This window comes from Pedobacter rhizosphaerae, from assembly GCF_900111155.1.
GTDB classification, from domain to species: Bacteria; Bacteroidota; Bacteroidia; order Sphingobacteriales; family Sphingobacteriaceae; genus Pedobacter; species Pedobacter rhizosphaerae.
The window spans coordinates 115343-173013 of the sequence record NZ_FOGG01000010.1; the positions used below are offsets into that span (position 1 = coordinate 115343).

Here is a 57671-nt window from a genome sequence, read left to right on the forward strand (position 1 = left end):
CTTGTATTTCTGATGAATGGTTCCTTCCAATTTTTGGCCGTTAACAATTAAGTTGTTCTTATTTAGTTTATAAGATAGATTTTGAAGAGAAGTAATGATATGGTCTCTTAGAAGATCCTGATTAATCTCATCAGAATAATCTTTTCCATCACCATTGGTAACACTTTTGGTCGTTACTTTTCGTGCAGAATTTGTTTTGACACTTACATTTACGCCACTTTTAAGATCTACATTACGACCTGCTTCAACCTCTACATTTCCGATATTCTTCGGTGGTAGTGGTGGCGCAGGAGGAGCCTTGTAAATAGCGGGAGACGGTGGTGTTGCCGGAACCTTGGGTGTGGGGATGGCCTGTGGAACATATTGGTTAAGAGGTGCTGCTGCAGGCAGTGGTGGTGCAGGAGGTACCTTAGGGGTGTTCATATTGCCGCTCTCTTTAGATACCCGGCTAGCTTCCAGATGATAACGCTTTTGCTCTGCAGCATATTTGCGCTGTTCGTCTGCATACCTTTTTTGCTCATCAATGTACTTTTTCTGTTCACGGAGGTATCTCTGCTGATCGCTCAGATGCTGCCTTTGATCCGATGCCTGCTCTCTTTTCTGTTTTTCTGTTTTTCTGCTCTTTTCCAGATGCTCCTTTTCGGCTTTCAATACTTTTTCGTTAATCTCTTTTTCAAGATTCTCGGAGCTAACCTGTTTTTCCCTGGCTTTCTGAGTCTTCTTTTTCGCAGTATCTTGTACCGCAACGTGATAACTCGTCATTTGAGTATTTGAAGGCATTTTTGCCCTGCTTTCATTTCTAATAGCTGCTGTGCATATCACAACGGATACTAATGCACAGCTTAATATTGTCTTTTCCATTTTGTTTAATGTTGAATTGGTATTGAATAACATTCTGCTCGCCCTATTGAGCAGTTTACCTTTTTTACCATTTATCGCCATGGCATAAGCAGGTGCACTCCGCTTAAACTCCTGACAAAAAATTAGGGCCTTAACGTAATTTTTACGATCTTGAACACAGGCAATGGCCAAATCATCACAACAATGCTCTCGCTCAGTTTTGATTAAATAGGATACCCACATCACTGCAGGATTGAAGAAGAAGATAATCTCTATAAAGCTTTGTAGAAAGTTCACTAAATAATCTCTGCGTTTAACATGAGCAAGCTCATGCGCCAGCACCGCCTCTACCGCTGTGGCAGAAAGTCCATTCAACAATCCCAATGGTACTAACACCAGGGGCTTGAAGTGTCCAATAACCATAGGTACCTGCGCCAGGCGAGATTGTAAAATCTTTACCGTTTGAGATACTTCCAGGCGTTTGCAAAGCACCTGCAGTTTGTCTTCCCAAAGCTTACCAGCTCCGTAGGTTTCTTTATGCCGCAGTTGATAAATCCCCCTTAGCCCGGTCAACATTTGTAAACTTTTAAAACAGATAACCAGGAACCAGATCAATACAATCTGCGCTGCATATTGCTGCCAAAAATAAAGAAGTTGATCAATTACGTTATTCAAAGTGGCTCTTCGCTCAGCAAAGAAATAGGCACCAGAATGCGTAGTATTTTTTAGATTTTGTTTAGTGGTTAATGATTGATAAACTTCGAGGGTTTTGGATTGCTGGATTTCCCTGGCAAAAACAAAGGTGGTAGCCCCCACAAAAAGTACTAAACAAACCACCAGCAAATTATACCGCAGTGTAGCCCGTTGTTTGCTGGTTAAAAAAACCACCATGCCACCCAGCAATGCCATTAACACACCTAACCATAAAGAATGAAAAAGGGTATTCCCTAACGCATTCAGCCAGTTTTCAGGCAAAAAACTCATTAACTTCAATTCCATTTTTGAGCCATTTTAACATTCAAAAATCATTCAATCATTCACTAATTCAATCACTCACTCATTCACTCATTCAATCCTTCAATCATTCAATATTATCCAACAACCGCTTAATCTCTTCTATTTCTGCTTTCGAGGTTTTCTCATTACCCAACAATTGCATCATCAACTTAGCGGCAGAACCTTTATAAAGTGTTTTCACAAAACGGTCTAACAATTGATCTTTTGTTTTTTCTTCTGCTTCTACTGGAATGTAAATGTGCTTCATTTGGCTTTCGTCACGCTTTAAGATTCCTTTTTCTGTTAATATCTGCATCTGCTTAAGTGTAGAAGTATAATTAACTTCCCTATTCTCGTTAAGCTTATCATTTACAAAACGAACCGTAGAGGGGCCAAACTCCCAAAGCACCTGTAGTATTTCAAGCTCTGCTTTAGTAGGTTCTGGTAAACTGTTTACAGTATCATTCTTCTTCATAAATTAAAGGTACGATGTTTTTCGTACGAAACAAATATTATTTAATAAATTTTATTACACCCTGATATTGAAAAACTTATAATTATATAAATCATTAGTAAAATGATGTAACAGTTAAGAAACGCTGCCAGATTATTTTTGTACCACACAAATGATATTCACACCATGAAACTAAAACCTGTAATGCTTCCGCTCTTATTAATTGGTTTGGGCTACTCAGCAAATGCACAACACGAAACACATCCGACTGTAAAAACCGACAGTCTTAAAAAAACTAGTGATACTGCCAAGACAGCCATGGATCACAGCATGCACGGCAGGAGTAAAATGCAAAGCGATGTACCTATGAGCCATGCCTATTCCTTAAACCTCCCTATGCAACGTAATGGCTCAGGCACGTCCTGGCTACCGGATGCTTCCCCCATGTACGGACTAATGTTTCATGCTAAAAAATGGATGTATATGCTCCATGGAAACATTGCTCTACGCTATACCAAACAGGATATTGGAGATAAAGGAAGCAGAGGTGGTGACCAATTTGACGCACCTAACTGGTTTATGTTTATGGGCCAACGAAAAGTTGGCCAAAAAGGGCTTTTTCATTTCAGCTCGATGCTTTCTTTAGATCGGCTTACAGAGGGTGGAGCGGGTTATCCCCTATTGTTTCAAACAGGCGAGAGCTGGAAGGGTCAACCGCTGGTAGACAGGCAACATCCTCACGACTTGTTCTCGGAACTCTCTGTGGGCTATACCTACTCCTTCTCCAAAAAATCTGATTTGTCTCTATATCTGGGATACCCCGGAGAGCCTGCATTGGGATCCGCAGCTTTTATGCATCGCCCTTCCTCGTTGTCTAATCCGGATGCGCCAATTTCACACCACTGGAACGATGGCACACACATTACCTTTGGCGTAGCCACAGTTGGTTACCGTTACGATAAATTTAAAATAGAAGCTTCCTCTTTTACCGGAAGAGAACCCGATGAAAACCGCTTTGACTTCGACAAGCCTCGCTTTGATTCTTACAGCGCCAGACTTTCCTTTAATCCAAATAAAAACTGGGCACTCCAGGTTTCGCAGGGCTGGATTAAAAGTCCCGAATCCATGCACGCCGGAGAAAATGTAAACAGAACTATAGCTTCGGTGATTTACGCCCTCCCACTGGGTGAAGAAAAAAGTATTAATGCCACCGCACTTTGGGGCCTCAACAAAACAAAAGGGCATGAAGGCGAAAATGCAATATTGATAGAAGGAGCTTATAGAAACCAAAAATGGTCATTATACTCCCGATACGAGTGGGTGCAAAAGTCTGTTGAAGAACTTAATTTAGCTGAACCTGCTTACAATGAGCATTTGTTTGGCGTAAATGCATTTACCCTGGGCGTAAACTATGATCTTTTTCAACTCAAGAAATTCAGAACTGCTGTTGGCGGACAGGTTTCATTCTATAATACCAACGCAGCGTTAAATAATTTGTATGGAAAGAATCCCATGGCCGGCCAGGTTTTCTTTAGAATATATCCCGGATTGATGTTTTAGGGAGGAGAAGAACTTGCTATTAGAAGCTGAAGGCACAAAGCTGAAAGCCTTAAAGGAGCAGAATGCTTTTGCCTTTGAGCTTCAATCTATAGCTTATCTTTTATTTCCAGTAAAAAAGGAATTTGTCTCTCGTTAATTTTCTTTTCAGCATCTTCATAACTGAACCAGGCTGCCCGATCAATCTCTGGAAATGCCTTCATTTTGCCTGAACGTGGAGGCCATTCCATTTCAAAAAGATTGCTCTTCATGTTTTCAAGATCAACATCAGCTTGCAAAGCCCAACAAAACACCTTTTTCCCCCCTTTTTGAGTAATAGCGCCAAGTTCAATAAATGAACCAGAGGGCTTAAAACCTGTTTCTTCTTCAAATTCTCGTATTGCCGCATTTAAAGGCGCTTCATTCTCCTCCAGTTCTCCTTTAGGGATGGTCCAGAAACCTGCATCTTTTTTGGCAAAGTAAGGCCCTCCAGGGTGAACGAGAAAAAACTCCAGTTGCTGATTAATTTTCCTGTAAAGTAGTAAACCAGCACTTTGTTTCATAAACCTTGTTTTATTTGTTGTGTTTGAAAGTTTTAAACCCCAAATCTAATCCACTTATCTCCCTCATGCCCAAAAATAAATGAGCCGGGATGAAGCATTTCAGCAATATCTTCAATTAAGGCTACGGCATTTTCTGCATTGCGCTCACGCTCAACATCATCATTTAATAAAATAATCCTATTATTCTGTACAGCCTGCCAATCTGCACTCAGAGCCGCTGGTACTTCACGCATCAGGTCGGTAAGTGTTTTTCCCGGTTGATAGTATATAATAAATACAGCACTTAAAGGATCTGCCTCGATCATCCCACCTGCAAGTGTTATTTCTTCAGATAATAGATAGCCCACGCTATTGTCTACACCGAGGCAAGCCACCGGAACTTTATCCATAAACTTAATCTTATGTTCTACCAGATCTAAACGTTCCTGTAATTCTTCTTGTTTAGTGGCATCAAGGCCGATAAATAAATCGTTTAAAAAAGACATCTGCATTAAATTTATTATTTTGTGCAAAAATAACATTCCTTCATTCATGCGAGGCTCATTTAAGTATATATTTTGGTTTTTATGCTGTATAACTTGTTTTTCCTGCAAGGAAAATGCAACTGATAAGACCAAAAAGGTATTTAACATCAACCTCGACCAGGGATTAACTTCTATGGATCCGGCCTTCGCACGCAATCAGAATGCCATCTGGATGACCAATCAGATTTTTAACGGACTCGTTCAGGTAGACCAAAACCTTCAGGCGGTACCTTGTATTGCCAAAAGCTGGGAAATATCTAAAGATGCCCTTCAATATACCTTTCATCTCCGTAAGGATGTCTATTTTCATGACGACCCTATTTTTAAAAATGGTAAGGGCAGAAGAGTACTGGCGAGTGATTTTGCCTACAGTTTTTATCGCCTGATTGATCCAAAAGTAGCCTCTTCCGGTGGATGGATTTTTAGCGACAAAGTTCAGGGGCAATCTAGTTTTATTGCATTAAACGACTCTACTTTCAGGATTCAGTTGCTGCGTCCGTTTCCGCCATTTATGAGCCTGCTCACCACTCAATATTGTTCGGTAGTTCCGAAAGAAGTAGTGGAGCATTATGGAAAAGATTTCAGAAGTCATCCAATTGGGACGGGCCCCTTTAAGTTTAAGTACTGGAAGGAAGGTGAAATTTTGGTGCTGTTAAAGAACGAGCATTATTTCGAAAAAGATGGGAAAGGAGCACCATTACCTTACCTAGATGCAGTAAAGGCTACTTTCATTACCGACAAGCAAAGCGGTTTTATGAGTTTCCTTAAAAAGGATCTTGATTTCTATTACAATGTAGATGGCAGTTACCGCGATGATATCCTGACCAAAAGTGGTAAAATGACTGCTAAGTACAAAGGTAAATTTCAGTTAATTAAAAGTCCTTATCTCTGTACAGAATACGTTGGTATTCTTATCGATACGAATCTGGCTATAGTTAAAAATTCACCTTTAAAGTTAAAAAAGATCAGACAGGCCATTAACTACGCCATTGATAAGGAAAAGCTCATCAAATATCTTCGCAATGGAATTGGGATACCGGCAAACTCTGGTTATGTTCCAAAGGGGATGCCCGGTTTCGACAGTACTTTGGTAAAAGGCTACCATTATAATCCGAAACTGGCCGCCAAATTGTTAGCAGAATCTGGTTATCCAGATGGACAGGGTCTTCCGGAAATTACCCTTAACACGACCACTACATATAAAGATTTGATTGAATTTATTCAAGGGGAATTATCAGGGGTTGGCATAAAGGTTAAAGTTGATGTTAGCCCAAGTTCCAGTCTGCGCGATCTGATTTCGAAAAATCATGTCAATTTTTTCCGTGCTTCCTGGTTGGCAGATTATGCCGATGGAGAAAATTTCCTGTCCATGTTTTACGCTAAAAACAAGGTTCCATTCGGGCCAAACTATACTGCTTTCTACAATAAAGATTTTGATCGGCTTTTTGAACAAAGTTATTACGAAACCGATAACGAAAAACGTTTCGCGCTGTATCGCAAAATGGATCAGATGATAATGGATCAGGCATCGGTTGTACCTTTATTCTACGATCAGTCGGTGGTGATGCTGCAAAACAACATCTCTGGCTACAACACCAATCCACTGAGCCTGATGATTTTGAAAAAGGTAGATAAACACTAAGTACAGTATTTTTTTTGTACTAATCGGATTTGGCATTTCTACATCAGGTATGCTTCAGAATTTCTATCAAAAACCTACCGCAAACACCCAAAAACCTATAAATCAATAGCTTCACAGAGCAATACCTCAAAAAGACATCGCTGTAGTATTTTTTCTACTAAAAGGATTTTCTAGTTTTTATATTTGAATATTATATTTATACTTGATTGTTGAAATCAAAAATGGCTTAGAAAAAAGCTTTCAATTTTTTTAGGTAAGATGCTACAGTAACTGGCTAATAAATACCATAAATTGATGCCTGCTATTTTGAAATTTTAACAAATTATCAGACAAGACTTTAACCAAATGTGAACTACAAAATCTTCTTCTATAAAGATTTTGTTTATTAATGAATTATGAGAGAAAGATTATCGCCTATGCATAACCGTTTTTACCGCTAAGTACAGCTGTAATCACTACCACAAAATTACTTGTGGTATCCAACAACAATAATTACTAATTACACTAACCAAATTTCACGACATACAGACAATACGTTCATGAATGTATTGTATTAAGATTTTAGGAATACCTAATTAAATCAATTAAAGCTCCCCCGACCCATCCCAACAAACCAGCCGATCCATTTAGCTTCAAATTGATTTTATTGCTACACAGATTTTTCAATCGCCATTAATCATTCAGATCCATAAGCAATAATGAGTAACAATAACCGACCAAATATGAAACAAAAAATTCTACTAACTTTAAATGGCTTACTGCTATTGACCTTGCTTTTCTGCGCCCCCTCCTATGCGCAGATAAAGAAAATAACCGGTAAAATCACTGATAAGGCAGATAATGGAGCATTGCCAGGCGTAAACGTAAGTATTAAGGGTAAACCCAGTAATGTAAGCACAAACGCAGATGGTTTTTATACCATACAGGCAGATCCTGCTACCGACATACTTGTATTTTCTTATGTGGGCTATGTTAGACAATCGATTGCACTAAATGGAAAATCTACACTAAACGTTTCTTTAATTTCTGATAACGCCGTTTTGGACGATGTCATTGTTGTGGGTTACGGGGTGAAGAAAAAATCGGATGTTTTAGGTTCTGTAGCAACCATTACCGGTGAGGAATTGCAGGACATTCCCTCCCCTAACATTGCTGGGGCATTAAGAAACCGTATTGCTGGTGTAGGTGTAAGTGCGGTATCAGGAAAACCAGGATCATCTATTAATCTTAACATCAGGAATGCCAGCACTAGTAACCAGGGAAACACCATTGGAGCAACCTCTGAGCCACTATACATCATTGACGGGATTTCGATGCCGAATAGCGATGCATTCGATAATCTAGACCCCTCTATGATTGAAAACATCACTATCCTCAAAGATGCCTCAGCAGCAATATATGGAGCATCAGGCGCTAAAGGGGTAGTTTTGATTACCACCAAACGTGGAAAAGTAGGCAAGCCCAGCTTAAGTTATAATGGCTATATGGGGGTTTCCGATGCGGCGAAAGTGCCTGAAATGCTGAGTCCTTACGAGCATGCGTTATTATTAAATGAAGGATTCAGAATCGGCAACGAACCAGCATCTGTATTTTTCTCGGACGCTGACTTAAATTATATACAAAATCTTAATTATAAATCTTGGTATAATGAACTTTGGCAAGCTTCACTTACTCAAAGACATAACCTGAGCATTTCGGGTGGAAGTGATAAAATTACATTCTTTGCAGGTGGAAGCTATCAGAATGAAAATGGAAACTACGAGGGACTGAAAGTAGACAAGTATACCTTTAGAAGTGGCATGAATGCCACCATCTTGCCAGGTTTAAAGGCAGACATTGCTTTTAACGTAGATCAAAATGTAAACATGGCGAAAAACAATGGTACAGAAAACGATGCAGACTTTTTCAGATCAATTATTACAGTACCAGGTTGGGTACCTATTACCATTGACGATAAGCCCGTTAATTTTGGTTCTGTAACCAACCCTTTAAACTTATTAAACTCTGGATATTACGATAACAGAAAAGGCTTTGGCTATCGCATCAATGCAAGTTTAAGTTATCAGCCTTCATTTATTAAAGGTCTTACTGCAAAGCTCCAGTTTTCCCAAGGGGGAAATTCTTCCAGAACAAGGCTTTATAAAGCCCCTTATGATGTATATAACTTTGCTAAGTTTGGTAATAACAGAGCACTTTACAGCAATCAGCCTGATCCTGTTAATCCCGTTCAATCGGTGGTTACAATGGCCAATGCTGAAACCAGGGCCGGACAGTCTACTGGAAACAGCTACCAAGGCTTCTTTACCTTACAGTATGCAAAAACCTTCGGCAAGCATGCTTTCGATCTGATCGCCGGTGGAGAACAGACGGTATCTTATGCAGAAACTCAGCAAAACATCTGGATCGGTCAATTAGTTCCGCAGGTAGATGAGCCTTGGGCATTTGATGTTAACAAGACTCAACAACCTACCCGTTCGGTTAACGAATCTACTAAACGCTCATTCTTTGGACGTTTCTCGTATGATTTTGATAAGAAATATCTCTTGGAAGGGGTTGCACGTATAGATGCATCATCCAACTTTGCCGCAGGCAACCGCTGGGGACTTTCTCCTAGTATTGGTTTAGGTTGGATTGTCAGCAATGAGAATTTTTTCAAGGATAATATTAAATTCATCAACTTCCTGAAGTTTAAAGTTAACTATGGCATTACGGGTGATGACCGTGTAACATCCAGATTATGGCAGGAACGCTATGCAGTTAGTACTTCTGATGGTTACCTGTTTGGCTCAAACAATGGCATCGGCTTAAATCCATCTGTTTTGCCCAATGCGAATATAACCTGGGAAAAGAAACAAACATTCAATGCCGGTATTGAGGCCACAATGCTCGATAATAAGCTGAATGTTGGCATAGAGGTATTTAGAAACTATACTTACGATGGTTTCGATGGTGGTGTAGACAAACTTTATCCTATGTATGCCGGATTCAAATCGGCAACCGTAAATTATCGTGAAGTTTACAACTGGGGAACAGAGTTTACATTGGGATACCGAGCTAATATAGCCAAGGATCTCTCACTCAGTACCAGCATGAATTTTAGTTTTGGTAATTCTGTAGTATACCGTGAGTTCTACAACCCACAAGAATTGATATTCAACGTAGGCGAAGACATCATCACTACAGGTCTGGATCCAAGAATTTATAGTTCTAGTAATTCAGGATTAGTGGCTATTGGAATGTTACGCACCCAGGCAGAGGTTGATGCTTTTCTAAAGGCCAATCCAAACTATAACTTTAAGGGTAATATCCCAGAAGTGGGTTGGTTGATTTATGAGGACACTAACAAAGATGGCATCATCAATGAATCAGACATGGCTCCATTATATAAACACCCCAATCCTTTCTTAAGTACAGGTATTAATATCAATTTAGGTTATAAAGGATTGAGTTTAAGCACCAATATCGCAGCCAGATTCGGAGGAAAAGTTTTCTATGACAGTCGTGCGGTAACATCTGCCTCGCTTACTACTAACGTGCTAACGATCTGGAAAGATCGATGGACACCAGAAAATCCTTCACAGGGATTAATGCCAAGATTTGATGATCCTTCAGTGGGCGTAAATTCAACTTTTTGGGCAGTTAACGGAACGATGATCCGAATTAATAACATGACGCTGAGCTATAAAGTACCTGAAAAATTTGCCCAGAAAATTGGTATGGGTAGTTTAAGGATACTGGCAACGGGTAATAACCTCTGGACAATCGTTAATCCCTTAAAATATAAAGACCCTTATACTTCAAGCGCATACGATTATCCCACTATCAGAACCATTTCTTTAGGATTGAGTGCTAATCTATAATTATTGAAATCATGACTATCAAATATCAAAATATAATCAAAAAAGCAATATTGCTTTTAAGCGTAGCCAGCTTGAGTATAGCCTGCGTAAATAAAAATGAATTTTTCGAACTTAAAGACAGGGCTGGTATTGATGCCGCCATCTGGAGTACAGAGGGTGCGGTAGAAATGCACTTGCGAGAGTCATATGATATGAGTATCCCCCGCTTTCCTCATCAGGATACTTATGACCGGTACCCAATTCACCTGGCTAGTGACGAGAATTTTTTCTCAGGAAACGATCAATGGGCTAAAGCAGCTCTGGGTGTACAAGGAACATTAGCTAATAATGATGTGCGCTTTGTAGGCAACAAATACCAGGGAAATAATTTTGGCGACAACCGGTATTTCGACATAGCCCGTCTGAATAATGCTATTGCATTTATCCCCACAGGAACTATGCCCGATATTTTGAAAAAAAGATTTTTGGGCCAATATTATGCTTTAAGGGCTATAAATTACTTCGAACTGGTAAAAGTATATGGAGGAGTTCCATTGGTTTTAACACCACAAACACCCAGTGATTTGAATGTAGGTGGCCGGGCTAGTGCAAAAAAATGTTTTGATCAGATCATTAGCGACCTGGATTTAGCGATGGAGAATCTTACCGGAACAACATGGGATGATGGTACTGGAAGAGGAAGAATCTCCCGTGAAATTGCAGCATGCTTAAAAGCCAGGGTATTGTTATATTGGGCAAGTCCACAGTTTAACCCTCAAAATGAAGCTGCCAGATGGCAGACTGCTCTCCAAGCAAACAAAGCTGCATATGATTTGTGTGTGGCAGCCGGAAAAAAATTATTACCAAACTATTCAGACATCTTCTTATTTGAAGGAACAGCGAATACAGAAGCCATATTGGTAAGAACGTATTCGGCAACCCTTGAAAGAAGAGGACATAATACCGAAAATAGAGTTAGGCCAACATCTGAAGGTGGCTCAGCCAATAGTGCATTTATCCCAACCACTATTTTACTAAATGCCTATCCAATGAAAGATGGCAATCCTATAAGTACAGTTGGTGGAACAGCAAAATATTTCTACGACCCTATTATGTTCTGGCAAAATAGAGATCCGCGTTTCACTGCTACTTTCGCTTACAATGGCAGCGTATGGCCATTGAGTGGCAAAGCAGGAAGAAAACAGTGGAATTATGCTAACGCAACGGGTGAAACAGGGGGATATGGAGTTTACTCTAAAAAGTTCGCTACTCCTAGCCTTGCACAAGGATCTGTAGCATATTCAAGTAATTTAGGTGGCAGTGGCATGGATTGGATTGAGCTTCGTTTTGCAGAGGTAATGATGAACTATGCAGAATGCGCCAATGAAACCGGAGACATGACCCTGGCTAAAAACCTACTTAGAGAAATTAGAAAGAGAGCAGGTATTGAGGAAGGAAATGCAGGTAACGATTATGGATTAGGCGCTGCTACCAATGCCAGCTTAATGCGTGAGCTAATTACCAATGAGCGCTTTATTGAATTTTCTTTTGAAAACAAACGAAACGCTGATTTGAGAAGATTAAGGAAATGGCATTTGCTATCCGGAACGATACAAACCATAAGAATTGAGGTTCAAAAAACCGAATATATTAAAGAATTGGAATCTCTAATACCTAATACAACTACCCTGAAGAGAGATACAGTAGATATTAACAAAAAAAGTACCTATAATTATTTCTTTAAAACTGGAATAGTTACCCCTTCAGGAATAGGTTCATTTAGTATTCCAGAATATCATTACTTCTATACTTTCCATAACGATTTTATGTACTCTAGCCCATTGTTACTTCCAACCATTGGCTGGGCTGGCGGATCCTTTGATCCTTTAGCAAATTAATTTATCAAATAAGACAAGAGAAATGAAAAGTAGAAAACTTACCATATTGACCGCAATTATAGGATTCGCACTTTCACTAGCAGCCTGTAAAAAAACTGCACCAAATATTTATAATATGTTTGATGATGTAGCTGTAACTTTTAAGTCAGATTATCCCTTTAGTATTGTAGATTACAAGGATATAAACGATGGTGACAGTGTTTACCTCAGTTTCACCATTACCTCAGCCAAAGAAGATATGGCTGCTGTTTGCGTGAGAAGGGAAGGTGTTGAAACGCCTGTTTTACAAATTAATTTACCAGATAATGTGGATAAGCGATCCTATACGGGTGTTTATAAATTCAAAGTAAACCGTGTGGGAGAAAGCAAGTATCGTGTGTATGCATTAAACAAACAGGCCACCTACATCGGAGATGGCTACAAGTCGGTCTCATTCAACGTAAGATCAAACTTTACTTTGGTAAATGAAAGGAAACTTTATCTCCCGGACAGTGTGTCTCAGGATCTTCCAAGCTATTATTCCATTAAGCGGGGGGAGAGCTTTAGTTATGCACAGGGAAAAGATGTATCTGCAGATCTTGATTTTGGAATTTATAGAACTCCAGCTCCTCAGGGAGATGCTAATGCAATTGTAGGGTATTGGTATCACATCTATTCACTTAGTGCAAGTCCACTGTTCTTTAACAAATTTGACATCAGCAGCTGGACAAAAAGGGCAACTTTATTTAGTGCGCAGGCAGCAAGTGATGCTAATTCCTTTACTAACAACCTGGTCTCGGGATCTACAATTCAGACTATTGTAGGTGCCAAAACTATCAATTTGAAAGAAACACCAAGAACCTCAGCAGGTTCAATTAAAGTAGGTTCTGTAGTTTACTTCAAAACACCTGAAGGAAAACTCGGAGCAATCCACTTCAAAAGCATTAGCGCTGATTACAACGGAAAGGTTTACTTCGCCATCAACGTTAAAGTACAAGATTAAATCAGTTCTTAATATGGCGGCTCCTCATCAGGGCCGCCATTTTTATTCAATCACCTGAAAAACTTCAAAAAATGAAAAGACAGTTTACATGGCTTGTTGCCCTATCGTTAAGCATAGGGACAAGTATTTCTGCTCAAGAATCAAAACCCTATGCAGAAGTAGCTGCTGAAAGAGCAGCCAAGATATCTGCTGCGCTGAACTTAAGCGACACCAAAAAACTGGCTAAAATAAAGGCCGTTATTGCACAGCAATATATTGCTCTTGATAAAATACAAACCCGAACTGAGCAGCAGCTTAAAGGAAATAAGGAAAGTAGAGAAACCATTAATCAGAATGCCGACAAAGAGATTGCACAGCTTCATAAGACCTATCTGGATGCCTTAACCAAGGACCTCAGTTTATCTCAGATTGAAGAGGTGAAAAATGGCATGACCTACCATACCGTTCCCCTCACCTATACCAATTACCTGCTCATGCTCCCCTACCTGAGCGAAGAAGACAAAACCCAAATATTACAGTACTTAACAGAAGCCAGGGAAAAAGCCATGGATGCGGGGTCTTCCAAAGCTAAACATGCCTGGTTTAACAATTATAAAGGTAAAATTGCCAACTACCTCTCAGCAAAAGGGTATCAACTGAAAACAGAGGGAGAAGAATGGGCGAAACGAAGAGATACCAGTTCAACAGCCATAGAGATCAGTTCGGCAAAAAAAGTGATGACAGCCCTGGCTTTGAAGGATAAAAAAGCAGCTGAACAAATTCGGAACCTGGTAGCCTACCAGTACCAGCAAATCACCAAAATACAAGCTGCAAAGCAAGCACGTATTGATGAGGCAAAACGGCTTCAAAAAAATGACGCAGAGATAGAAAGTGAAAGCCAGGCCGCCTGGGAAGAAAGTAAGGCCAAACTGGATAAGCAGCGCGATATTTTTATTGCCGAGCTTACCAAAAGGTTAGACCATGACCAGATAGAAACCGTAAAAAATGAAATGACTGGACAAGGCCTTGATAAGGAACTTGCCCGGTTTGTAGAACTCCTGCCTAATTTGACCGATGAGCATAAAGTTAAAGTACGGGAGTACCTGGTAGAAGCACGAGAAAATGCGCTGAATGTTTTAACCAGCAGAGAACGCAACCAGTGGTTTGCCAAATACAGAGGACGGGCCAATAATTACCTCTCTAAACAAGGTTACGACCTTAGAAAGGCGACAGAGATACTGGAGCAGAAAAAACTATCGAATAGCAACTGAGGAGAACTGACAATACGGCCATCTTTCATTGGCTTAACAGTAAAAATACCCACTCAAAAATGGAACAACTTTAACAGGATAAAATACAATAATCCCGAATAAACATAATATTACCGGATTCAAATCCTGTAATATTATGTTTTTAAAGGATTACCATCTAGAATCATTATTATGTTCTCGAATCGTCGAACAATCTAAAAGGAAACTATATAGGAGGCCGGCACTTCCTAACTTATAACTTCTATTTGCGATCAATCAACTTCCTCTTCAAGAAATCTGCAGTTACCTCGCTAACCTTAAGCCCATTAGAAAACTTCATCCAATGGTGGGTATCATCGGGAATGGCCAAAAATTCAAAATCAAACTTTTTATCCTCGAAACGTTTAGCTAAATCAACACTTTGGCTAAACGCTACATTGCGGTCATCATCTGCATGAATAATCAGTACGGGTGATGTCCAGGTAGATATATAGGTTACAGGAGAGGAAATCCTTGCCCGTTCTGCCGCCAAAGTAGCGTCTGGTGCCTGCGCATTATTTTCAGTATTTGCAGCGCTAAATCTGTTGTTAACCCCGTGAATATCAACTCCGGCAGCAAACAGCTTAGAATCTTTGCCTAATGCCAAAGCAGTTAGATAGCCTCCATATGAACCGCCGTATATACCTATTCTCTTCCCATCAATATTAGGCTGGGTAGCCAACCACTCTCCGGCAGCCTTAACATCCTGATATTCGGAAGCACCCTGAGCCCCGGCATTTATCGGCTTGTGAAAATCAAAACCATATCCTAAACCCAATCGGTAATTAACAGAAAGCACAGTAAAGCCCAAACTGACCAGATATTGGTTCAAGGCATAATCAATAGAATAATAATCCATCGGGTTCCATCCCAGCATCATTTGGCGTTGCGGCCCACCATGCACGTACACAATAGCAGGATGATTTTTTAGGGCTTTTAAAGGTGAAAATAATTGCCCATAAACGGTTTTTCCATCTGCGGCTTTGAAACTTACATGCTTGGGGGTAACCATATCTTTGATCGGAAAGTTAGCTGGAATAAGTTCTTCCCCGCGTAATTTAATTTCTTGTTTAGATAGAATAGCAGCAAGCAAGGGTCTTTGTGCAGTTGAACTCAAACAAGCCACTGTACCATCTCCGGTGATAACAGGATAGGATTCTATACCTTTTCCTGTACTTAGCGCTTTCATATCTGCCCGATCTACAGAAACCTGATAAACATGCCTGCGGTCCAAGTCAGCTGCATCTTTTCCTGTATTGGCACAAAAAACCAAATGCTTTCCATCGGCACTTAGCTTGATATTTTCTACAGCAAAATTGCCGGGTGTGAGCAGCAGCTCATTTTTCCCCTCCTCATCAATTGCATATAAATGTGGCCATCCATCATGGTAAGATGAAAATACAATCTTAGTGCTGGCCCAATTGAGATTCGCCCCACCATCTATGGAAGGATAGGATCCGCTGATGGTTTCCTGGGCTTTCCAGATCTGTTTACCCTTTCCTGTACTCAGCTCTGCCGTCCAAATGGCCCAGGGTTGGTGTTTTCTGGCTAAGATAGAATCCGGCTCGCCGCCTGTTCCCGGCATACGAATAAAAGCCAACCGCTTACTATCCGGCGACCAAACAGGCGAATTATCCTTAGCCAGTCCGGGAGATATCCATTGTATGGGAGTAGCTTGATCGGTGTAAACACCAATAAAAGCATGATCTACTCTGTTGGAAACAAAAGCCAGTTTATTTCCATCAGGGGACCATCTGCAAACTCCATTTGTTCCTTTGGCATAAAAAAGGCTTTGCGCGGGTGTAGCTCCATTTATTGGGCTAATCATTACCTGTCCCGCCCTCACAAATACAAGCTGATTACTATTTGGCGAAATAACCGGATGATCTCCCTCGCCAATTATATTTACCTTGCCACCATTAAAGGGAACAGTCATCACCTGTATTTTGGGTGCAATTGGCAATGAGGCGGCATTTACCGGACCTCCATCGCGTCCTCCATGATCACCTCCACGAACAAAAACAACCCATTTTCCATCATCTGATAGGCTTATACTAGTCAATTCCTGTCCGTCATCTTCCCCATAGTCGGTAATTTTTACCGCCTTGTAAGCAGGAGCTTCTGCCACATAAATATTTCTTTTTCCTTGCTCATTTACGGCCCAAGCCAGTTTACCTTGTGTTTTGCTCGCCACCAATTGAGTGGGAAATGGATACGAGAGAGCCGATTTTAAGGTGTACGACTGGGCTGATAGCTGTATGGAGATAAAACATAAAGAGCAGATGAGGGCAAGTTTTTTCATTGCAAAGATTTGAAGATAATTTATCAAAAAAAGCCCTAAGCAATTAAGATTAGGGCTTGAAAAAATCATTTTTATAAGATTGTTACTGATCCCACCATAGTTTGGTTGTTCTGGCAACATCAACAGGAACATTATTTCCGTTTTTACTGCGTTCTCCTTGAGGATAGTCTAAACGGCGAATATAATCAGTTAAGACAGCATTGGTTGCCAATGTAAAGTCTTTGTACTTGTAATCAAAGCGACGGGCATCATTCCAGGCTTCTGGATTTAGATAGGTTGCAATATACTTTTCCCTGAAGATTAAATCTTTTGTTAAGGCAGCAGCGCCAACAGCTACTCTTGAATCGGCCAGATAGGCTATGCGTTCCGGGTCGGTGGCAGGCACCTGAAGCTTGTCCATGTTCGCGTTTATACCGGCCAGGTAAGCTGCATAAGCCCTAGGTTTATCGGTTGTAAAGGCCGCTTCTGCTTCAATAAATTTTAATTCTGCATAAGTAACCAGATATACGGGTGCAGTATCATTTGTCCATGGAGAGTTTTGCGAAATATAGCATTCATCCTTGGTGGTATTGGCTCCCGGAAGCCTGTTACCCGCGCCATTAACCGTTCCGATATAAACATTGTTAATTGTCTTATCTGTGATCTTAGCGATACGAGGATCAGATGGTGCAACATTCCCACCCTTTAGCTGGTCTATCAATTGCTCAGAAAGCCAGCCACCGAGTGATTGCTGAGAATTGGACAATGCAACTCCCGCCCATGGATTTCGCTCTCTGAACGTGGCCATACCTGCATCTTCCACATTGGAACTAAAAGCATTACTCAGAGCAGCGAGCACTGCAGTAGGATTGTAGGCGGCCGTTTTGCTAACCTTATTTAACAATCTTGCTTTCAAAGCGTAAGCAAATTTTATCCAGTATAAACGTTCATTGGCTACCACACCGGTAATTTTACCATAAATGAGGTCATTTGCGGCCTGTAGCTTCACTGCCGAATTCGTTTTACTCAGTTCAGCGATACCTTCATCTAATAATGTCATTGCCGAATTATACACATCCTGCTGTTTATCATATTTAGGAAAAAGGTTATTGATATCGAAAGCCTGAGAAAAAGGTACATCACCCCATAAATCGTTAACTAAAGTAAGATTGTAGGCAATTAATACATCAGCCACGCCTTTGTATTCACTGGAATTTTGACTCACAGCCAATTTCTTTAACTCGTTGGCATCAGCCATGGCGAAATAAAGCTGATCCCAACTTCCAGAGAAGTCGATAGATTGATAGGTATCTCCCGCAGCACTTGCTGATGGGTTAGCTGTGTATTGTACATAGGGTGCAACAATACTGCCCACATTATAGCTGTTAATTCCCGATTTAAAGGTCACATCGGCCAATAATCCTGGAAGTGTTGGAACAGCTACCTGATTGGGGTTATTGGTGAGCTTATCAAAGTAGCTGTCCTTACAGCCTTGCAATGCCACAGTGGCCATCAGGGCTGAGAATAAGGTATATTTTATGATTTTTTGCATGATCGTTCTAATTAAAATCCAACATTAAGCGTAAACATAATGGTTCGGGCAGATGGATAGGTAAAACCTGCAGAGCCATCATTGTTACTTCCCGAATCGTAAGAACTCGATTCAGGATCTACACCATAGTATTTTGTCCACAACCACAAGTTATTTCCGGTAACCGATAATGAAGCATTTCTGATTGCTTTTGCAGGCAACCATTTTTGTGGTAGGTTGTACGATAAGCTAGCTGAGCGTAAACGTACCCATGAAGCATCGGTAACAAAAGGTTCAGAAACATTTCGGTAGTAAATTCTGTAATAACCTTCACCATAATCCACGCCATCAGGGGCTATACGTTGCCCCATCCATACTTGTTTTGTATTAGGGGTACCATTGGCTAAGAAACCTTCAAAGGTTCTAAACGTACGTCTATCTGCTGTATAATCAGGTAATCCGAATGCGGAGTAGAAATCTTCCAGCCAGTTATATTTCTCAAAACCTAAGCGGGCATCAAAAAGCACGTTTAAACTAAAGTTCTTATAGTTAAAAGTATTGCCCATTCCCAATATGTAATCTGGTTGAGAATTACCCAAAAGCTTTTGCTTTCCTCCAGAAATTGTTGGGAAACCATTGGCTCCAATCAATAGCGGAAGGTTTTTATCTAGTACAATTGGATCCTCAGCCTGGCTACCATAATACCTATTGAAATAACTACCATAAATGTTACCGTAAGCCTGTCCTTCAATGAGTTTCATGGTTACACCTGCATTTCCATACCCTCTTGCTGCGCCATAAACAATTTCGGTAATTCCTGCCGGCATTGAGAGCACCTTGTTGCGGTTGGCAGAGAAGTTCAGATTCACATCCCATCGGAAATCTTTACCTACGATTGGCTTTCCATTCAATACCAACTCTACCCCTCTGTTTCGTATGTCTCCGGCATTGATGAACTTGGTTGAATAGCCTACTGCAGAAGAAATCTGTGTTCTTACAATCTGATCTTTACTGAGTGAGTAATAGTAGGTAAAGTCAAATCCCAAGCGGTTTTTAAGAAAAGACATTTCCAAACCTGCCTCATAGGTATTGGTAAACTCCGGACGAAGACCAGGATTTCCCAGGATAGAGCCTATGGTTAGTCCAGCGCTTCCCGGAGGCATAGCTGTGTTAGGTGTAAAACCAGTAAATGTGGCATACTCCGTTGCATCCTTTCCAATTCGGGCATAAGAAAGTCGCAATTTTGCCTGATTGATCGCGGTTGGAAGCTTAAAGTGATCTGAGAACACGTAACTTAAACTCGCCGATGGATAAAAGAAAGAACGATTATCTTTAGAAAGAGTAGATGTGATATCGTTTCTTCCAGTCAAAGTTAGAAAAAGATAATTTTTATAATCGAAGGTAGCCTCTCCAAAATAACCTACAAGGCGTTTTTCGCGGAGAGAATGACTAGGCGCTAATACCTTAGCATTGGCTAAATTGAAGTAATCGAACACTCCTAACTGGCTCCCCAAAACGCCTACATCTTTTGTACGTTTATCATAAATCTCTTGTCCCAATCTTAATGTACCGGTAATATCGTTGGTTAATTTAGATGTTAGGGTGGCTACAAAAGTGCTGTTAATGGTTCTGAACTTGCTGTTATATTCCCCATAAAAACCAAGTTCATTATCATACATGGCCTCATTGGTAAACATAGGTCCCCTTGCTGTACGAACCCTGTTATCGTTGTAGGTATCAATACCAAGGCGATAAGAGAAGTTTAACCACTTAGCAGGCTCATAACTTAATGCTGCCCCTCCAATAAAACGATTCACATCGCCCTTGAACCTGTTATTTGCCGCTCCCCAAATTGGGTTATTGGTACCTATAAACTTTTGAGAGCCATCGGCATTCTGAAAGTCAGAAACATCATAACGTGGAGACCAGTAGGCCAAACTCTCCCCAAATCTATCTGCACTGTAGATATATCCTCCAGAGTTGGTAAAGTTCATATTCACCGAAGCCTTAAATTTCGGACTAATGATAAAATCTGTATTCAAACGACCAGAAAAATTCTTGTTGTCGGTGTAAGGCATCATCCCCTTTTGGTAAAGTTGCGATACCGAAGAGAAGAACTTAATGGCATCGCTTCCGCCTGTTACAGACACCGAATTCTTAATCTGTTGACCGGTACCAAATGCCTGATCATAATTATTGAAAAGCTGATCAGGATGTGTAGGATCCAGTAATTTAGCTTCAGCGATAGTAGGTCCCCAGGCCGGGCCAATTCCACCCGGAGGATTGGTGTAAACGCCAAGTACACCTTGCGTATATTCGGTTTGAACATCTGGGCTAATCAATACCTGATCAAATCCATAGCTGCTGCTTAAGTTTACGCTAAACCCATTCTGCTTTCCCTTTTTGGTTGTAATAACCACAACGCCATTGGCACCTCTTAAACCATAAAGTGCGGTAGCCGCACCACCCTTCAAAATATTGATGCTCTCAATATCTTCCGGATTGATATCCGATGCCCTATTTGTTACCCCTCTCGATCCATAATCCGTTCCACCTGGATTTGCACCAGCTGTAGAGGTAGAGTTATCAATCTGGATACCATCAATCACATATAGTGGATCTCCTGATATTGTCGGGTCTATAGAGTTAACCCCCCTCACCCGAATACTCGCGCCTTGACCAGGACCACCGCCCGTGCTTGAAATGGTAGCTCCGGCTACTTTTCCCTGCAAGGCATTAACCAGGTTAGACTGATGGTTAAAGTTCAGGTCTTCAGATTTCACCGTCTGGGCTGCATAACCCAGCGATTTGGCTTGTCTGGTAATACCCAATGCTGTAGAAACTGTTACTTCCTGCAGTTGTTGGGCATCGCCGATGAGTTTTGCATTGATAACCGTTTTACTACCAACAGGGATTTCCTGCGGCAGGTAACCGATTAAACTAATTACAAGGACCGCATTGGGCTGTGATACCTGTAAGCTAAAATTTCCATTTCCATCTGTAGAGGTTCCTGTAGAGGTCCCCTTTACTTTGATGCTGGCTCCCGGTAAAGGGCCGCCATCGTCAGAGGATGTAATTTTTCCGGATACCGTTTTTACCTGGGCTATTGAAGAAAAACCAGAAAGTAAAACGCACAGAAAAAAGATTGAGGTAAAGAGTTTTCTCATATCTTGTTTGTTTAGGGTGATTTGTTGATGATTAAATGCAATATAAGCTTTTTCAGCATAAAAACACGCACATAAAATGATCAGAACAGCACAAATTCACGCACAAAATCGCAATAACACATCCATAAGACGCAAAAACACGCATTAAAGCCTCATCAACAATACTTACAGTCGGGAAAAAGCCGAATCAAGAACATCAAGTATAAAAAAAGTTACCTAATGGTGTACATTTTACACCTTAAACAAAAAAAGCCTCCTGTTTTCACAGAAAGGCTTAATATATTGAGATGGGTTTTATTATTGCTGAATTCCGCCACCCATACCACCTTGTTGTTCATCTTTTTTCACATCGTCATTTTTAATCTTTTTCTTCTCAGTAAACTTAAGCTTACCAAATGAGTAACTGAAGTTTACCCCAAATGAACGCAAAGGATAGTAAATATTTGTGCTCTGATAAAGTGTTGCCGTTGGCGTAACAGAATTATTTACCGTTCTGATATGCAGATCGCGGGTAAAGGGATTAAGTACATTCACCCCAATGGTACCTTTCTTTTTCATGATATCCTTTTTGAAGGATGCACCATAAAAAACCATCGCATCAGTTTTTCCCTGGTAGGTACGTCTTGGCGAGTTAACTACCCCGAAAAGTTCAAAGTTGTATCCCGCACCAAAACCGTAAGCAGAACGGGCAAATATGTTATAATTCAGGAAAGTTCCGGTGCTTACACCAGTTTGAGAATTACTTACTTCATAAGTGTTTACCCCTAAATTACTCATTAAAGTCCATTTTGGTTTTGGGTTATAAGAGCCAAATATGTTTGCGCCATAAGTTTGTGCAGTACCCACGTTAATGTAGGAAGTAAAGGAACCGGTAGCTGTTCCTTGTTGAAACGTTGTTACCGAACTCTCAATTACCCCACCTGTTCTGCGGTAGAAAACAGAAGCATTAATCACAGAACCCTTGATGAAGGTAGAATAACCCAATTCAAAGTTATCGCTTAATTCGGGAGCCAGATCCGGACGTCCTTGTCTCACGTTGAGTGGATCACTATTGTTAAGAAATGGATTCAGATAGGTTAAACTTGGGCGTTGTACCCTACGGTTATAGCTCAATTTCAAGGTAGCATTTCCCTTTAGGGTTTGAGAGATGATCGCACTTGGAAAGACGTTGAAGTAATCGTTTTTCTGTAAGCCACTGGTTTGCGTGTTGAAATCAATTTGGGTATATTCTGAACGCACCCCTCCTTTGAATTTCAACTTTTTACTCAGATTAAAACTAATTACCCCATAAGCCGCAGCTACGTTCTGATTGTATTCAAAATCTTGTGATGATTCATCAAACTCACTGTTGATATTTCTGAAAATTCCCTTGGCCCCTACCTCTAAAATGGTAGACTTGCTGAAAGGGTAAGTATAATCAGTTTGTGCAGTATACTCATTATTCTTTCCAACATTGCTGTTGTTACGGGCCGGGAATAAACCAATGATCTCGTTGGTAAAATCAGTTGTATTTCTTCCTGAAGATAACTGCCCGGAAATGCTGAATTCCTCTCCCTCTTTTTTCGTGGTATGCTTGTAATCAACGTTCCAATCCAGGTTATTAAAACCCATATCCATATCGCTCACGTTCATGAAAGGCTGACCATTAATCACATAATCGGCACTACCCGGACCTCCATTCGAAAATCCATTATATTTTATTGTTGAGCTTACATTATTATAAGCATTGAAATCATAATCTAAGCCAAAGCTTCCGTTATAACCTTCTCGGCTCCATTTCGAAAAGCCATCCTGAGAAGTGGAATTAACCAATCCGTTAGGATAAGTGGTTCTGTTATCGAACTGAACTATGGATTTTTGTGCATAGGCTAAATTGGTACCCAAACTGGTATTCACACTTAGGCGACCAGTTTTTGCAGTTAAGTTAAAAGCCCCGTTATTTTGGCGCGTACCTACAGCAGCATTCACAGTACCACTTACGCCTTGCGCATTAGATTTTTTGGTGATAATGTTGATAATACCTCCTGAACCCTCAGCATCATATTTAGCAGAAGGACTGGTGATCACCTCCACACTCTTTATCTGCTCGGCAGGAATCATTTTAAGGGCATCAGAAACACTGCTGGCCATAGTACCTGATGGTTTGCCATTGATCAATACCCTTACCGCGCCACCTCTCAATTGGACATTTCCATCCACATCAACAGAGAGCATAGGTACTTTACGCATTACATCGGTTGCATCGCCTCCTGCATTAGTGCCATCAGCTTCTGCATTATAAACCATCCTATCGATTTTATTTTCAATAACGGCTTTCGTACCAGTTACCTCAACATCTGCCAAAGCATTTGCTGTGGGTGAAATATAGATCACGCCGATATTCTGATCTGGCTTAGCTGGCGTAGTAGCCACGTCAACGGTTTTAGTTTTATAGCCCATAAAGCCAATTTTTAGCTTATACGTGTCTGGCGATATGTTTTGAAGCGAGAGTTTACCTTTTTCATCCGTTACTCCACCATTTACAGATTTATTATCTTTTGCAGTAACAAGCGATACTGTTGCGTAATCAATAGGTTTTTTGGTTAATGAATCTAAAATAGTAGCAGTTATTTTTCCTGTTACCGTTGATTTTTTTGCGCCACCTCCAAAGCCTGGAGCCCCAAACTGGGCATGGGCAGAAAAGAATGATCCAAGGGTGATGGCGAAAAGTAGAAGTTTTTTCATGTTTAATATTAGTCTATGATAATTAGTCTGCGCAAGTTGCATTTTGTTACAAATGTTTAAAATAGTTCTTGCGCAAGACAGCTGATTAGTTCGGTAAAATTACTCCTTTTATCGGTAAAAGAGGTAAGCAATTACTAACCATCAGATATCAAACATGAAGTGTGCTTTTGGCAGCACATGATCAACAGGCTTAATTCAAGCCCGGAAGAATATGGGGGAACTACCTAATTTAAGGCTTGCACTCAACTAAACCATAAATCACAGATATTGAAGTATTTACCAGTTGGTATTATTAGGCCTTACGTATACCATCTGCATTACATTGATATTACGCATAGCAAATGCGGCTTCACAATAGTTGAGGTAGTAATTCCACTTGCGAATAAACGTTTCATCGAAGCCCAGTTGTTTTACCCGGTCTAAATGCTTATTAAAGGCAATATACCAGAGATGAAGCGTTTTAGCATAATCTAATCCCATATCCTTTAAATCTACCAGCGTGAAGTCACCTGTTTCATTAATGGCCTTATTGATAGCCGCAACAGAAGGAAGTAAGGAACCTGGAAAAATATGTTTTTGAATCCAGTCTACTCCATTTCTGAGCTGGTCATACCTGCTATCAGGAGAAGTGATGACCTGAAAGGCAAAAATTCCATTGGGTTTGAGCAACTCGTGACATTTGGCAAAATAGTTTTCCAGATATTGGTGTCCTACCGCCTCTAACATTTCTATAGAAACAATTTTATCAAAAGTTCCCTCAATTTTACGATAGTCCTGGATCACAATGTCTACCAGATGATCAAGTCCTTCTTCCTTTACCCGTTCGATGGCCAACTTTTGCTGCTCTTTAGATATGGTTACCGATGTTACCCTACAGCCGTAGTGCCTGGCCAGATAAATAGCATTTCCACCCCAGCCACTACCAATTTCCAATACATGATCGGTAGCTTTAATTTTTAACTGTTTAGCTAAACGGTCGTACTTCGCATGCTGAGATTCCTTTAAACCCAGCTCTTCTTTATAAAAATAACCACTCGAATAGGTCATGGTTTCATCCAGGAAAGTGGCAAAGAAATCGTTATTGAGATCGTAATGTTCAGCTATATTTTTCTGCGACCCGGCCAAAGTGTTTGCACGGCGCAGGTGGTAAATTTTATTGATCCATTTAAACAGGTTTAAGGCTAGTGATTTAACTTTGCTCCCTGTAATAGATGGTGCATTTTCTATATTGAGAATTACCCATTTAATTACATTGGTAATGCTGGAGGTGTCCCAAAGACCAGAGGTGTACCCTTCTCCAAAGCCAATATCGCCATAAAGTGCAATTGATTTGAAAAAATCCGGATGATTGACCTGAATATTAGCCTGCACCTTGTCTTCTCCATTTCCAAATATCAACACCTCACCTTCGGGCAATGTCAGTTCCAATTTACCTAAAGTCATTTTAGAGAGTGCATTTAAAACTACACGTTCAAAAAATCCTGTTGATGTTCTGGTAGCGGTAAGCGTATTCATATTCTAGCGTTTCTGTTAAGGTTTATATGGTCTATATACGTTGCGTTGTAACTCTGGGTTTTTCGCCTTCGGGTGAAAAGGTATTTTTTTTAACCAAAGTTTAAACGCCTGCCAATGTATCATACCCATTACCTGTAAGGGGATGAGTGGAATAGCGAAGAAATATTTCAGCATATTCGCATTGGTTAATGTCTTTTTCTTACCATTTAATATACTGATAAAAAACCGGTTGCCTTGTTTATCAATATCGTCAATTTTAATATCTAAAACATCTGTTGGTACTTTTAGTTTGAAATGGAAAGCATCATCATGATCGATAAAAGGGGAAACATAAAAAAACTTAGTGGTTATTTTTTCGAAACTGTCTCCTTCTAATTCATCCTTTCCAAAGAAAAAAAGCTTCATTTCCCTATAGGTATTGGAAATTTCGGCAACACAGCATACAGGTTGATCCTGTGCATCAAAACAAAAATAAAAGGAAACCGGATTGAAATTATAGCCCAGCACATTGAGGTTAGTCAGCAACTTAATCTTCAACCCCCTTCCATCTATTCCATTCTCCTTTAAGTAATCTTCAAGGTGCGTTCTTGTGTTTTTAGCTTGATCAGGATTTTCTTTGGGCAGTTGCAAATGTTCTGCGTCTCGAAAAGAAAACAGGTTGAACTTATTCCTGCTGAACCAACGTAGCTTCTTAGTTAGCAAATCGATTTCATCCAGATCAATGTAGAACATATAGACATTGTACCAAAAAGAATGCTTTTTGGGAGCGAGCCTATGGTGGATCACTTTTGCCACGAAAATCGATGAAGCCAATTCCATATCTTACAATTTACAGTAAATAAATTATACTTTCATCAGCTTACTTCAGTAGTTTTTGGCTGAGCTCTACCGCACTTTTATAAGCATCTTCATGAAATCCATACTTAAAGTAGCTTCCACAATAATAAACAGGTCCGGATTCATTCAATTGATGTAAGCGCTCCTGGGCCTGCATTGCAGGAACGTCAAAAAGTGGATGATGGTAGTCTATCTCTTTAATTACTTTTGACTGATCTATACTTGAAGTCGGATTGATGGATACAAAATAATTAGTTTTTTTAGATACCCCCTGTAAATTATTCATCCAGTAAATGGTACTTGGCAATAGTTTCCCATCCTTTTGCTCTACACGGTAATTCCAGCTGCTCCAGGCCAGCTTAGCCTGCGGCATTTGCTTTTTATCTGTATGCACCACCGCTTTGTTCAACTGATACTTAAATTTGGACAACAACTCAGCTTCTAATGCAGTTTTATCTTTCACTATTTCAAATGTCTGATCTGCATGGCAGGCCATAATCACGGCATCGAAGTCTATCCGTTCTCCTTTTTTTGTTTCTACCTCTACCTTACCATTCCCCAATCTTCTTACCGCACTGATAGCTGTATTGAGCCTGATTTTATCGCGAAAAGGTTCAATAAGCTTTTCACGGTAGGCCTGACTTCCATTTTTTAGGGTATACCACTGATGTTGTGTATTCAATCCTAAAAAGCCATGATTTTTAAAAAACCGAATTAAGGTAACGGCAGGAAAATCTAAAATCTGCTCCATTGGGGCGCTCCATACCGCAGCACTCATCGGGATGAGATATTGCCAGAGCATGGCCTCACTATAACCAAACGTCTTAAAAAATTCGCCAACAGAAAAATGTTGATATTCCGGCTTATCCAGTATTTCTACACTCTGTTTATTGAACCTGTTAATCTGCATTAACATTTGAAGGTAAGAGATATTAAAAATATTCTTCCGCTGTGCAAAAAGGTGATTTAGGCTTGAACCACTATACTCTAATTTCTTGGGCAAAAACTGTACGCTGAAAGACATATCTGTTTTCATTATTGGCGCATCAATTTCCTGAAAAAGCTTACATAAATTAGGATAGGTTTGATAGTTAAAAACCATAAAGCCGCTATCCAGATATATTGGTTTTCCCTCTTCTTCTAATGTGATTGTATTGGTATGTCCACCAACATAATCCAAGGCCTCAAAAAGTGTTATATCGTATTTATGCTGAAGCAGGTGAGCAGAGCCCATTCCAGCTATTCCTGTGCCTATAATGGCGAGCTTTTTTTTCATTTATTTTAATAATTGTAAATGGGAGATGATGTAAAAGGGAGGTATGGAAAATGGAATACCCATCGATTACCTAACCCCATCTTACATCAACACATCTTACATTAATCTATCCTCAACAGAAGGAAGATGGGACTATTGAAGATGGAATACCTATCGATTAACTAAGTCCATCTTACATCATAACCTTTATTTTTTATCAAACAAATAATGACAAACCATCCATTCATTACCCTTATTATAATTAAATAGTTCGGCGCATGACATGTAGAATAAGCGCCAGTATACCCACCATTTAACCGCCTGGTCTTTACCATAAGTATTTTCCAAAATAGGCATAATTTCCTTTTTGTGTTTATCCATGTTGCTCAACCAGGCCTCCGAAGTTTTGCCATAATGCGTACCATTAACCACCCAGTGTTGGGCAATGTTAAGATCATCATTAAAATAGAAGAACAGGTGATTGGACGGCATGATCCCGCCAGTAAAGAAAAACTTGCTCATCCAGTCCGTCTCATCAACTACCTCAAACTTATAAGCTAAAGTTTTGTGGGTAAAGATGTGAACGAAAAGCTTCCCATCGGGTTTTAGCAAGGAGGACACTTTGGCCAGTAACAACTCATAATTACGCATGTGTTCGAACATTTCTACAGATACTACCCGGTCAAAGGTATCAGCTATGTTGAAGGTATTCATATCTGCCGTTAATACGGTTAGATTCTGAATCCCCCTTTCTTTCGCAGCCTCATCAATAAATAGCTTTTGCGTAGCAGAATTCGAGACCACTGTAAACGTACTTTCTGGAAACTTTGCCGACATGTAAAGCGACAGCGAACCCCAGCCACAACCCAATTCGAGTACATTCTGCCCGTTCTGTAGGCCAGCTCTCTTACAGGTTAAGGCTAACATATCATCTTCTGAGGTATCAATATCCTTTACCCCCGCCTTCCAGTAACCACTACTATACTTTAAGTTCTTTCCTAAGCAATATTGAAAAAATTGGGTAGGCAATTCATAGTGCTGCTGGTTGGCATCGGCGGTGTTAATGGCAATTGGCGAAGCCTTCAGTTCTTCCACCAAATCCATAAATTTCTCCTGCTGAAGCTCTTCGTTACCCAGCGTTTCATCATCCAGTCGTTGCTTAAGTAATTTTCTAATACCCATACGCAAGGCCGTATCGGGAAGTTTGTCGTTTTCTAAAAGTTTATCGTACCACATGTGTTGAGATGTAAGATGGGGTGAATGTAAAAATGGGATTGATGAAAATTATGGGCGAACCTAATGAGCTGCATTTTTTTTCTTCCATGGGAAGAATGCACTGGTGGTTTGCTGATATTTTTTATAGGCCACAGGCTTACTTCTTAAGTTCTGTTCTTCATTATTGGGAACACCGGTAACCTTGGTTAATAAATATAAAATGATGGCAGGGCTGATAATGGCCAGAATCCCACATGAGGAGGCCAGAGCAAAAATAAAATATCCCATCCAGCTTAACCATTCAAAGAAGTAATTGGGATGACGACTATAATGCCACAAACCAATATCGCATACCTTACCCTTATTTGCCTTATGCTTTTTAAAAGCTGCCAACTGTCTGTCAGCTACCATTTCTCCTACAAAAGCAACCAACCAAATTACTAGTCCAACGTATTCTAAAACGGCAATTTCAGCAGATTGATTGGCGGTAATGATAAAGAAAGGAATAGCTAAAATTACATTGGAAATGGCCTGAAATTGAAAAAACCAGAAAAAATTCCGGTCAGCATCTTTGCCCCAATCCTTTCTGAGTTGTTGGTAGCGGCCTTCCTCTTCATCGAGATGTCCAATTACCCGATTCCATAAATGAATACCTAAACGAAGCTCGGCCAGCAGAAACATGGCACATATTAAAATCTTACGGGCTTCAAAGCCATCAGAAAGAAAGAAAGTAATGAAAGTAATGACCGGGAAATTAAGCGCCCAGAACACGTCTACAACCCCGGCATTTTTTATTCGTTTGGCCCAAAGCCAAACCAAAGCCATAATTGTACAGCAGGCAACAAGAGAGATTAATGCTATTAGCAATAGATGTTTGAAGTCCATTTTAAAGTTTAGGGTTTGAGGTACAAGGCCAAAGGAAATATTCAGGCCAGTTTTACCCTAAGCCTTATACTCTATTTATCACCTTTTTACCAGCAAATCTTTAACACTTTCGTCTGCTTTTAGTTTGAATAGCTTAACTAAAATATAGCCGATAGTGCCGATGCTACCTAAACATACGAACAAAATGGTCCAAACGATTTTTAGAATGATGTTTTTTTCTTTAAAAAACATCCACAAGGTGATGATCAGAATGTTAGCATAGAAATCCCAAAGTGTAGCCCTCATCCAGGGGATACTCCCTAAGAAATCCCACTGTTCAAATAAATTACTTTCCAGGCATGTGCTAATTACTTTATAGCACATAAAAACAAATAAAGCCGAGAAAACAATTTTGAGCAGGTTAATCATATTGTTATACTTTTCTAATTTTAATGATGCGTAGCCAATGCATAACCTTCATCATTGGATAAGTGGGGTCAAACTCCCACCATTTGCTGGCAAAATTAGGACTATTGGGTTTCTTATGGTGATTGTTTTGGAAAAGCTCACCCATCAATAAGAAATCCCAGGGAAGAGAATTCTTACTGTGATCTTCGTTATCATGGTTTGAATAACCATATTTATGTCCACACCAGTTCACAATGGCTCCGTGTAAAGGTCCCATTAAGAAATGAATGGGCAACAACAGGTACATCCACCAATATTGTGCAAATGCAATATAAAAACCAATGTAGAATAATCCACAGGCAATTCTCCAAATCCATGAATCACCTATCCTATCAACCAATGGCCATTCCGGATAGTTACCCCTAAAGGCAGGCTCGGGCTCTACCTTAAAATGAAGATAATTCATGTACATATTTTTTGTGGCAATCATCATCCCAAACACGTCCTTAAAAAAATGCGGTGAGTGTGGATCTTTTTCAGTATCGCTATAGGCATGGTGCATCCGGTGCAAAATTGCATACGCTCTGGGATTTAAGAAAGAAGAGCCCTGAGAAATCAAAAGCACCAAATAGAAAAATCTTTCCCAGAAAAGCTCCATCTTAAACATCTTGTGTGACGAGTAACGATGCAAGAAAAAGGTTTGGCTAAATAGTGATAAAAACCAGTGGGATAGAAAGAAGATTAAAATTGCCATGTAATAGTAGTATGCTTTATTAACGAAATTTTAAAGCATTTGGTTTATAAGAATTCTTGATTAGAAAAGTATGCTTGGGTTTGGTTGCATACTCCTTAAGTATTAGAAAAGGAAGCTATTTTGAGCGGAATAGCTTCCTTTTTTGATATAAAATTATCTTCCGAAATCGTCTTGTACCCTCACGATATCGCTTTCATCAGATGGATTTGAAGCATCTGTATGCTGCCAGATCTCTGCAACCACTCCCCAATCATCTAATCCAATTAAACGGTGACGTTCACCTTGCTGTAATTTAATCTGATCTTTTGGACCATATTTCTTTACCTCTCCCTCTTCGTCTGTTTCGCTGGTTTTAATTCCTACGGTTCCTGTAACTACTTGCCAGATTTCAGCTCTGCGGTGGTGATACTGCCAAGAAAGACGGGTATTAGGTGCAACGATTAATATTTTAGGGCTTAACTTACCTCCAATTTTCAAGCTGTTTACGTCTAAGCCATCGAAATAAGTATCTGCAAATTGTTGTGCCTGCGCTTCATCAATAACAAAAAAACCTCCCCAAGGGCGGGTCTCATCACGATTTACGACATTAAATCCTTCGCTCTTTAAACGCTGTGCAATACTTTCAAATATTTCTTTCTTTTCGTTTTCCATAACTTAATTCTGGTGATTAAAAATTAAAAAGCCCCATCAGTTAGTGCTGATGGGGCCGATGTGGAGATTACCGGATTCGAACCGGTCACCTCTTGCCTGCCAGGCAAGCGCTCTAGCCAAATGAGCTAAACCCCCAAATTTTTTAAGAAGTTTCTCTAGCTAAAAAGCTAAATATCTTCTTTTGTTTTTGTTAAAATTAAAAGCTCTTATCCAAGCCCACTGCTTTTAACAGTCGCAAAAATAGCAATTTGTTCCTTTATACCAAATTAAAGTAAAAATAGAATCTCAAACATTGATAAGTCAAAAAAACAGGCATTCGCTACCAGGTGCATTTAAAACCACAAAAGAAACCTAATTTTGTTGAATATACAGCATAAATGCTCAAGCAACTCGCCATATTACTTTTATTTATTTTTCAACATTTAATGGTTTATGGACAAACCGATTGGAGATTCAGTACCGAAAAAGATGGGATAAAAGTTTACACCAGCATTTTACCGCAATCAAAAATCAAGGCTGTAAGGGTACTCTGTGAAGTAAATGCTAGCTTAAGTCAGATAACGTCGCTGATATTAGATGTCAATTCTGGTGCTGAATGGGTATATCAAACCAAATCTTCCGTGTTGCTTAAACAAGTATCACCTAGCGAACTGTATTACTATTCAGAAGTAAAGCTCCCATGGCCACTTCAAAACCGCGATTTTATTGCACACTTAACTGTCACACAGCATCCAAAAACTAAACTGGTGACCATTAACGGTCCTGTTGCTAAAGATTATATTCCTGAGAAAAAAGGAATTGTCAGGATCAGCGAATCTGTTGGAAAATGGCTATTGTATCCACTGGCACAAAACCGCTGCAAAATAGAATATACCTTGCATGTTGATCCGGGAGGCAGCATTCCTACCTGGCTGGTCAATTTATTTGCCGATCAGGGACCGCTACAAATGATTAAAAGATTAAGAACACAGGTTCAATTGCCTAAGTATAAGAACGCATCCATCTCCTTCATTACCAACTAAACCTTCAGTTTTACAGCAAACATCCCCATAAAACAACATACCGAAATGGCTGAAGGAAAGGGGTAACTAATGAACAGGAAAAGCACAAAAGTAACCGTAAGCAAAAATGCCAGAAAAAGGCAGGCCTTGTAGAAAGAATCCATGTAAAACATGGCTACTATAGCCAAAACATAAATCGGAATGATGACTTCAAGAAGAAACATTTCCGAAAATAAGTTCTACTTATTAAGGTTATATTAAATTAATTGTAGATTTTCAATCGTGTTTTGGCTCAGTAAATCCTGATAGGCAGCAACATATTGCGACACATGATAACCATCTACCAAAGCATGATTAACATGAATAGAAATGGTCATTATTTTCCTGCCCGCCTCTTCCCGTAGCTGGCCGAAAGAAATTTTTGGACAACTGTCATGGATACTGAAACGCCTGGCGTGTGATAATGACTTGAAATTTAACCAGGGTAGTGCGGAATAATGGATTACGTTATCGCCTGCTTGCGAGGGAATGAGTCCGGTTGACTGTTTTACCTTTTGTATTTCCTCTTGTGCCTTCTTATTAAATTTTCCGAAATCTGGCAGAAAATCTAAATAGCCGAACCCAAAAGTGCCATCAGGTCTGTTTACTGTAGTTGCAGCATTCACCTGCTTATATTGCCAAACTTCACCATCTATAATGCGGTAGCTGAAGTTTTCGATCTGATTGGCTGCAGCCAGCGATTTATGCAGGTACAATAAAAAAAATGAAACGCCTGCTGTCTTCGCCTGTTGATAGGTTGCGGTACAATCTACATCAACCGTTACCCCAAAAAAGGGCTCTTCAAAAGTGTTAAAAAAATTAAAATGGTCTTTCCTGACCCAGGTATTGATATCTATTTTTCTTTTCATACGATAAGTTGGGGTAACACCTCTGCCAAACGCTTCAGCTCATAAAAATTGGGATGTTCAATGGTATGGTCTATATGCTCGTGTACCCAGGTGGTATGGTATGGAATATGAACAGCATGCCCGCCAATGTTCAATACCGGAAGTACATCGGACTTTAAAGAATTCCCCAGCATTAAAAATGCTTCCGCAGGGCAATCCAGGTGCTTTAACAATTTTTCATAATCCTTTTCCTGTTTATCACTCATGATCTCAATGTGATGGAAATAATGGTCAAGACCCGAGTTTTTGAGTTTACGCTCCTGATCCAGCAAGTCGCCCTTAGTGGCAACCACTAATCTGTATTTTCCATGGAGCGCCTTTAAAACATCTTCCACACCATCCAGCAGTTCAATGGGTTTATTGAGCATTTCCTGTCCTAGCGTAATTACCCTGTTGATGATTTCAGCATCTGCTTTCCCCTGTGTAATCCTGAGTACCGTTTCAATCATACTGAGCATAAAGCCTTTAATACCATAACCGTAAAGGGGCAGGTTGGCAATTTCTGTTTGATACAGTTCTGCTACGATACTGTGCCTGGGGAGAAAATCTTCCAGTAAACTGGCAAATTGCTCTTCCGTATCTCTGAAATAAGGTTCGTTCACCCAAAGGGTATCATCGGCATCGAAAGCGATCACACGGATATTATCAATCATTTGCTTATTTTTATTGCTGCAAAAATACCACAAGCAAAGGTCCAGATAAAGGACATTTGTCCCCACACCAAAAAATGTTAAGAACCAACCTCGATTTATTACACTTTATAGAACAGTTTTTTCAGGAAGAAGACCAGGGTAAAAATGTTCATCTTAAAACCTTTTCAGCAGGGAACAGGCTGATAGAACAAGGGGAAAAAATCCGCAATGTTTACATCATAAAAGAAGGCATTACCAAATGCTTTATCTCCGAAGAAAACGGAAAGGATTTTATTGTTGAATTTTTAGGGCATGGAGAAATCGTTGGAGAACTCGAAGCATTGAAAAAAATTGACTGCCTATGTAATATAGCGGCCATTAGCGAGGTAAAAGCCTATACCATTCCGGCATATTTTTTTCAGGAATTGTTAGAAAAGAATGTGGTCTTCAACAGAATTCTCCTGCAAGAGCTTTCTACAAGGGTGATTCAAACCAGTAGCAGGGCTTCCTTTCAACAGTTGTATACCCTGGAATATGGACTGCAAAAGCTCCTGAGCTTACAGACTGATGAACAAATCGCCGTTTCTAAAGATGATATGGCGGCCTATCTGGGTATTCCGGTGCGGAGCTTTAACCGAACATTGAAGCAATTAATTCAGAAAGGCATCATCAGCAAGCCCTCTGGTTCTGCTAATATTGATGCACTGATAGACAGCCTTAAGTGACCAGAAAAATAAATCGGAAAAAAAGCGAAAAGAATTTATCTTATTTTAATTTCATACAAACAACTTTGCGATAATCTAGTTTAAACTATTACAAAAAGAAACAAAACAATGAATGTAGAACAAGTATTTAAAAATAATGAGAAATGGATCGCCGATAAACTGGCTATTGATCCTAATTATTTTACCGAACTATCTAAGGGTCAAAGCCCCGAATTCCTTTACATTGGATGTTCAGATAGCCGTGTTACTGCAGAAGATTTAATGGGTATTCAACCCGGTCAAGCCTTCGTTCACCGGAATATTGCCAATTTGGTAAATAATGTTGATTTAAGTGTGATGACGGTATTAAACTATGCTGTACGCCATTTAAAAGTTAATCACATTGTAGTTTGTGGTCATTATAACTGCGGTGGGGTTAAGGCTGCCATGCAACCTGCAGACATGGGTATTTTAAACCCCTGGTTGAGAAACATTCGCGATGTTTACAGATTGCACAAGGACGAGCTTAATGCCATTGAAAATGAAGATGCGCGCTATAACAGGTTGGTAGAATTGAATGTTCAGGAGCAATGTGTTAATTTGATTAAAACTGCGGCTGTTCAGGAAGCTATCCTTGAGCGCCGACTTACCGTTCAAGGCTGGGTATTCGATATCCACACAGGCAAGCTAATTGACTTAAAGATCGATTTCGATGCGATCTTAGAGAACATCAGAGAAATTTACAAATTATTCTAAAATATAAATGTCCGTTTTCAGCTGTTGAAAACGGACATTTTTTTTAACTATTGATCCATTCCGAAAAGGCTACCTGCCCATCCAGCCACCATCAACGGTTAGAATAGTACCGTGTACATAATCACTCGCCGCAGAAGCCAGGAATAATGTTGGTCCTTTGAAATCTTCAGGCGTACCCCATCTTCCCGCAGGAATTCTGGCTAAAATCGAAGTACTTCTATCCTGATCTTCACGTAAAGCTGAAGTGTTATCTGTAGCAATATATCCTGGCGCAATAGCATTTACATTTACACCTTTTGATGCCCATTCGTTAGCAAAAGCTTTGGTTAAAGAAGAAATTGCGCCCTTACTTGCTGCATACCCCGGAACGGTAATACCGCCCTGGAAAGAAAGAAGTGAAGCAGTGAAGATAATTTTACCGCTACCCCTGGCAATCATATCACGCCCAATCTCTCTGGTTAAAATGAAAGGGGCGGATTGGTTTACGGCAATAACCTCATCCCAATACTCATCCGGATGTTCGGCTATAGGCTTACGTAAAATAGTTCCTGCATTATTAACCAGAATGTCAATAACCGGGTGTTCTTCTTTTACCTTTTTAGCAAAAGCTAAAGTAGCTTCTCTATTGCTGAAATCGCACTGATAAGCGTAAAACTTTCTGCCTAATGCTACAACAGCTTTTTCAATATCACTACCACTCAGTTCAAGATTGGCAGAAACACCAATAATGTCTGCACCAGCCTCAGCCAATGCTACAGCCATAGCTTTACCAATTCCTCTTTTACTGCCGGTAACCAGGGCAACTTTACCTGTTAAATCGAATATATTTGACGACATTTTATAATTATATCTATTTGGGTTAATATTATTTAACCACCACTTTTAAGGGTGATTTTAATTCTTGTTGAAAGTTTTTCAGGTAATTAAACCAAGCGGTTTCTGTGGTAATTTCATCAGCTTTATTCCAGGCCGCTCCTGCATAATAAACATAAGGAACATTGTTTTTTACGGCAGTAATTCCAAGCGCCTGCTTAGGTGCATCGATCGCATTTTGTAAAGGATCTAAAGTAACCGCTCCTACTCCTGTAATCCCATCATTGCCATGTACAGGCTCCCAATACCCCAATACTCCGGTTTTATCCAGCAATAGCTTTTTGGCTGTTTCATTTCTGGTTGATAAGCCTATGGCTACAGGAAGCTTACCCGAAGAGGAGTAGGTATATAGGTTTTCAATTTTGTTGAGTTGCGAACCTGCATCAATAGAAATGGTTTTGGTTACATTAACCTTAATACCGGCTGCATTCCACTCATCATAAGTTAACTGAAAAGTTGACCGCAATGGCCCATTATCTAAAACTTTAGATGAACGATAATTCCCAGAATACCTCACGGTATCTTTAATGTAAGGTGCCATACCTCCCGCACCCAGGGTAAAACCTACGGTGTAATAGTCTAACCCATCGCCATGATCCTTATGGTAATCGTTCTTTTTATAACGATCATTGATGATCAGATTGGAGGTGCTTTTGGTCCAAAAATCTATACCATAAGCATCTTCAGAGGTTTTCTCCAAGGCTTTTCCATACATCCTGAAAGCTACCTTATCATTTTCCCAGGCAAAATCGTCCTTACGCTCAGGCACGTATCGCGCATAAGTTTTGGCCTTAACAGGCGATGCTTTACCCGCTAAAATGGTTAATTCCACTTTACTCTTTGCCTTAACAGATACCTGAAGCAACAAGTTTTGTATGGCAAGCAGTCCTTTATGCTCTAACTGAAAGGGGACCTCTTCTTTGGTTGCAGAGTTAATTACCTTAAAATTTGCAGTATCTATTTTTGGGTCAGACTTTAAGATAGCTGGCCAGCCAATGCTTATAATAGCCTCTTTCCTATCGAGATTACTCGAATTATTCACCACCACAAGGGTAGATTTCTGCTGTGCAGAAACAGCACTATACAAGAATAGTATGCTGAATATGAACTTAATGGATTTCTTCATTGCCTAGCAGAACTGGATTATTTCAAATCGGTAATTGCACAATGATCCATATCTCCATAGTCTAAGTTTTCACCAGCCATTCCCCAGATGAAAGTATAGTTACTGGTTCCCGCTCCCGAGTGGATAGACCAGTTTGGTGAAATTACCGCCTGATCGTTCTGCATCCAGATGTGACGGGTTTCTTGTGGCTGTCCCATAAAATGACACACGCTTTGGCCCTGAGGAACCTCAAAATAGAAATAAGCTTCCATTCTTCTGTCGTGCGTATGTGCAGGCATGGTATTCCAAACGCTTCCCGATTTTAATTCGGTCATTCCCATTTGTAACTGGCAGGTTGGCAATACACTATTTACCAGAAGTTTATTTATGATACGGTGATTGGCTGTTGCCGGTGTACCCAGTTCTACCACTTCTGCATCAGTTTTACTTACTTTTTTAGTTGGATATTGACGGTGTGCAGGTGCTGAGTTAATATAAAGTTTAGCAGGCTGAGCGGCATCTACAGATTCAAAAGACACTTCTTTAGTTCCCTGGCCAATATATAAGGCCTCCTTGTAAGACAATTCAAAACGTTCGCCATCGGCTGTTACAATTGCAGCACCACCAACATTGATTATACCAAGCTCTCTTCTTTCTAAAAAGTAGCCAGCTTTTAAATCATCAGGATTAGGAAGTGAAATTTTCTGGTCAACAGGCATTGCTCCACCAACAATGTATCGATCAAAGTGAGACAAGGTAAGGTTCACTTGATTGGGTTCAAATACATTTTCGATTAAGAAATTTTCCCGCAATGCGGCGGTGTCCATCGTTTTTACTTCATTAGGGCTTTGAGCGTAACGGCTTTCGAATTTATTCATTGGTTAAAATTTGTTTTATAATTTAAGGCCCATCCAAATGGATAAACCTGATTCACAAATATATTTATACTATGCTTATTATCAGATAATAATTGAAAATAGTGCGCTTTAGGCAAAAGCTTGCTGGTAACGCAGAGGGCTTTTACCTGTAATCTGTTTAAAGCTCTTGTGAAAGCTGGTAAAGTTATAAAAACCACATTCAAAACAGATTTCCTTTACACTGAGTTTATCTTCAATTAACAGCTTGCAGGCTTGTCCTACCCTGATCTCCGTTAAAAACTGTGTATAGGTTTTCCTGCTTTTGGCTTTAAAAAATTTGCAAAAGGAATTAGGGCTAATCTTCGCTACATCGGCAATTTCCTTCAAATCAATCTTCTTTTTGTAGTTGCTGATGGTATAATTGTAAATTGCCTGAATACGATCTTTTTCCGTTTCCTGAAAATTAGGTTGAAAGCCCAGGGAAACCAAAGTTTTTGCCGCTTTACAGCGGGCAATTTCACTCAGGGCTTCCATTAAGTAAACAATGCGGGTAGATCCTGCGGCTTCAATAATTTTAGGCAACAAATTAGCCAGGGTATCCCTTGTTGGTCCCAAAACCTGAATACCTTGTTTGGATTGTTCAATGACTCTTTTGATCTCCTGATTTTCCGGAAGATTTAAAAAAGTCGATCCCCAAAAGTCTTCCTTAAAGTGAATCACAAAAACATCTGCATGCTCATGCTCGCCTTCCTCAAAATACTCATGATCGAAACGCCAGTAATGTGGAAGATTGCTCCCAACAAGCACTACGTCTCCATCATTAAAATTTTTGATGCTATCGCCAATAAATTGAGTTCCCCTCCCTTTTTTAAAATAGATGAGTTCTAAAGCAGAATGATAGTGCCAGCGATTGTTTACATCAGGCATCAAATCCCTCCGGGCACTAAAGGAATGGATTGAATTGGTTGAAACATTTAACAGGTGTGGTTTCATTAAATTCCTTATATCTGGTTAAAATTTAATCTAATATGCATCAAATTACACTAAAATAAAAATTAGGCACAATATTGCTTAATAAATTGGCAATTCCATTAAATTTTAATCAATCTTTTAAATCTAATTTGGTTATTTGTAAACAACCTTAATTAACCAAGTATTAATTGTAAGTAAAAATATTTACAAGAAAGTGTAACCCCTTATGAGCCATACATCTTCAACAGAATTTAAAACTACAGATGCACCAAATCGCGCTGGTGCCTATCTCTTTCCTTTAATCTTAGTAACCAGTTTATTTTTCTTCTGGGGATTTATTCATAACCTGGATCCGGTACTGATCCCACACCTGAAAAAAGCCTTCCGCTTAACCGATTTGGAAACAGCTTTTGTAGATTTCTCGGTATTTATTGCTTACTTTATTATGGCATTACCTGCAGGATATTTTATGCGCAAGTTTGGCTACAAAAGCGGCATTATTTTAGGCTTAGCTTTATTCGCTATTGGATCCTTTTTATTCGTTCCCGCAGCAGATACCCGCCAGTATTTATTTTTCTTAGGGGCATTGTTTGTTATTGCCTGCGGACTTGCATTCTTAGAAACAGCGGCCAATCCTTATGTTACCGTTTTAGGTAATCCGGAAACAGCTACACAACGGTTAAACTTCTCACAATCCTTTAATGGTTTAGCGGCTTTCCTAGCTCCGGTAATCGGAGGGAAAATTATCCTCTCTGACACCAACTATACAGACGAGCAGCTCAACAAAATGCTTCCGGCAGCTAAAGAAGCTTACTTAATTGCTGAGGCCAACAGTGTGAAAGGCCCGTATTTAACCTTAGCCATCGTCATAGTGGTAATAGCCGTACTTTTTATATTCACCAAATTGCCCGACATCAAAGAAAACAAAGAAGAGACAGAAACATCAACCATTGCACATGCTTTAAAACACAAACATTTGGTTTGGGCCATCATAGCGCAGTTCTTTTATGTGGGCGCACAAGTTTGTGTGTTGAGCTTCTTCATCCGTTTCGCTTCGGTTTCGGCAGGCATAACTCAAACAGAAGCCAGTTGGTATGCAGGGGGTGCAGGTTTAGCCTTTATGCTTGGCCGTTTTGCAGGAACCTTCTTTATGCAGTTTGTAGCCCCAAACAAGTTATTAATGTTATATGCCTTACTCAGCATTGTTTTTACCTTGGTTTCTATTTTTGCACAAGGTATTATTACCGTTTACGCCCTTATTGCTATCGCCTTTTTTATGTCGATTATGTTCCCAACTATTTTTTCGATGGGGATTACCGGCTTAGGAAAAGATACCAAACTGGGTTCGTCTTTAATTGTGATGTCTATTGTTGGTGGTGCTTTTCTGCCTTTAGGCCTGGGTTATATTTCAGATATTACTGGCAACATCCAATACGGATACATTGTTCCCTTAATCTGCTTTGTAGTCGTATTTATCTTTGGTTGGAAAAAATGGAAGCCTGTACAAACCGAACAGCCCATTACCGTACAATAATTAATTTTTGAAGCCTGAAAAACAGAAATTACCCTTATCCCTATTAACATTAAAATGAATTTATAATATTATGAATAATCTAGTGCTTCAAATAAATGCAGCAGACAATGTTTTGGTCGCCCTTCAGGATTTATCCAAAGGAGATGTGATCTCGCATTTAGACAGGACCTATAAACTAGTTGACGATATACCTGCAAAACATAAATTTTTTATGCAGGATATGAACGCTGGAGAAGAAGTATTGATGTATGGTGTTTTAGTTGGAAAAGTTCAGTTTTCGGTAAAACTTGGCGAACGCATGAGTACAGAGAATACCAAACATGCTGCCGAGCCGTTTGCTTATCGTCCTTTCGATTATCAGTGGGAAGCCCCTAATGTAGAGCGGTTTACCGATAGAAAATTTAATGGCTATCACCGAAGTGACGGGAAAGTTGGCACAGCCAATTACTGGTTATTTATCCCTACTGTATTCTGTGAAAACCGCAACCTGGATATCATCAAAGAATCGCTCCATTCTGGATTGGGTTATGCTGTTGATGATAAATATAAAAGCTACACTACTAAGCTGGTTGAGGCACTGGAAAGCGGAGAAAGCATTAACGAAGTTTCTTTCGAACCCAGTAAAACGCCACAAGCCAAGCGCGTGTTCAAAAACGTAGATGGCATTAAATTCTTAAATCACAGTGGTGGATGTGGCGGCACACGTCAGGATTCAGATACTTTGAGTAAACTATTGTCGGCATATGCCGATCATCCCAATGTGGGAGGAATTACACTGCTGAGCTTAGGTTGTCAGCATTTACAGGTAGCGGATTTTAAACGCGATCTTTTAAGCAGAAATCCTAAATTTGATAAGCCCCTATTCGTTTTTGAACAGCAAAAAACGCAAAGTGAAGAACAGTTAATTCAACAAGCCATCAAAAATACATTTGAGGGTTTAATCGCAATAAACGAACAGGAACGCAAGCCTGCTGGTTTAGATAAACTTTGTGTGGGTGTAAAATGTGGTGGAAGTGATGGTTTCAGTGGTATTTCTGCTAATCCGGCAGTGGGCTATTGTGCAGATTTGTTAGTAGGTTTAGGCGCTAAAGTATTGTCGGCTGAATTCCCCGAGCTATGTGGTGTAGAACAGGAAATGATCGATCGTTCAGTAGATCAGGCAACGGCTGAAAAGTTCATTAAGCTGATGACAGAATATGATGCCCTGGCGCACCAGGTAGGTTCTGGTTTTTACATGAACCCTTCGCCCGGAAATATCAAAGACGGATTGATTACAGATGCCATCAAGTCAGCTGGCGCAGCGCGTAAAGCGGGATCATCTCCTGTGGTAGATGTATTAGATTACACAGAACCCGCAACCAAAGCAGGTTTAAGTTTAGTGTGTACCCCTGGAAACGATGTGGAAGCTACTACTGGTAAAGCGGCATCTGGTGCTACCTTAATTTTGTTTACCACAGGCCTGGGTACTCCAACTGGAAATCCGGTATGTCCTACCATTAAAGTAGCCACTAATTCTGGTTTGGCTATGCGAATGAGCGACATTATAGACATTGATACCGGTGCCATTATCAAGGGAGAGAAAAGCATTAACCAGATGGGGGAAGATATTTTAGAATACTGCATTAAAGTAGCCAGCGGCGAAGAAATACCGAAGGCAGTACAACTGAATCAAGACGATTTTATTCCCTGGAAAAGAGGCGTTAGCTTATAAATTATTCATGACCAACTAATAAATATGAAAAGATATTGTTTCGCGCTGGATCTACTCTCTGATCCGGAACTAATTGCCGAATATGAAAAGTACCATGCAGCCGTGTGGCCAGAAATCCTAGAAAGTATCAGTGGTGCCGGTGTTGAAGTATGTGAAATTTATAGAACCGGAGACAGGCTGTTTATGATTATGGAGGTAAACGACTCCTTTTCTTTCGAAGCAAAAGGTGCAGCGGATGCCGCAAACCCGAAGGTTCAGGAATGGGAGAAACTCATGTGGAAATATCAAAAAGCGCTTCCCAATGCCAAACCCGGAGAGAAGTGGATTTTAATGAATAAGATATTCGAACTTTAATTACCAGTAAATGAATTTAAATTTAAAAGATAAAATTTTCTTAGTAAGTGGTGCTGCAAAAGGTATCGGTGCTGCTATTGTACGTACCTTAGCTGCAGAGCAAGCTTTACCTATTGTGATTGGCAGAAATGAGCAGGATAATTTGAAATTGGTAAACGAGCTAAAAGAACAGGGCTTAAAGGCCGATCACATCGTGGCTGAGCTGACTAACCCTGCAGATTGTAAAAGAGTAATAGAAGAAGCTTTAAGCAGATATGAAACGATTGACGGCCTGATCAATAACGCGGGAGTGAACGATGGTGTAGGCTTAGATAGTGGCGATTATGAAGCATTTATGCACTCTCTGCATAAAAATGTAGTGCATTATTATTTACTTGCTCACCACGCTTTACCGGCTTTAAAAAAGAGCAAGGGCGCAATTGTAAACATTGGCAGTAAAACTGCCGAAACTGGTCAGGGCGGAACTTCAGGTTATGCGGCAGCAAATGGTGGAAGAAATGCCTTAACACGCGAATGGGCGGTAGAACTTCTGCCTTTCGGAATCAGGGTAAATGCGGTAATTGTAGCTGAAGCCTGGACCCCACTTTACCAAACCTGGATCAGTACTTTTGATCAACCAGAAGAAAAACTAAAAAGCATAACCAGTAAAATCCCATTGGAAAACAGAATGACCAAAACAGAAGAAATCGCCGATATGGTGGCTTTTCTGTTATCAGATCGCTCTAGCCATACCACAGGACAATTAATTCATGTAGATGGTGGTTATGTGCATTTAGACAGGGCGATTAGCTAGACAGGAGCATAGAGCAAAGGGTAAGGAGCAAAGAATAAAGACTAAATGCGCTAATCGAACTTACAAAGACCATTAAACCCCAAAAATTAACAATAAAGGCTGCCCAATTTCTTGAGGCAGCCTTCTTTTCAACTAACTAAACCTAATTTATCCAGCCTGTATTTTGCTTGATGTTAGGATTTCTTTCAATCTCTACCGCTGGAACTGCCCAGTTGTAAATGTAATCTCCTTTAAATGAATAAGCACTGGTTACCCTACCCCAAATCTGTTTTACGCCATTTCCCGGAGCGAAAACCTTATCCTTCCAGCTTTTCCATCTCATTTCATCAAAGAAATTAATACCTTCATTAGGAAACTCAACTCTGCGCTCATTGCGGATACGCTCTCTTAAATCTGTTTGTCCGGTAACGTAAGTTTGCAATGCAGCATTGGTATTCTGCAATAGAGCCACTCCTGCCCTTCCTCTCACCTCATTCACCTTAGCCATAGCCTCAGCAGTTAATCCCTGCTCGTTCAAAGCCTCTGCCCAAATTAATAAAACATCTGCATATCTAATTAAAACAAAGTCTGTTGGTCCGTAATCTCTTCCTGGCGTTTCGGCTACGCCTTCATAAACATATTTTCTATACAGGTAATAGAAAAAGCTTTGCGTATCTGTACGTAAATCTCCATTGGTTGCAGCCTCTGCACGATAAGGCCATCTGGAAGTTACTACCGCATTTGCACCAGCAAAAACACCCACGTAAGTAGAATATGGTGTGATCACGTTAGCAGCTAAACGAGGATCGCGGTTGGCATAAGCGGCCAAAATCCTGGCCTCATTACCAGTTGGCAAGTATAAACTCATTTTTGCGCCACGAGTGGTTGCTGCAGCAATTTCAGTAGCGGTCAAGTTATTGCGAAGAAAGTAAACCTCTCTTTCTGCTACGGTTAATGCCGAATAGCCCGGAATAACCGCATCCCAATTAAATTTAGAACCATCTGCGTTTTCATATAGATCCACTAAATTAGGAGATACATGATAAGTATTCCAGCACGAACCGAACGATGAACGGGTACCACAATAGAATTGTGTGGTTGATCCATAACCGGGAACGCCAATTTGCTGAATGGAAAAGATCATCTCATTGCTCTGCTCATTTGCCGTTTTAAATAGCGTATTATAATTGGCAAATAAGCCATAACCTGCGTCTTTTACTTTTTGAAAATCAGCAGCTGCCAAATCCCATTTCTCGGTATACATATAGGCTTTACCACGAAGTGCATAGGCTGCACCTTTGGTAACATGACCATATGCGGCATTTCCCGCAATATATCTCTCTGGCAGATTAGGTTCGGCTATAGCAGCTGTTAAATCGGCAATCACCTGTGCCCAAACTTCAGCTTCCGTTGCACGTGGCTTAGTCGCTTCCTCGGCCGTAAAAGGCTCTAAATAAATAGGAACACCTTTGTAAAGTTGATTCAATCGCAGATAAAAGTAAGCCCTTAAAAATTTAGCCTCTGCAATGTATCTGGCTTTTTTCTCAGCTGAGGACGGCGATTTTAAAGGGATGTTCACAATGGCACCATTAGCTCTTTGAATTCCCTCAAAAAGGTTTTGCCAGTGTGAACTGAAATAAGTGTTAGAAGGGGTAATTGTTCCAGATAATAAAGCCTCTACTCCTGTTGTTTGTCCGGTAAAACCTAAACAATCCATTTGATAGAGTTCCAACCCTGATGCACCACCTGATGCATTTCCGTATCTCAACTGGGCGTACACGCCTGTCATTCCCAAATCCGTTAGGTTATCAGTAGTCCACATGGTTTCTGAGGCTACCTGAGAGTATGGTGCTGTTTCCAGCAGATCTTTTTTACAACCTGATATTAAAGCAACTGCGGTAATAGCGGTTAATATATATTTTTTCATTTTCTTCCTTCTAAATCATTAAAAAGTAACATTCAAGCCCAAAGAATACTGACGAAGCGTCGGATATCCAACACCAGCACCGATTTCCGGATCAAGGCCGGGATAATTAGTGATGGTAAATAGATTCTCCCCAGATACATAAAGCCTCGCTCTGCTAATGGCGGCCTTTTTAGAAATTCGCTCTGGGATGGTATAACCTATCTGCAAGTTTTTCAATTTAAGATATGATGCATTGTACAGATAAAAATCACTGGCTACAGCTGCATTCTGAGCATCCGTAGTATTCTTTAAACGTGGATAATGTGCAGTGATGTTGTTGGCCGGATCACTTGGATTTGCATCATTATAATAGTAGTGATCATTTGCAATCAAAGTGCTGACTGCGTTACCTAACGATACGATTGAATTGTTATAGCCTGTTGCATTCCAATAGTACCACATACCCGCACTACCCGACCACAGCATCGATAAATCGATATTTTTATAAGAAAAGTTAAGGTTTAATCCGAAGTTATAGCGTGGCGTGGTTGATTTATTCATGAACTGGGCATCAGAAGCATTCCCGTAAAGGCCGTCGCCATTATTGTCTGCATAAATTAAATCGCCATAATAGGTTTTGGTTTTACCAACGCCTGCAGTAGGCTGGAAAGAATATCCTGCAGCAATCATGGCATTTAACCAATCCATATCTTGTGGTGTACGGATCATCCCGTCCTTAGGTCCACCGTTCACATTCACTTTTCCATCGGTAAAGTAGTTACCATCACCTTTGTACACGGTTTGAAGATAGTGCTCATTAATCTCGTGGCCTTCTAAAATTCTATTGGCACCTCCACTAGAAACCAGTCCTAAGTTCGTTGTATAAACCCTATTCCCTAAAGCATCTGTAGTATAGCCTTGTTGTAGCGTACCTTTATATTTGGTTACCCTGTTGAAGTTGTAAGCAAAATTTCCAGATACGCCATATTTAAACTCACCCACTTTTCCATTGTAGCCTAGTGTTAGTTCAATACCCTTGTTAGAAACCTCCGCAATATTTTGTGTTGCCGCAGCAGCTGTTCCTGTGCTTAGCGGAATAGTCGGTGTAAATAAGATTCCATCTGTATATTTACGATAAAGGTCTATTTCAAAGGTTAAGGCACCTCTAAATAAGTTTCCATCTAATCCTAAATTGGTAGTAGTGGTGCTTTCCCACATCAAATTGGTATTACCAAAACGGCCAATGATTAAGCCTGATGATTGAGTGCCGTTATAGGAATAATTGGTTCCGCTATACAGGGCCTGATAATCATAAACTCTTGATCCATCTGAAGCGCTCATTACGTTATTACCCGTTTTACCCCACGATGCACGCAGTTTTAAATTGCCCACATAGTTATTAATCCCCTTCATAAAAGGTTCTTCAGAGATTCTCCAACCCGCAGAAAATGCTGGAAAAAAGCCCCAGCGTGTTTCCGGTGCAAATTTAGACGAACCATCATACCTAAATACCCCTTCTAAGAGGTAACGGCTTTTATAAGCATAATTCAGTCTTCCAAAATAAGAACGGATAGCATAATCGTACTCGTCGCCAGAGGCAGACGTTAAAAGCGTTGCAGAATTAAGTGTTGTAAAGGCTTCATCAATCAAGCCCTTTTTACTTGCACCAAAGTTATAGTAGTTGTAATAGTTTTGATTATAACCCGCCAATATGCCAATATCATGAACCTTAGCCAGTGTGGTTTTATAATTAAGAATGTTATCAATGGTATAAGAATAATTTTTATTGAAGCCATAATTCGTACTCAATTGATCTGGCGTTGTAGCCGGACTTTTTAGCGTATTAGAGGCGAAGTTCCATCTTTCATAGGTAATCGCATGACTATTAGATTCTTCTTGACGAGACTGATAATTGAACCGGGTTTCGAAATTTAAACCTTTTAAGATATCTATCTTTGCAAAAACTGTTGTATTTAAACGGGTTTCATTATCACTACCTCCAGTACTGTATAAATATTGCGAAATGTTGTTAGCAGTAGAAGATTCTTCTGCAGCAGCAGGAAAACCATATTTACCCTGATACACCGGGTAAACTCCAGGAGTGGTTTGACGCAGGAAGTTAAAGGCATTATCTGTACTGGCGAGGCCAAAGGTTTGGTAAGAAGCAAAAGTCTGCGTGCCCACCGTTATAAACTTAGTTACCTTAGATTGTAAGTTTACCCTCAGGTTATACTTATCTGATCCTGTATTGGCCATAGTACCGGGGTTATTCAGGTAAAAGGCAGATAAAAGATATTGTGTATTTTCTGATCCACCGTTTAAGGAAAGGTTATGCTGTTGAAGCAGATTATTTTCAAAAATAGCCTTCCCCCAATCTGTGTTCGGGTACGCTACATAATTTGGAATGCCTTGTGCTGTTAAACCATCTGGATTTGCATTTGCGGCATTCCAAAGGGCTATAGTTGCATCAGTATAAATTGGATTTTGACCTAAGTTACGATATCCCTCATTCACCAGGTTCATATGCGTAACATAATCGGTTACGAAGGTGGGCAGATTAGCAGGCTTGGCAATCGAAGTAAGTCCACTGTAGGTTACGTTGGTTTTACCTTTGTTACCTTTTTTAGTGGTGATTAAGATTACACCGTTTGCAGCTAATGAACCATAAATAGATGCTGCCGCAGCATCTTTCAATATCGAAATAGATTCTACATCATTCGGATTTACCGCATCCATGCTCCCCACAATTCCATCCACTACCACTAATGCATTGTTACTGTTCAAAGTTCCTGTACCCCGAATTCGGATCGTTGCTCCGTCTGCTCCAGGCTTACCAGAAGACTGCCTAACAAACACGCCTGAGCTCAATCCGCCTAATGAGGAAGAAAGATTGGTTACCGGTCTGTTTTCTAAAGATTTGGCATCTATGGTAGCTACTGAACCAATTACGTTCACCTTTTTCTGCACACCATACCCTACCACAACAACATCATTCAGGCTATTATCAGATTCTTTCAATACAACATTCAAATTTGCAGCAGATCCGGCAGCTACTTCTTTGGTATCATAACCGATGAAAGTAAATACCAGGATACTTTGAGCGGTAGGCACACTGATGGAGAACTTTCCACTACCATCTGTCATAACTGCCGCACTACCACCTTTGAGTTTTACACTCACGCCCGGCAAAAATCCGCCCTGGGCATCTTTTACTGTACCTACTACTTTAATCGATTGAGCAAAGGCAGGAGATAAAGCAATACTAAATAAAAAAATAAGAGCAAGTAATTTGACAGGAAATCGATTAAAACACGATCTCAACTGTTTAAACGTGGGATGATCATAGCGTTTATCCATGTTATTAGTTAGTTATGTTGGGTTTATAAAGTTTCGGAGAAACAAAAAAATCGCAACGATTATTTGGATTATGAAGGCTCTTTCTGGGAGGGCCTCCTCTATTTGGTTAAGTCCAAAAATCCTATTTCGGTAGAAATGAACAGGGGTGGAATCCTTAAAGAATAGGGGTGGAATCCTTAAAAAAAGAAGCTCGATAATGTTTCCACTACCCAGCTCCATTAACTATTTTACTTTAAAAACCAAACGCACTTAATTAAGCGGGCATTTATTTAAAATTCCCAATCACATTCAATACGCCTCTTACTAAAGGTTTCTGATCACCTTTATCAATAATATAAACATAGGCTCCATCAGTTAAAGGTGCACCATTATAGTTCGCTCCCCAACTGTTATCATAGCCCTGTTTACTATAAATTAACTGACCATTGATAGAAAACACCTTCACCGAATTGTTTTTATAATTACCAATGTTTTTGATTAACCAGGTATCATTTCGGCCGTCGCCATTTGGCGTAACTAACTTGGCCGGAAAAATATCTGTTTCATTCGCCAACTTCACTTCTTCTGCTGTTTTCATCTCGGCTAGAGTTTTCTGTAACCGAGATTTTAGGGCATTCATATCTGTCTTGGCGGCCATTATTGCACTACTTTCTCCTGTTTCGTCAATATAATATTCAATTACAGGACGAAGACTAGCTGTAGTGGCCGACCTACTGGAGATCGAAGTATAGTTGTTAGTTACATTTACCAGTTTCAGACTTAGTAATTTATCCGGAGAGATATTTTTAAGTTCATTAGAAATATCAAAATAAACGAATCCTGTGGCAGCAGGTGCAGTGATGGTGGTTAAGAGATTGTCAGCCGTAGGTTTGTTGCTCCAGGTAACTCCTGTTTCTGTCCAGGTGTTATTCTTTACCTTGTAAAGTTGCCACTGCGTGCTAAGGTTAGACAGTGCATTCAATTTTACCTTACCTCCTACTACATGGTATCAAAAATTGTTTGACTGAAAGCCATCTGGCTGATCAGGATCATACAAAAAATAAAAGCTTTTTCATAAAATGGTTTGTTTGATTTAATAAAAATCAGCTTCAGTTATCTTTTCCGTTTAATTATAGAAAGTGACAATTTTTGGACAGCATTCTTTTAAGCTACCTACACTGGGGCTTTTGAACTTTACCCGATCGGATAAAATTTTTGAGCTGAACTCCATTGAGCAGCATAAAGAAAACATACAGTTGATCAGGAAATCGGTTAAGAAATGATCTCAACTGTTGAGGGATAACAGGGTGGTAAAGTCTATCCATTTTAATTTGGTTAAGGTTGTCATTGTTTAAATTATTTTGAACAAATCCAACTCAAAAGCCTCCTGTTTTTCTTGAGGAGAAAGCTGTTTCAAACACAAACTACGACATGCAAAACACTGCAAAACAATGATTTATATATTTTATCAAATCAAATACGACGACGAAAGCACTTTCAAATAGGGTAAAATCCTTAATTTGATAGGGGTAAAATCTAAAAACATGAATTATCTCCCACTTAGCTAATGAACACACCAAGAAGGAACTCATGGTGTATTCCAATTTTAATAATAGAAATAATTGTACTTTTAGCCTGTTAAACCCCAAGCAAAATCCCTATTTGTTTTAACATGAAAATTTTCATTCTGCTGATTCTTTCATTCACGGCTTCATTGGTTCGGGCACAGGATGAATATGGATTTAAACACCTCAGTGTAGAAGATGGATTATCTCAGAGTTCTGTACTCTCTATCGCCCAGGATTTAAAAGGTTTTATCTGGATGGGAACTCGTTTTGGGCTAAACAAATACGATTCGCAGACCTTTAAAATTTATAAACATGAGGCAAACAACCCCAGGAGTTTAAGTGGTTCTGAATATATATCCTCTATCCTATCAGCCAAAGATGGCTCTCTATGGATTGGAACGCCTCATGGTTTAAACAAATACAATGAGGCGGAGGATAATTTCGACAGGCTGCTGCAAGACAATGATAATCCCCTTTCCCTTAGTAGCAGTGTAATCAATTGTATTTTTCAGGATAGTAGAAAAAGAATTTGGGTTGGTACGGGAAATGGATTAAACCTAATTACTGATCAAAAAAAATACAGTTTCAGGCACTATCTCTTCCACCCTAAACGCAATGAAAAAATTTATGCGCTCACGGAAGACCATAACGGAACCATTTGGATCAGCTCATCAAGCGGTTTAATGAACATGAAGATTGTGAATGGAAAAACACAATTTAAGTATTTTAAAAACTTTAGTGATGCCATAAACAAGGCGATAGATAATCACATTACCAGCTTTGCAGAAGATAAGGATCACAACCTGTGGATTGGAACCAAACAAACGGGACTAAACAAGCTAAACTTAAAAACCGGTGAACTCACTTCATACACCTATTCCAGCATCAATACCAACGGCATTAGCAGCAATAATATCAGAAAAATTATTATTGATTTACAAGGAAGACTATGGATAGGCACGCTCCATGGCATTAATATATATAACCCTAAAAGCCAAAGCTTTAGCAGTGTCCAAAACGAACCCGGCAACCCTACAAGCCTAAGTCAGAACTCTGTTTACGACATTTTGCAAGATCGGCAGGGCATCATCTGGATTGGCACTTATTATGGGGGCGTAAACCTGATTTATCCCAATAACACTCCTTTTAAAGTTTATACCAGCGCTAAAACCAGAAGCGGATTAAGTAACAACGTGGTCAGTGCTATAACCGAAGACAACAATCACAATCTCTGGATAGGTACCGAAGGCGAAGGATTGAACTATTACGATCGGAAAACCAATCTTTACACGCATTATAAATACAATCCCAATAACAGCAGCAGCTTAAGCTCTAACCTGGTAAAATCTATTATAAAAGATAGAAAAAACAGGATCTGGGTTGGAACACATTTAGGTGGATTAAATCTTTTTCAACCTGCTACCAACACTTTTATTCGCTATACCAGCAAGAAAAATGATATCTCTTCCATTAGTAATGATGAAATTACTGCCATTTTTGAAGACAGTAAGGGTCGGTTTTGGGTAGGCACGAATAACGGATTAAACAGTTTTGACACCAGCACAGGCAAGTTTATCCGCAATAGAATTAATGGTTTATCAGATGCAGTGGTATATATTTTTGAAGATTCTAAAAAGGATCTCTGGGTAGCAACCCACTCAGGCTTATACCAGCTTAAAGAAAATGCCACGCGATTTACCCACCGCAGGGCTGATCAGCCTAATATCTTACCCTATAATAATGTTAGCAGCATTGCCGAAGATAAAAAAGGAAACCTCTGGATCGGAACCTTTCGCAATGGTCTTTTCAAACTCAACGCCAATAACCACCATTACACCCTAATTGATCAAAAAGCAGGATTGCCGAGCAACAATATTGTAGGCATACTGGAAGATGAACAGCAGATTTTATGGGTAAGTACCGATAATGGACTCTGTAAATACGACCCGGTAAAACGATCATTCAGATCTTATAATGTAAAAGATGGTCTGCCAGGAAATGAATTCAATTATAAATCGCTACTTAAAGATTCGAAAGGAGAACTTTTCTTTGGTGGATTAAATGGAATGATCAGCTTTTTTCCATCACAAATCAAAGAGAATAAAACTGTAGCCAAAGCTATTTTCACGGGTTTAAGATTGTTTAACAAACCGGTACAAATAGCTGAAGAAAATAGTCCGCTACAACAGAATCTAAGTGTTTCACCTTCGCTCACCCTTAAATCTGCACAAAATGTTTTTTCCATAGATTTTACCCTTTTAAATTTTATCAAATCGGATAAAAATAGATACGCTTATAAACTGGTCGGGTTTGAAAATAATTGGAACTATGTTGATGTCCCCTCTGCCAGTTACACCAACCTCTCTCCAGGCAATTATAAGTTATTGGTTAAAGGCAGCAATAATGATGGATTGTGGGCTGAGGAGGCAAGTGTTTTAAAAATAAAAGTACTTCCTCCTTTTTACAGAACCTGGTGGGCCTATCTTTTTTATCTCCTTATAACGGTTGCTGTTTTAGTGCTTGTGCTTCGATATCTGCTCGTAAAAGCTCTCTTAACAAAGGAAAAAGAAGTAAATGAATATAAGCTCGAGTTCTTTACCAACATTTCGCACGAAATTAAAACACCTTTAACCCTCATTACCGGGCCATTAGAGAGGATGATCAGCGATGCGCACGACGATCCGGCGCTTCACCGCAGCCTGCAACCCATAAAGAATAATGCCGACAGGTTAATGAACCTGGTAAATGAGTTGCTTGATTTCAGGAAAACCGAAAGCGGAAAAATGAACTTACAGGTAAGTCCGGGTAACCTGGTTCAGTTTTGCAGGGAAATATATCTGGCCTTCCAAAACATGGCCATTAATAAACATATTCAATACAACTTTTATAGTGAGGTAGAAGATACAACCATTTATTTTGATAAGGTACAACTCGAAAAGGTCATGTTTAACCTCCTTTCCAATGCCTTTAAGTTTACACCGGATCATGGTGAAATTAGTATTAAGATTAATGCGCATGAAACGATGGTAGATGTTTCGGTAAGTAATACCGGAAAAGGCATTCCATTGGAAGATCAGAGCAACCTGTTCAACAGCTTTTATCAATCCAGGTCGCATACTAACATCGGAACCGGATTAGGCTTGTCACTTTCTAAAAGTATCATTACGCTTCATCATGGAAAAATAGATTTTACCAGTATCCCTGAAACTATTGATGCGCCGGGAATTACCTGCTTTACCTTTCAATTGAAAAAAGGAAAAGACCATTTTAAATCTGTTGATTTTATAAAGGACTACATCTATTATGATGATGCTTCAAACTATAATATTAAACCTGTTTCAAACCTGGATATCAACACTGAGACAGTACAACAAAGCACAGCTCAACCCCAAAAAAGATATCAGATTCTCCTGGTAGAAGACAATGCTGAGGTACGTCACTTTGTTAAAAATTCATTAATAGATGAGTTTGATATTCAGGAAGCCCAGGATGGGTTAAAAGGTTTAGATGCTGCTTTTGAACAGATTCCGGATTTAATTTTAAGCGATGTAATGATGCCCAATATGGATGGGCTGGAGCTTTGCCGCAGGTTAAAAACAGACGAAAGGACCAGCCACATTCCGGTAGTTCTACTTACTGCCAGATCGGCCTATGTACATCAGATTAATGGCCTGGAACAGGGGGCAGATGCTTATATCATGAAGCCTTTTAACCTACAGGTTTTGAAACTTAACATCCAGAATCTGTTGCAGGCGAGAGAAACCCTGAAGCAAAAATTCTCTCAAGTAGTGACATTAGAACCTAAAAACCTGATCATTAACCAAACCGATCAGAAGTTTTTAAATAAAATTATTCAGATTATCGAAGATCGAATTAACGATACAGAATTTGACGTACCCACATTGGCTACAGAAATTGGCATGAGCCAGCCTGTATTGTATAAAAAAATTAGGGCCCTTACCGATCTTTCTGTAAACGATTTCATTAAATCTATCCGGTTGAAAAAGGCCGCCCAGCTCTTGGGCAGCATGAAAAATATTGCGGAGGTAGCCTATAGCGTAGGCTTTAATGATCGTAAATATTTCAGTTTAGAGTTTAAAAAATACTTCGGGAAAAGCCCAACAGAATATATCCAGCAATAAGTGGGCTCCTTTTAAAACAATTTCCGTTTAATATGCTTTTTATTGAAGGGCCGTCCATGCTCCAGTAAGGTCAGATCATCTCAAAGAGCCATAAAATGAAAATACTAAAAGCATTACTCGCAGGCTTCGCCGGATCGGCAGCCTTAAACATACTCCACGAAACGGTTAGAAAATTTGATTCAGATGCCCCCAGGATAGACCTCTTAGGCGAAGAGGCCCTTAACCGTTCTTTAAACAGCCTTAATATCACTACGCCAAAAGGGCAAAACCTTTATTTGGCCACACTGGCTAGCGATTTCATCAGCAATGGTATCTACTACAGCGCCATCGGCTTTGCCGGAAGGAAAAATTTATACTTTAAGGCGGCTGTATCTGGATTAACGGCCGGTTTAGGGGCGATCAGTTTACCAGATAAAATTGGCCTTGACGATGACCCGGTAACCCATTGCAATAAAACCAAAGTCCTTACGGTGGCCTGGTATCTGGCTGGCAGCTTGGTTACAGCTATTGTATTTAGTAAATTAACTAAGAAAGCTTAGTTTTGCCCGATAGCATTTTATATTGATGAAAATTTTCCAGCAAGTCCTCTCCCTTCGCGAAAGACGAAGAGGCTTCCATATCATTACCGAAGAAATTGAAAATATAATTCCCGAAATCGCACAGTTAAAGCTGGGATTGTGTCAGGTATTTATCCAGCATACATCAGCCTCTTTAACCATTAACGAAAATGCAGATCCTACAGTCAGAATCGATTTCGAAACCTTTTTCAACAAAAATGTTCCAGAAAATGATCCCGATTACGAACATGATTACGAAGGATCTGACGATATGCCGGCACACCTCAAATCTTCTTTGTTAGGCAGTTCAGTGAGCATTCCCATTCGAAATGGACGTTTGGCCTTGGGAACATGGCAAGGCATTTACCTTTGCGAACACCGCAATTATGGTGGCCAACGCAAATTAGTAGTTACAGTTTGGGGCGAATAGAAACTGCCTGAGAATTGAAAATTCTTCATCCTTCCTGTACTACTTGTTAACCCTTTGTTCGAGAAAAACTACCCTTTGGCAACCTGTTCATTTCCTAATTCTTACCTATCATTATTTTCCTCTTTACAATACAGGCTTAATTACTGCTGATTCTAAGCTAGAACTTACAGGATCCCCTTCAACCAACGAGACCGTTATAGTATGTTTCCCTGCTGTTTTAAAGCTTAAAATCCCCATAGGGTAGGTATTATACTTATCGGTTGCCGCCTGTTGGTTTTGCACTATAATACCCTCATCTGTTGTGGTTTTCCATACGAGTTTACGTTTTGGTTTGCGGTTAGTAATGATGTGATTTAGATGGATTCTACGCTCTACACAGGCTTCTATAATGCCTGCTGAAAAAAACTCTGTGCCGGCCATTGCTATCAATTGCCCGTTTTCTATCCATACATAATGTGGAATGACGGCATGAGGGAAAAGTTTGGTCAATATGGTATCGGCAGTTATGGTGACTAAGCGCTCCTGGTAGGGTTTCATTCGCAAAGCAATCCGCTCTTGCTTATCGCCTGTATTGGCTGCATTAACCAGTATGATGGCTACTTTCCCATTATATATCTGCTGGATACTGTCTGCAAAACCGATTTTTTTTGATGCAAGGCCCGCACCAGGTAGCCCAAAAATTTAGTATTAATAATTTATCGCGATGAGCGCTGAGGTTGCCTCATACACTTTACCCTGATAAAAAAACTGATGATTTTAAGTCCAAAAACTGGCTGGCATTTTATCTCCGATTCTGACTGCACGCAAAGAATATCCATCCATTTTGATGCTTTTAGCCTGGGCTACAGAAAAGCATAGCAAGCTCATGGTGATGAACATCGTCGTTTTTTTAAACATCTTTTTCTGTTATTGATTAAGAAATACGCCTAAAAATGGCAATAGTTATCCCTGATGCTTTCTTTGTTAAAATAGACCACATCAAATGGCTATCAATTAAAAGAAAGCTTAAAAAACCTACGATCCCCCTGCTAAGACTTAACGCGATCTTATAGAGCAGGGGGTGTAGTCAATCAAACAAACTTAAACAGGTTGCTTAGGTTTTATAGCAAACAACCGATCAAATGAGCAAGAAATAGGGATGGTACATGGGAATGTTTTGGTGTAATTAAAACAATAGGTTGTATTGAATATTCGGTACTCATACACCAGGAATCTGTTCTCTTTAATTTCATACGTATCACATGGTACGAGGTTAAGCGCAGATCCCCCTATATTATTGGTATGAACCTTAGTTTCCACAACTTCAATCTGGGGTTTAGAAGTTGCTAATACTCTTAAATACTCATTAATAATTTATTGTTAATCAAACATAATAAAATTTTTACAACTAAACAAATATGTTTAGTTGTTTTCTTAAAAATATTTTGAGTTTGCATGATGTCTGAATTAAACCTTTTTAAACTTAATCTGGGGAAGCGTATAGCTTTTTTGAGAGAGCAGAGGGGTTTAACCCAGGCGCAACTCGGTAGTTTCATTAATAAAGATTTTCAGAGCATTAGCCGTGTAGAGAACGGAAGAACAGGCATTTCTGCCTTCGCCCTTAAACAATTAGCCGATGCCCTTTCGGTTACCATGAACGAAATTGTTGATTTCACCGAAATCAGAAGCAACAATAAATAAATCATTCTCCACATATCCAACTCATCTTTTCAAAAATTCAGGCCGTAAAAAAAGCCTGAATAATCAGGCTCTGAGAGGTTAATTTATAGA

The 57671-nt window shown here is 39.8% G+C and carries 44 protein-coding genes, 1 tRNA gene and 1 pseudogene (1 of these 46 cut by a window edge); 17 read left to right on the forward strand and 29 right to left on the reverse strand.

Features of this window, described 5'->3' with window-relative positions; translation table 11 throughout:
* Both BMX11_RS10305 and BMX11_RS10310 read right to left on the reverse strand, forming a co-directional pair.
* Positions 1 to 1839, reverse strand: partial view of a M56 family metallopeptidase gene (locus BMX11_RS10305; protein ID WP_090883945.1) — the 5' portion only. 63 nt of this gene lie to the left of the window's left edge; only the first 1839 of its 1902 coding nucleotides appear in the window; its start codon is at positions 1837 to 1839; the stop codon falls past the left edge of the window.
* A gap of 82 nt (positions 1840 to 1921) precedes the next feature.
* Positions 1922 to 2311 carry a BlaI/MecI/CopY family transcriptional regulator gene (locus BMX11_RS10310; protein WP_090883946.1) on the reverse strand — a complete coding sequence of 130 codons (390 nt, stop codon included), beginning with the start codon at positions 2309 to 2311 and terminating at the stop codon, positions 1922 to 1924.
* Positions 2312 to 2476: 165 nt separating this feature from the next.
* Here BMX11_RS10310 and BMX11_RS10315 point away from each other — a divergent pair, with 165 nt between their 5' ends.
* Positions 2477 to 3850, forward strand: a complete 1374-nt coding sequence (locus BMX11_RS10315) for a hypothetical protein (protein WP_090883947.1) — start codon at positions 2477 to 2479, stop codon at positions 3848 to 3850.
* 86 nt (positions 3851 to 3936) lie between these two features.
* Here BMX11_RS10315 and BMX11_RS10320 read toward each other — a convergent pair whose 3' ends face one another.
* Positions 3937 to 4389 carry an NUDIX hydrolase gene (locus tag BMX11_RS10320; RefSeq protein WP_090883948.1) on the reverse strand — a complete coding sequence of 151 codons (453 nt, stop codon included), beginning with the start codon at positions 4387 to 4389 and terminating at the stop codon, positions 3937 to 3939.
* A gap of 32 nt (positions 4390 to 4421) precedes the next feature.
* Positions 4422 to 4874, reverse strand: coding sequence for a substrate-binding domain-containing protein (locus BMX11_RS10325; protein ID WP_090883949.1), 453 nt, complete (start codon positions 4872 to 4874; stop codon positions 4422 to 4424).
* 172 nt (positions 4875 to 5046) lie between these two features.
* On the opposite strand from BMX11_RS10325, the gene BMX11_RS10330 reads away from it, so the two are divergent.
* From BMX11_RS10330 to BMX11_RS10350, 5 genes are all read left to right on the forward strand, one after another.
* Entirely contained in the window at positions 5047 to 6555 is a 1509-nt protein-coding gene (locus BMX11_RS10330; RefSeq protein ID WP_245738633.1) for an ABC transporter substrate-binding protein, read from the forward strand.
* 722 nt (positions 6556 to 7277) lie between these two features.
* The gene (locus tag BMX11_RS10335) at positions 7278 to 10415 is read left to right on the forward strand and encodes a SusC/RagA family TonB-linked outer membrane protein (protein ID WP_090883995.1); all 3138 of its coding nucleotides are present in this window, start codon (positions 7278 to 7280) and stop codon (positions 10413 to 10415) included.
* Positions 10416 to 10426: 11 nt separating this feature from the next.
* Positions 10427 to 12292 carry a RagB/SusD family nutrient uptake outer membrane protein gene (locus BMX11_RS10340; protein ID WP_090883951.1) on the forward strand — a complete coding sequence of 622 codons (1866 nt, stop codon included), beginning with the start codon at positions 10427 to 10429 and terminating at the stop codon, positions 12290 to 12292.
* Positions 12293 to 12314: 22 nt separating this feature from the next.
* The gene (locus BMX11_RS10345) at positions 12315 to 13274 is read left to right on the forward strand and encodes a hypothetical protein (RefSeq protein WP_090883952.1); all 960 of its coding nucleotides are present in this window, start codon (positions 12315 to 12317) and stop codon (positions 13272 to 13274) included.
* A 71-nt stretch (positions 13275 to 13345) separates the two neighbouring features.
* On the forward strand, positions 13346 to 14524 hold the full coding sequence (locus BMX11_RS10350) for a DUF3826 domain-containing protein (protein WP_090883953.1): 1179 nt from the start codon (positions 13346 to 13348) through the stop codon (positions 14522 to 14524).
* Between the two features lie 241 nt (positions 14525 to 14765).
* Here BMX11_RS10350 and BMX11_RS10355 read toward each other — a convergent pair whose 3' ends face one another.
* The 13 genes from BMX11_RS10355 to BMX11_RS10415 form a co-directional block, all read right to left on the reverse strand.
* Positions 14766 to 16844: a S9 family peptidase gene (locus BMX11_RS10355; RefSeq protein ID WP_090883954.1), complete on the reverse strand. Its 2079-nt coding sequence runs from the start codon at positions 16842 to 16844 to the stop codon at positions 14766 to 14768.
* Between the two features lie 82 nt (positions 16845 to 16926).
* Entirely contained in the window at positions 16927 to 18375 is a 1449-nt protein-coding gene (locus BMX11_RS10360; protein WP_090883955.1) for a SusD/RagB family nutrient-binding outer membrane lipoprotein, read from the reverse strand.
* Positions 18376 to 18386: 11 nt separating this feature from the next.
* Entirely contained in the window at positions 18387 to 21521 is a 3135-nt protein-coding gene (locus BMX11_RS10365; protein ID WP_090883956.1) for a SusC/RagA family TonB-linked outer membrane protein, read from the reverse strand.
* A 297-nt stretch (positions 21522 to 21818) separates the two neighbouring features.
* Entirely contained in the window at positions 21819 to 24245 is a 2427-nt protein-coding gene (locus BMX11_RS10370; protein ID WP_090883957.1) for a TonB-dependent receptor, read from the reverse strand.
* Between the two features lie 276 nt (positions 24246 to 24521).
* Positions 24522 to 25760, reverse strand: coding sequence for an SAM-dependent methyltransferase (locus tag BMX11_RS10375; protein WP_090883958.1), 1239 nt, complete (start codon positions 25758 to 25760; stop codon positions 24522 to 24524).
* Positions 25761 to 25775: 15 nt separating this feature from the next.
* The gene (locus BMX11_RS10380) at positions 25776 to 26579 is read right to left on the reverse strand and encodes a DUF1365 domain-containing protein (protein ID WP_090883959.1); all 804 of its coding nucleotides are present in this window, start codon (positions 26577 to 26579) and stop codon (positions 25776 to 25778) included.
* Between the two features lie 40 nt (positions 26580 to 26619).
* Positions 26620 to 27873, reverse strand: a complete 1254-nt coding sequence (locus tag BMX11_RS10385) for an NAD(P)/FAD-dependent oxidoreductase (protein WP_090883960.1) — start codon at positions 27871 to 27873, stop codon at positions 26620 to 26622.
* Between the two features lie 186 nt (positions 27874 to 28059).
* A complete protein-coding gene (locus tag BMX11_RS10390; protein ID WP_090883961.1) occupies positions 28060 to 29088 on the reverse strand; it encodes an SAM-dependent methyltransferase in 1029 nt (342 codons plus the stop codon).
* 60 nt (positions 29089 to 29148) lie between these two features.
* The gene (locus BMX11_RS10395) at positions 29149 to 29952 is read right to left on the reverse strand and encodes a DUF1295 domain-containing protein (protein WP_090883962.1); all 804 of its coding nucleotides are present in this window, start codon (positions 29950 to 29952) and stop codon (positions 29149 to 29151) included.
* Between the two features lie 78 nt (positions 29953 to 30030).
* Positions 30031 to 30360 carry a DUF1475 family protein gene (locus BMX11_RS10400; RefSeq protein WP_090883963.1) on the reverse strand — a complete coding sequence of 110 codons (330 nt, stop codon included), beginning with the start codon at positions 30358 to 30360 and terminating at the stop codon, positions 30031 to 30033.
* 4 nt (positions 30361 to 30364) lie between these two features.
* Positions 30365 to 31093 (reverse strand): acyl-CoA desaturase, encoded by a 729-nt coding sequence (locus BMX11_RS10405; protein WP_090883964.1) that lies wholly within the window; start codon positions 31091 to 31093, stop codon positions 30365 to 30367.
* A gap of 153 nt (positions 31094 to 31246) precedes the next feature.
* Complete coding sequence (locus BMX11_RS10410) at positions 31247 to 31744, reverse strand: cupin domain-containing protein (protein WP_090883965.1); 498 nt, start codon at positions 31742 to 31744, stop codon at positions 31247 to 31249.
* A 61-nt stretch (positions 31745 to 31805) separates the two neighbouring features.
* Positions 31806 to 31879, reverse strand: a tRNA-Ala gene (locus BMX11_RS10415).
* Between the two features lie 242 nt (positions 31880 to 32121).
* Here BMX11_RS10415 and BMX11_RS10420 point away from each other — a divergent pair.
* Positions 32122 to 32766, forward strand: a complete 645-nt coding sequence (locus tag BMX11_RS10420) for an START domain-containing protein (RefSeq protein ID WP_090883966.1) — start codon at positions 32122 to 32124, stop codon at positions 32764 to 32766.
* Between the two features lie 236 nt (positions 32767 to 33002).
* Here BMX11_RS10420 and BMX11_RS10430 read toward each other — a convergent pair whose 3' ends face one another.
* Both BMX11_RS10430 and BMX11_RS10435 read right to left on the reverse strand, forming a co-directional pair.
* A complete protein-coding gene (locus tag BMX11_RS10430; RefSeq protein ID WP_090883968.1) occupies positions 33003 to 33653 on the reverse strand; it encodes a chloramphenicol acetyltransferase in 651 nt (216 codons plus the stop codon).
* Positions 33650 to 34345: an HAD family hydrolase gene (locus BMX11_RS10435; protein ID WP_090883969.1), complete on the reverse strand. Its 696-nt coding sequence runs from the start codon at positions 34343 to 34345 to the stop codon at positions 33650 to 33652. The genes BMX11_RS10430 and BMX11_RS10435 overlap by 4 nt, the downstream gene beginning before the upstream one ends.
* 74 nt (positions 34346 to 34419) lie before the next feature.
* On the opposite strand from BMX11_RS10435, the gene BMX11_RS10440 reads away from it, so the two are divergent.
* Together BMX11_RS10440 and BMX11_RS10445 are read left to right on the forward strand one after the other, a co-directional pair.
* Positions 34420 to 35049, forward strand: a complete 630-nt coding sequence (locus BMX11_RS10440) for a Crp/Fnr family transcriptional regulator (protein WP_090883970.1) — start codon at positions 34420 to 34422, stop codon at positions 35047 to 35049.
* Positions 35050 to 35157: 108 nt separating this feature from the next.
* Positions 35158 to 35784 carry a carbonic anhydrase gene (locus BMX11_RS10445; RefSeq protein WP_090883971.1) on the forward strand — a complete coding sequence of 209 codons (627 nt, stop codon included), beginning with the start codon at positions 35158 to 35160 and terminating at the stop codon, positions 35782 to 35784.
* 69 nt (positions 35785 to 35853) lie between these two features.
* Here the strand turns inward: BMX11_RS10445 and BMX11_RS10450 are convergent, their stop codons facing one another.
* The 4 genes from BMX11_RS10450 to BMX11_RS10465 all read right to left on the reverse strand — a co-directional run bounded on the left by BMX11_RS10450 (position 35854) and on the right by BMX11_RS10465 (position 39612).
* Complete coding sequence (locus BMX11_RS10450; RefSeq protein WP_090883972.1) at positions 35854 to 36621, reverse strand: SDR family oxidoreductase; 768 nt, start codon at positions 36619 to 36621, stop codon at positions 35854 to 35856.
* A gap of 28 nt (positions 36622 to 36649) precedes the next feature.
* The gene (locus BMX11_RS10455; RefSeq protein ID WP_090883973.1) at positions 36650 to 37783 is read right to left on the reverse strand and encodes a DUF4861 family protein; all 1134 of its coding nucleotides are present in this window, start codon (positions 37781 to 37783) and stop codon (positions 36650 to 36652) included.
* 17 nt (positions 37784 to 37800) lie between these two features.
* A complete protein-coding gene (kduI, locus tag BMX11_RS10460; RefSeq protein ID WP_090883974.1) occupies positions 37801 to 38640 on the reverse strand; it encodes a 5-dehydro-4-deoxy-D-glucuronate isomerase in 840 nt (279 codons plus the stop codon).
* 108 nt (positions 38641 to 38748) lie between these two features.
* Positions 38749 to 39612, reverse strand: a complete 864-nt coding sequence (locus BMX11_RS10465) for an AraC family transcriptional regulator (protein WP_090883975.1) — start codon at positions 39610 to 39612, stop codon at positions 38749 to 38751.
* A gap of 205 nt (positions 39613 to 39817) precedes the next feature.
* Between BMX11_RS10465 and fucP the strand changes: the two genes are divergently transcribed.
* From fucP to BMX11_RS10485, 4 genes are all read left to right on the forward strand, one after another.
* Complete coding sequence (fucP, locus tag BMX11_RS10470; protein ID WP_090883976.1) at positions 39818 to 41125, forward strand: L-fucose:H+ symporter permease; 1308 nt, start codon at positions 39818 to 39820, stop codon at positions 41123 to 41125.
* A 70-nt stretch (positions 41126 to 41195) separates the two neighbouring features.
* Positions 41196 to 42836 (forward strand): UxaA family hydrolase, encoded by a 1641-nt coding sequence (locus BMX11_RS10475; protein ID WP_090883977.1) that lies wholly within the window; start codon positions 41196 to 41198, stop codon positions 42834 to 42836.
* 24 nt (positions 42837 to 42860) lie between these two features.
* On the forward strand, positions 42861 to 43190 hold the full coding sequence (locus BMX11_RS10480) for an L-rhamnose mutarotase (protein WP_090883978.1): 330 nt from the start codon (positions 42861 to 42863) through the stop codon (positions 43188 to 43190).
* Between the two features lie 10 nt (positions 43191 to 43200).
* Entirely contained in the window at positions 43201 to 43983 is a 783-nt protein-coding gene (locus BMX11_RS10485) for an L-fucose dehydrogenase (RefSeq protein ID WP_090883979.1), read from the forward strand.
* Positions 43984 to 44125: 142 nt separating this feature from the next.
* Here the strand turns inward: BMX11_RS10485 and BMX11_RS10490 are convergent, their stop codons facing one another.
* The 3 genes from BMX11_RS10490 to BMX11_RS10505 form a co-directional block, all read right to left on the reverse strand.
* Positions 44126 to 45889 (reverse strand): RagB/SusD family nutrient uptake outer membrane protein, encoded by a 1764-nt coding sequence (locus tag BMX11_RS10490; protein ID WP_090883980.1) that lies wholly within the window; start codon positions 45887 to 45889, stop codon positions 44126 to 44128.
* An 18-nt stretch (positions 45890 to 45907) separates the two neighbouring features.
* Complete coding sequence (locus tag BMX11_RS10495) at positions 45908 to 49225, reverse strand: SusC/RagA family TonB-linked outer membrane protein (protein ID WP_090883981.1); 3318 nt, start codon at positions 49223 to 49225, stop codon at positions 45908 to 45910.
* Between the two features lie 265 nt (positions 49226 to 49490).
* A complete protein-coding gene (locus BMX11_RS10505) occupies positions 49491 to 50186 on the reverse strand; it encodes a T9SS type B sorting domain-containing protein (RefSeq protein WP_090883983.1) in 696 nt (231 codons plus the stop codon).
* A 690-nt stretch (positions 50187 to 50876) separates the two neighbouring features.
* Here BMX11_RS10505 and BMX11_RS10510 point away from each other — a divergent pair.
* The 3 genes from BMX11_RS10510 to BMX11_RS10520 all read left to right on the forward strand — a co-directional run bounded on the left by BMX11_RS10510 (position 50877) and on the right by BMX11_RS10520 (position 55901).
* Positions 50877 to 54914: a two-component regulator propeller domain-containing protein gene (locus BMX11_RS10510; RefSeq protein ID WP_090883984.1), complete on the forward strand. Its 4038-nt coding sequence runs from the start codon at positions 50877 to 50879 to the stop codon at positions 54912 to 54914.
* Between the two features lie 95 nt (positions 54915 to 55009).
* On the forward strand, positions 55010 to 55453 hold the full coding sequence (locus BMX11_RS10515; protein ID WP_090883985.1) for a hypothetical protein: 444 nt from the start codon (positions 55010 to 55012) through the stop codon (positions 55451 to 55453).
* 25 nt (positions 55454 to 55478) lie between these two features.
* Positions 55479 to 55901: a secondary thiamine-phosphate synthase enzyme YjbQ gene (locus BMX11_RS10520; RefSeq protein WP_090883986.1), complete on the forward strand. Its 423-nt coding sequence runs from the start codon at positions 55479 to 55481 to the stop codon at positions 55899 to 55901.
* 123 nt (positions 55902 to 56024) lie between these two features.
* On the opposite strand, the gene BMX11_RS10525 is transcribed toward BMX11_RS10520, so the two are convergent.
* The 3 genes and pseudogenes from BMX11_RS10525 to BMX11_RS24295 form a co-directional block, all read right to left on the reverse strand.
* The gene (locus tag BMX11_RS10525) at positions 56025 to 56438 is read right to left on the reverse strand and encodes a hypothetical protein (RefSeq protein ID WP_090883987.1); all 414 of its coding nucleotides are present in this window, start codon (positions 56436 to 56438) and stop codon (positions 56025 to 56027) included.
* A 70-nt stretch (positions 56439 to 56508) separates the two neighbouring features.
* Positions 56509 to 56604, reverse strand: a pseudogene (locus tag BMX11_RS24825) (TlpA family protein disulfide reductase); the annotation flags it as partial.
* Positions 56605 to 56657: 53 nt separating this feature from the next.
* Positions 56658 to 56798 (reverse strand): hypothetical protein, encoded by a 141-nt coding sequence (locus BMX11_RS24295; protein WP_175474530.1) that lies wholly within the window; start codon positions 56796 to 56798, stop codon positions 56658 to 56660.
* Positions 56799 to 57335: 537 nt separating this feature from the next.
* Between BMX11_RS24295 and BMX11_RS10530 the strand changes: the two genes are divergently transcribed.
* Positions 57336 to 57581, forward strand: a complete 246-nt coding sequence (locus BMX11_RS10530; RefSeq protein WP_090883988.1) for a helix-turn-helix domain-containing protein — start codon at positions 57336 to 57338, stop codon at positions 57579 to 57581.
* The last annotated feature ends 90 nt before the right edge of the window (positions 57582 to 57671 follow it).

Excerpts from the sequence above, each read along its gene's own strand:
- BMX11_RS10480 (WP_090883978.1), top strand. The coding sequence starts at position 42,861 with ATGAAAAGATATTGTTTCGCGCTGGATCTACTCTCTGATCCGGAACTA.
- BMX11_RS10330 (WP_245738633.1), top strand. The coding sequence starts at position 5,047 with ATGGATCCGGCCTTCGCACGCAATCAGAATGCCATCTGGATGACCAAT.
- BMX11_RS10430 (WP_090883968.1), bottom strand. The coding sequence starts at position 33,653 with ATGAAAAGAAAAATAGATATCAATACCTGGGTCAGGAAAGACCATTTT.
- BMX11_RS10400 (WP_090883963.1), bottom strand. The coding sequence starts at position 30,360 with ATGATTAACCTGCTCAAAATTGTTTTCTCGGCTTTATTTGTTTTTATG.
- BMX11_RS10510 (WP_090883984.1), top strand. The coding sequence starts at position 50,877 with ATGAAAATTTTCATTCTGCTGATTCTTTCATTCACGGCTTCATTGGTT.
- BMX11_RS10450 (WP_090883972.1), bottom strand. The coding sequence starts at position 36,621 with ATGTCGTCAAATATATTCGATTTAACAGGTAAAGTTGCCCTGGTTACC.
- BMX11_RS10385 (WP_090883960.1), bottom strand. The coding sequence starts at position 27,873 with ATGAAAAAAAAGCTCGCCATTATAGGCACAGGAATAGCTGGAATGGGC.
- BMX11_RS10320 (WP_090883948.1), bottom strand. The coding sequence starts at position 4,389 with ATGAAACAAAGTGCTGGTTTACTACTTTACAGGAAAATTAATCAGCAA.
- BMX11_RS10440 (WP_090883970.1), top strand. The coding sequence starts at position 34,420 with ATGTTAAGAACCAACCTCGATTTATTACACTTTATAGAACAGTTTTTT.
- BMX11_RS10395 (WP_090883962.1), bottom strand. The coding sequence starts at position 29,952 with ATGGACTTCAAACATCTATTGCTAATAGCATTAATCTCTCTTGTTGCC.
- BMX11_RS24295 (WP_175474530.1), bottom strand. The coding sequence starts at position 56,798 with ATGTTTAAAAAAACGACGATGTTCATCACCATGAGCTTGCTATGCTTT.
- BMX11_RS10465 (WP_090883975.1), bottom strand. The coding sequence starts at position 39,612 with ATGAAACCACACCTGTTAAATGTTTCAACCAATTCAATCCATTCCTTT.
- BMX11_RS10390 (WP_090883961.1), bottom strand. The coding sequence starts at position 29,088 with ATGTGGTACGATAAACTTTTAGAAAACGACAAACTTCCCGATACGGCC.
- BMX11_RS10380 (WP_090883959.1), bottom strand. The coding sequence starts at position 26,579 with ATGGAATTGGCTTCATCGATTTTCGTGGCAAAAGTGATCCACCATAGG.
- BMX11_RS10495 (WP_090883981.1), bottom strand. The coding sequence starts at position 49,225 with ATGGATAAACGCTATGATCATCCCACGTTTAAACAGTTGAGATCGTGT.
- BMX11_RS10490 (WP_090883980.1), bottom strand. The coding sequence starts at position 45,889 with ATGAAAAAATATATATTAACCGCTATTACCGCAGTTGCTTTAATATCA.
- BMX11_RS10410 (WP_090883965.1), bottom strand. The coding sequence starts at position 31,744 with ATGGAAAACGAAAAGAAAGAAATATTTGAAAGTATTGCACAGCGTTTA.
- BMX11_RS10365 (WP_090883956.1), bottom strand. The coding sequence starts at position 21,521 with ATGAGAAAACTCTTTACCTCAATCTTTTTTCTGTGCGTTTTACTTTCT.
- BMX11_RS10315 (WP_090883947.1), top strand. The coding sequence starts at position 2,477 with ATGAAACTAAAACCTGTAATGCTTCCGCTCTTATTAATTGGTTTGGGC.
- fucP (WP_090883976.1), top strand. The coding sequence starts at position 39,818 with ATGAGCCATACATCTTCAACAGAATTTAAAACTACAGATGCACCAAAT.
- BMX11_RS10435 (WP_090883969.1), bottom strand. The coding sequence starts at position 34,345 with ATGATTGATAATATCCGTGTGATCGCTTTCGATGCCGATGATACCCTT.
- BMX11_RS10335 (WP_090883995.1), top strand. The coding sequence starts at position 7,278 with ATGAAACAAAAAATTCTACTAACTTTAAATGGCTTACTGCTATTGACC.
- kduI (WP_090883974.1), bottom strand. The coding sequence starts at position 38,640 with ATGAATAAATTCGAAAGCCGTTACGCTCAAAGCCCTAATGAAGTAAAA.
- BMX11_RS10405 (WP_090883964.1), bottom strand. The coding sequence starts at position 31,093 with ATGGCAATTTTAATCTTCTTTCTATCCCACTGGTTTTTATCACTATTT.
- BMX11_RS10475 (WP_090883977.1), top strand. The coding sequence starts at position 41,196 with ATGAATAATCTAGTGCTTCAAATAAATGCAGCAGACAATGTTTTGGTC.
- BMX11_RS10310 (WP_090883946.1), bottom strand. The coding sequence starts at position 2,311 with ATGAAGAAGAATGATACTGTAAACAGTTTACCAGAACCTACTAAAGCA.
- BMX11_RS10525 (WP_090883987.1), bottom strand. The coding sequence starts at position 56,438 with ATGAAACCCTACCAGGAGCGCTTAGTCACCATAACTGCCGATACCATA.
- BMX11_RS10520 (WP_090883986.1), top strand. The coding sequence starts at position 55,479 with ATGAAAATTTTCCAGCAAGTCCTCTCCCTTCGCGAAAGACGAAGAGGC.
- BMX11_RS10340 (WP_090883951.1), top strand. The coding sequence starts at position 10,427 with ATGACTATCAAATATCAAAATATAATCAAAAAAGCAATATTGCTTTTA.
- BMX11_RS10485 (WP_090883979.1), top strand. The coding sequence starts at position 43,201 with ATGAATTTAAATTTAAAAGATAAAATTTTCTTAGTAAGTGGTGCTGCA.
- BMX11_RS10360 (WP_090883955.1), bottom strand. The coding sequence starts at position 18,375 with ATGCAAAAAATCATAAAATATACCTTATTCTCAGCCCTGATGGCCACT.
- BMX11_RS10345 (WP_090883952.1), top strand. The coding sequence starts at position 12,315 with ATGAAAAGTAGAAAACTTACCATATTGACCGCAATTATAGGATTCGCA.
- BMX11_RS10455 (WP_090883973.1), bottom strand. The coding sequence starts at position 37,783 with ATGAAGAAATCCATTAAGTTCATATTCAGCATACTATTCTTGTATAGT.
- BMX11_RS10515 (WP_090883985.1), top strand. The coding sequence starts at position 55,010 with ATGAAAATACTAAAAGCATTACTCGCAGGCTTCGCCGGATCGGCAGCC.
- BMX11_RS10325 (WP_090883949.1), bottom strand. The coding sequence starts at position 4,874 with ATGTCTTTTTTAAACGATTTATTTATCGGCCTTGATGCCACTAAACAA.
- BMX11_RS10375 (WP_090883958.1), bottom strand. The coding sequence starts at position 25,760 with ATGAATACGCTTACCGCTACCAGAACATCAACAGGATTTTTTGAACGT.
- BMX11_RS10350 (WP_090883953.1), top strand. The coding sequence starts at position 13,346 with ATGAAAAGACAGTTTACATGGCTTGTTGCCCTATCGTTAAGCATAGGG.
- BMX11_RS10420 (WP_090883966.1), top strand. The coding sequence starts at position 32,122 with ATGCTCAAGCAACTCGCCATATTACTTTTATTTATTTTTCAACATTTA.
- BMX11_RS10530 (WP_090883988.1), top strand. The coding sequence starts at position 57,336 with ATGATGTCTGAATTAAACCTTTTTAAACTTAATCTGGGGAAGCGTATA.
- BMX11_RS10355 (WP_090883954.1), bottom strand. The coding sequence starts at position 16,844 with ATGAAAAAACTTGCCCTCATCTGCTCTTTATGTTTTATCTCCATACAG.
- BMX11_RS10370 (WP_090883957.1), bottom strand. The coding sequence starts at position 24,245 with ATGAAAAAACTTCTACTTTTCGCCATCACCCTTGGATCATTCTTTTCT.
- BMX11_RS10445 (WP_090883971.1), top strand. The coding sequence starts at position 35,158 with ATGAATGTAGAACAAGTATTTAAAAATAATGAGAAATGGATCGCCGAT.